A 57671-nucleotide genomic window follows, 5' to 3' on the forward strand; every position below is an offset into this window, starting at 1 on the left:
AATCCCTACGGAGCATCCGCTTCATGGTCGCATTATTTTGGAGTCCAACAAATTACGCGCGAGATATCCTCATAGGACTAGAATGAAGACAGTAAACGTCAGGGGACCCTACTTTTAATATAAATTGATGGTTATAAAACTATAAAAGAGTGTTCTCTGCTGGATGGGCAAGAACACTCTTTTTATAGGTTATGAAGTTCTGTAAGTGTCCCTAATCCAATTCAATCCGCAGAACAACCGGAGTCTCACTGCGAACCGAGGTTGTTTTTATAATCAGGGCTTCATCGGTTCTTTCCCATGCAGGTTGTTCCTCAAAACCTAAGATTTTGATCTGTTTAATCATCCCATGGAAGTGAGCAGAGTTTTCTTTAAGGGATTTGATTTGCACTATACCGTTGTTTGGATAGACAAGAACAGTAGCGTAAAGATAACTGCCTTTTACCGTAAAGCGGATATCTTCATTGGTGAAAATCTTCGTGATCCCATCTGTAAACTGACCTTCAACGATCTCTGTAGGGCCTTCCCCGAAGGTGCGCCAGTAGGTCGTATCATAGATTGCTTCACCATTCACCTTTAGCCATTCTCCGATGCCAAGCAGAATTTCCTGATCCTGAGCTGGAATGCTGCCGTCCGCTTTAGGGCCTATATTCAGCAGCAAGTTGCCGTTTTTGCTTACGATATCTACTAAATCTCTGATAATTTCTACGGCAGATTTATAATCATTTTCCGGTGTAAAACACCATGAATTTTTAGCTACTGCTGTATCCGTTTGCCAGAAATAAGGTTTAAGCTCGGAGAAATGACCTCTCTCAATATCTGGGATCGCTGAGCCAAACATGAAGGCATCATGCTTATAATTGATTGCAACCGGAGTTCCCCATTCCTCTCCCTTGTTGTAATAGTAAGCAGCGAACTTTTTGAGATAGGGTTTGAAGGCGGCTGTGTGAATCCACCAGTCAAAGTAAAAGATTTTCGGCTGATAATTGTCTACCAGCTCGCAGCAGCGAATCAACCAATCCTCCAGAAATTCTTGATTGGGTGGGGAGCCGAATAAATCCTGATGATCGGGTTCGGGCATGGATGGCCAATAGAGATCTCCACATACAAGCGGTTCATGGATATCGGAATCAAATTCCTTGCCATGAGACAGGAAGAACCAGTGCTCAGCTCTATGGGAAGATACACAAAACTCTAATCCCTGCTGCTCAAAAGCGTCTTTCATTTCCCCGACTAAATCCCGCTTGGGACCCATCTCATATGTGTTATAGTGGGAGTAAGCGCTCTTATACATTTGAAAGCCGTCATGGTGCTCTGCAACAGGCATCACGTATTTGGCTCCAGATAATTTAAAGAGATTGGCCCATTCCTCAGCATTGAAATGCTCAGCCTTGAACAAGGGGATGAAATCCTTATAGCCAAAGGTTTTATGCTCGCCATAGGTAGCAAGATGATGTTCATATTCCCGTGAACCCTGGATATACATATTTCGGGGATACCACTCATTGGCGAAAGCCGGAATAGAATAAAGACCCCAATGAATGAAAATACCAAACTTAGCGTTCTCATACCACGTAGGCACTTGAAATTGACTTAGTGAATCCCAATCGGCTTTGAATCTTCCAGTTACGATCGTATCTTCGATTACTTTTAAATATTTGCTTTTATCCACCATTTTGCAATCATCCTTTCAAACGTTTATTTCTTCTTCATTGTAGTGAATGGATGTGGGAATCAAAATGTAGGACATTAACTTTTAGATGTACAAAACTAACCTGATAAGGCGGAGTAAGGGATGGATAACCATGTTTTGCTTACTAATTATTTATCCAATTTAAAGGTTGATTTATTTATGGCTGATTACAATCTTTGTGGCCGTGACTGGAGAGATCTCGACTATACGCCTGACTATAGTAAATTTTATTTTATTTGCGATGGGGAGGGTTGGTTAAAGATCGGGGATCGAGAATATTATCCGAAGCCTGGTCAGCTTTTTTTGATGCCTGAGGGAGTTAAGCAATCTTATTCTTGCATAAGTGATCAACCCTTTGAGAAGTATTGGTGCCATTTCAGCGCAAAAGTCGGAGACATTAATCTATTCAAAATGTTAGAGTTAAGTCATGTATGCAGAGAAGTAGATCCTCATGTAATCCAAGAGATTTTCAGCAGCCTAACGAGTCATATGAAATCTGATGCGGTATATGCTCATTTATTAGCCAAAAGTAAGTTAATGGAGTTATTTTCTTATTTTATTATGAACATAGATGTAGACGAAATCACTTTTAAGAATCTAAGCTCGATCGAAAAATTAACGAAAATATTAACGTACATAGACGCCCATATCGAGCGTAATATCACCATACAGGAGCTTGCCGAGATTGCGTACATGCATCCCAACTATTTTATCCGGCTATTTAAACAGCAAATCGGAGTTCCACCCATTCAGTATATCACCAGAAAAAAGATAACTAAGGCCAAGGAGCTATTGAGGGGGACGCAAAGTTCTGTCGGTGAGATTGCCCATGATCTTGGTTTTAGCGATCTCTATTATTTCTCCAAACAGTTCAAAAAAAATGTGGGTTTAAGCCCTTCGGAATTCAGACAAGGAACAGTAGCAGTGAAATAAATAAAAGAAGACCGTCCTGTGTGGTAGAAACCAACCAGAGACGGCCTTTTTTATAAGTGGAAGAGATTAGAGCAGTGAGACAGTGAAACGGAAGATGTACGGGCGATTAGCCGGCAGAGTGAACTCTTCGTGGGTTGGTGCGCCCCAGCTGTCGTCCCCGCCAACACCCATTTGCTTGTAGTTAACTCTTAGTACGCTTTTGTTCGAGACTGGCAATTTATAGACGTGATCATGGGCTTCCAATTCCTCAGGTTTCCAAGGCAGGGCATTAATCTCTATAGGCGTTGCACTTTCAAAATAGAGCCCTGATCCATCCTTGCTCTCTGTAATTGAAGCAAATCTGACATCTGTCTTGTTGCCGCACTCCTGAGGTTTGAGATAAGGCGTGAATTGTTCACTGACCTTGCCTGTATAACGTCCGAGTGGTGCCCCTGTTTGTCTATCCCAATAATTCTCATGAGGCCCGCGGCCGTACCATGATAGGGTATCAAGACTTCCATCTAGAACGAACATCATTCCGAACTCAGGGATTTCTGGCAGAACGCTGCTGCCCGGACTCAGTTCTTGCGTGATCTCTAAAGTCCCGTCAGCGCGAATCACATACTGAACCCGAAGCGTGGAATCCGGACTTGTAGCCAGAAGGTAGCTGGCAGAGACGAGACAGAGAGAGCCTTCGGTTCTAAATGTAAAGCTGATTAAGTGTTGTTTATGCGATGCCTGCTTCCATACTGCACACCGCTGTGGCAATTTATTACCGCAATCATTATCTGTGACTGCTCTCCAGAAGTTAGGTCTTACAGGTTCTAGCAGACGTTCTTTGCCTGAGGAACGATAAGAGTTCAGAGCACCCGTAGTTGTACTAAAGCTCAGTTCGAAATTATCACCTTGCACGTTCAAAACATTCTCAAGCTCGCTGACACGCAGTGTTTCTGTGGTCCTCTTTGAGGTATTGGTTACGAAACGAGGTGACAGAATGAACTGTTCCCAAGCGATTTCGTGATTGGCTTCTGCCCATATAGTTGCTGAAGGCTGAATAAAGGAAAGATTCAGAACTGCCTCATGATTGCCACGCAGTGAATCCAGCTCGTAAGGAACTTTGCATGAAGTGCTCTCACCTGGTGCACATGAGATCTTCAGTAAGCCTTCTTGCGCAGTTACTCCGTCTAAACGAACTTCCCATTTGAGATCGTATTCCTTTAAGTTGGTAAATAAGAAGGAATTGCGAATCTGGAAGAGTCCTTCTAGGATATTTTCAGCCGTTACTTTAATATTCTGATAACATTTTTTGACCTCAAAGAGCTTAGGAGTAACCGTACGATCAGCAAAAAGCAATCCGTTGCCACTAAAGTTGCCGTCATGAGGCGATTCACCAAAGTCCCCGCCATAAGCGAGATATTCAATTCCTTCGGAGGTGTGGGTCCGAATGGCTTGATCTACCCAATCCCAAATGAATGCACCTTGAACAATGTCATATTTGTCGAACAAGTCACAGTATAAGTGCAGCCCACCGCATGAATTGCCCATGGCATGACTGTATTCGCAGAGGATATAAGGCTTCTTCGGATTATTAAGCGCATATTTTTCAACATCCTGCGGTTTAATGTACATAGTAGATTCTATGTCACTTGCTGCTTCCGATTCTCTACAGTGAAAGATTCCCTCATAATGAACCGGCCGCGAAGGATCGGTTTCTCTCAGGTAGTCGTGCATAGCGATAAAATTGTCGCCTCCGAAAGATTCATTGCCGAGAGACCATATGATGACTGAAGGGTGGTTTTTGTCCCTTTGCATCATGGAGTTGCAGCGGTCAATGACATTGGCCCGCCATTCCGGTTTGCTTCCAGGAACATTCCCGTCATTCAATCCTTCTTGGCTGTATGCCCAAGTGCCGTGCGTTTCCAGATTGGTTTCGTCAATTACATATAATCCGTATTCATCACATAACTCGTACCAGACAGACTGATTCGGGTAATGGGAGGTTCGAACGGCATTAATATTATGTGTTTTCATTAATTGGATGTCGCGCAGCATATCTTCTTTGGCTAAAGCACGACCTGTGTCACAAGAGAACTCGTGGCGATTGACGCCCTTAAGCACGATTCTTTTGCCGTTGATCTTCATAAGTCCGTCTCTAATCTCAAACTTGCGGAATCCAACCTTACAGCTGACCGTTTCTTGTGTATGCCCGTTGTCGTCATTTATAGACAGGACTAAGGTATAAAGATAAGGGGTTTCAGCACTCCATTTAAATGGCTGCTCAACCGGGGCAGAAAGTTTGAGTTGCTGGACGCCTTCTTGCTCAAAGGAACCAGTAGTGGAGATAGGAGTCTCCCAAACAGGCTGGTCCTCTTTATTGTAAAGCTGCATTTGCAGTGTATATGGGCTTTGCTCATTAAAGTAATTTTCCACCTGGATATCTACATTTAAATCCGCATGTACGAAGTTTTCATCCAGGTCGGTGTGGACGAAGTAATCAGCAATATGAACGGAAGGCGCCGAATAAAGATAGACTTCCCGAAAAATACCGCTAAGGCGCCAGAAATCCTGATCCTCTAGCCAGCTGGCATCACACCAACGATAAACCTCGACAGCTAGTTTGTTGTCCCCTGCAACTAAATATGGGGTGATATCGAACTCTGATGGAGTAAATGTATCTTCACAGTACCCGACAAGTTCACCGTTTACCCAGACGTAGAAAGCGGATTCAACACCCTGAAAGCTTAGGTGCACCGGTTGACCATTCCAAGACTCAGGTACAGTAAAGGTTCGTAGATAAGAGCCTACTGGATTATATTTTGTTGGGGCAAAGGGGGGGTTAAGCTCTGGCTCGGATTCCGCCCAAGGATACCGGAGATTTGTATATTGTGGATAGTCGTAACCTTGGAACTGCCAGTGGGACGGTACAGGAATTGTATCCCAATTACTGCAATCGAAATCGGCTTTATAGAAATCCACAATTCGTTGATCCGGTGTTTCGGAAAAAGCGAATTTCCAAAGCCCATTGAGGGTTTGGTAGAAAGGTGAGATTTCTTTATCGTTAGTTAGCGCTTGGGATAAACTACGGTAAGGGATCATGGAGGCATGTGCATCCAATCGATTCAATTCAAAAGTCTCTGGGTTGTTATTCCATTCCGGATAACCGTTAGCAGGTGGCTGGTAGACAAACTTTGCTCGCATGAGTTGATCTCCTTTATAATCATTGTAATGTTATTATATTCATATTATAAGTTGAAGTAATGTTAGGATAAATAAAAGAATTTTAGTCCCGGATAACAAAATATGAAACGAGGACTTTTTTATGGAGAGCAAAATTATTTTTTGCCAAACAGAAGATGTAAGCATGCTGCCGCTTTATGCTACAACCCTTGGATTTTGGGAGCACCAGCCAGAAACTATACGTCCTGCAGGCTTTCCAGACTATCAAATACATCAGATTCACGAAGGTAAGGGTGAGCTTATCATTCATGAGAGCCGATATCTCGTGGGTCCAGGGGATGTGTTCTTTTTGTTCCCGGATATTCCTCATTCGTATGCCCCTATCAGTGGGAAGGAGTGGAAGGTATCATGGGTCTCGTTCAATGGCAGAGAGGTTGGTCAAATGCTGCTCTATGCGGGCATCCGCGAGTCTGGTCCTGCTAGATTAAAAGAAGATCAATGGCTCAATCCTCTAAAGCAAATCCTTATGCTGCCAGATAGCAATGAGCTGGAAACCAATTTAGCACGATCAAAACATCTTTACGCATTGCTTCTGGATTTAAAAAGAAAGCTAGTATCGCCTCTGAATGAGGCACATGAATTGGAGCGAATCAAACCGGTGCTGCGTTATATAGAGAGCAATCTGCATAGGACGCTTCCTTTAAAGGAGCTGGCGGAGATTATTTCTGTATCGCCACAGTATTTATGCAGGCTTTTTCAAAAAACAATTCATGATCGACCTGTAACCTATATCAATAAGCAACGTATCAATTTGAGTAAACAGCTTATGTTTAATGGACGCGATAAAAAAATGTATGAAATTGCCCAGCTAGTGGGCTTTGATAATGCTAGTTACTTTTGTTTGGTGTTTAAAAGATTGACAGGGATGAGTCCTGAGCAATTTAAGCAGCTGCATGGTTTGGATTAGATAAACGCTTACTTGTTACCGTCTAGCACAACATGATATAGTTTACTTGAGTTCCTGCGATGTTTTTTTTTGCGGCTTAGCCCATACTTTTACTGCCACAAGAATTCAATACATAGAACCAAATTAACAATCTGAAATGACGAAAAGCATCAGGAAGGAGACATCATTTTGAATGAGAAGCTAAAGCAAGCCTATGAGCGTTTGAACTTGCCTGAAGACGTTACCCGGGAGGAATTGAACAAAAGGTTAGATATTCATTTGAAACGCCGTCGATCGAATTCGACTGAAGATGAGGTCGCAGCTTATGAAGAGGAATTCCGCGCTTACAAAACCATCCTAGATGGCTTGGATCAGAAGGAGATTCAGGAAGCAGAGGACAAGCGGCTGGAGAAGTGGGGAGCCATGTCCGGCGTAGCACGAAAATCGGAGAATTTCTTTCGACTCTACAAAACGCACACTATTATTTCTATTATCGTGCTGCTGGTAGTTATCTTTGGGGGGAAAGCGCTCTATGATCAGTGGCAGGAAAGAAAATATGAAGCTACGCTCCCACCGGTAGATGTTCGAATCATGTTCCTAGGCAACTATGAATCTCAGGACTCGTCAGGTAAGAATGAAGAGCTAAAACAAGAGATTATCAAACGTTACCCGACCTGGAAGAGAGTGGAGGCAGAAATCGTTTATCTACCCTCAACAGGTGGGACGGACGGTGGAGCCTTGGATATGAGCTATATGCAGCGGGCTATGGCGATGCTGGCAGCCGATCATCCGGATATCCTGATAATGGATGATGCTACTTTTGAATGGATTGGCCAGCAGTCGGGACTGCAAAATCTGGAGTCGTTTATTAAATCCGCAGGACTTCCTCTTGATGATAACCGTTTGAAACGTATGACTAACCCGGAGAGTGGTCAAGAGCTGATTACTGGCATAGATATCACAGATACGGATTTTGCTACAGAACTCCCTATCCATTCAAACCAGATGATCATCGGAACGTTAGGACAAGATGACAGTAAGACTAAATCAACTGATTTTGTTGAGTTTTTACTTAAACAGATCACTAATCAATAAATTAATAGGGCCGATGTTGTATGGATGTTCATACGACATCGGCTTTTTTATGATCTGTAGAGCTTGCGGTACGCGATGGGTGTCTGGCCGACTATTTTTTTGAATACAGCGTTAAAGGAGTCGATGTCACGGTAACCAACTAGCTCGGCAATCATATTAATTTTATGTCCAGAAGTACGCAGCAATTCACAGCTTTTATGCATTCGCAGATTCTTCAAGTAGGTCCCAAAGGACTGGCCAGTATGCTTGTGGAACATGCGCTGAAGATGCCTGCTGCTCCACTGTGAAATACGGGCTAATTCGGCAAGTGTAATCTTCTCCGACAGATTATGCTCTAGGTATTGAATGACTTGCGTGAAGTCTGCCATATCCATCGTAGATTTGTCATCTTCTCCGTATTTTTGCCTGTACACTGCTATGATTAATTGACTCAGCAGGGTGTAAAGCATTGTTTTGGAGCCCATACCGGATACCGACATTTCATGATATAAATTCAGCATTAAGCGCTCAATCGAGCCATCTCGATCTGAGACGGAAAAGTAAGATGAGCTGCTACTCCCAAGAGTGGCTAGGTGCTCCCGGATAGATGGCTCTTGAAGGACGATATTTAATTGCTCCACCATTTGCATATCAAAAAGGCAATTATAGACGATCAGGCGATTCCCTAAAGTATCAGAAGATGCTGGACGGAACACATGGGGAGCACCTACAGGAATCACAAACAGCATTCCTTTTCTAACGGGAAAGATCTCATTTTCAAGGTGATGAAAACCTCTTCCTTCAGCTACATAGCAATACTCAATAAATTCATGTGCATGAAAAGGGGCATGGAAGTTCTCTGAATAGCGGTTAACCAGCAGATGCAGATCGTTTTGAAAAAAGACTTCACTTTTGAACAACTCGGTGGTTCGTTGCATGTATAATTTCCCTTCCAAATTTATGGCATGATTGCAGGGGTATGATGTCCTTTTTACCGGGTGATGAAAGCGGTAACGCAGCTATAATTATAGGGCAAAGACTAATTTGTAGCTATAGAGGGAGGTTTTTATCTATATGTTCGCAATCACTAAGCTTCGTTGTGAGTACAAAGAAAATCCGCTAGGAATTGATGTGATCAGACCCAGAATCAGTTGGCAGTTAGTTTCAGATGACAGGGACTGCATGCAGTCTGCTTATCAAATTCAAGTGGCTGAGAATATGCTTTTTCAAGGCAAGCTATGGGATACAGAGGAAGTAAAGTCTTCTCAATCGATCCATGTTGAGCTTGAAGGTCTGCTGCTGGAAGCTCGCACGCGTTATTATTATCGGGTTCGGGCATGGAATCAGAATGCAACAGACTCGGGTTGGTCTGAGGTTGCATTTTTTGAAACCGGACTATTAGATGCAGGGAATTGGCAGGCGGAGTGGATCAGCGCTCCTACAGCCTCTTTTTCACAAGATTCTGAGATTTGCCCACAGCTTCGTACATTCGTGGATGTAAAAGGTCCAGTGGAAAGTGCAAGGATTTATGTTACTGCTTTGGGCTTGTATGAACTGCAGCTGAACGGAAGTCGGGTGGGAGATCATTATTTTACTCCAGGCTGGACCAGTTACAGTAAACGGCTGCAATATCAAACTTATGATGTCACAAAGCTTCTGCATGAAGGTGCGAATGCGTTAGGCGCACTGTTAGGCAATGGCTGGTACAGAGGGTATTTGGGCTGGGATAATCAAAAGGAGATTTATGGATCAAAGACTTCACTTCTGCTGGAGCTTCATATCCGGTACGCAGACGGTTCAAATGAGCTTATTAGCTCAGATCAGAATTGGCAGGCTGCAAAAAGCGCAATTATGATGTCTGAAATTTATAATGGTGAAACCTATGATGCTCGGCTGGAGCTGGATATCACCGATCCTTCATCAGAAGGTTGGCATCCAGTGGAGATTATTAACTATTCCAAAGCGATTATCGTTGCCCAGGAAAATGTGCCAGTGACACAAGTTGAAACCTTGAAGCCGATTGCACTGCTGACTACCCCGCAGGGAGATAGAGTGCTGGACATGGGCCAGAACATGGTAGGGTGGTTAAAATTTAATGTGAAAGGTCAATCTGGTCAGGCGGTAGAACTTCAGCATGCTGAAATATTAGACCGGGACGGAAATTTCTACACGGAGAATATGCGTAAAGCGAAACAGTGCATCCGCTATACTCTGAAAGGTGGAGAGCAAGAGACGTATGAACCACACTTCACTTTCCAAGGTTTTCGGTATGTGAAGCTTAGTGGGTTCTCAGCAGATCTTCAACTAGAGGATTTCACAGGAATTGTGATGCACTCCAATATGGAACGTACGGGTGATTTTCAGTGCTCAGATCCACTTGTGAATCAACTGCATCACAATATCCTGTGGGGGCAAAAAGGGAATTTCCTCGATGTGCCCACTGATTGTCCACAGCGTGATGAGCGGCTCGGCTGGACGGGGGATGCTCAGATGTTTGTCCGCACAGCCTCTTATTTGATGAATACGGCACCATTCTTTACGAAATGGCTGCGGGATTTGAAGGCAGACCAAACCCCTGAGGGCGGCATTCCGTTTTTTATTCCAGAGCTGAGAGCAGCTCCTCCTGGCGACGGAGATACTAACCATTCTTCTGCGGCCTGGGGAGATGCAGCTACGATCTGTCCATGGACAATCTATGAAATGTATGGCGACAAAAGGCTGCTTGCAGAGCAATACGAGAGCATGAAGCAATGGATTTCTTATATTTATGCACAGGGAAGCAATCCTTATCTATGGAATACTGGGTTTCATTTCGGCGATTGGCTAGCGCTTGATTCCAAGCCAGACAGCTATGTAGGGGCTACAGATCGGGATTATGTCGCCACCGCTTTTTATGCCTATTCTGTTTCTCTGACTTTGAAAGCGGCAATAGCCTTAGAAAAATCGGAGGACGTGGACTATTATAGTGAGCTGCACGCCAAAATTATAAAAGCATTCAGTGATGAGTTCATAACACCTGCGGGCAGGTTATCCGTCTCTACACAGACTGCACAGATATTAGCCTTACGTTTCGATCTTGTAGAAGGGGTCGCCAAAGAACGTGCAATTCAGAAGCTCACTGAGCTGCTTGCTGAAGCTAAGGATCATCTGACTACTGGATTCGTGGGCACACCTTATCTGAATCCTGTGCTCAGCGAGATTGGAAATAACGAACTCGCGTATAAGCTTCTTTTTCAAAAGGATTATCCATCCTGGCTGTATCAGGTGACGAAAGGTGCGACGACGATTTGGGAGCATTGGGATGGGATCAAGGAGGACGGCAGCTTCTGGAGTGCAGATATGAATTCTTTCAATCATTACGCCTATGGCGCAATAGGTGAATGGTTGTATCGTTACGTTGCAGGAATTGGAACAGATGAGTTGGAGCCTGGCTTCAAAATCGTTCATATCAAGCCACAGCCAGGCCCCGGTCTGGATTATGCAGAAGCTAGTCTTGAAACCATGTACGGAAAAGTGGAGTCAGCGTGGCGGCGATCAGAGGATAATGGAATGGTGATCCTCGTTACGATTCCTGCCAATACCAACGGTATTGTCGTTCTGCCTGGAGCCAATCAACTAGGGTTATTAGAAAATGGAGTTCCTGTAGAGCAGTCCAGAGGCGTGCACAGCATCAGCTTGGTCGATAACGGAGTGAGACTCGAAATAGGTTCGGGCAGCTATCAATTTACGTATTCTTTATAACCTATACTAGGGGGCTTCCTAGTGTGAACTGACATCGAGGGGAATTCGGTGTCAGTTTTTCGTTTTCGAATTGACGAATGTAGAGAGGAGTTATTATAATGATTTATATTGATATGAACTAAGTAATATAAATATAAATTAAATTGGAATTCACAAGGAGGAAGACAAAAGAATGAAGACAGAAGGAAAATTGACGATACATACGCAGCAGCGGGGGGCGGAGTTAGGCGATCTATTCGGTATTTTCTTCGAGGATTTGAATCATGCGGCCGATGGTGGGCTTTACGCTGAGCTAGTTCAGAACCGATCTTTTGAATTCGACCCGATTGACCGGGCAGATTATCATACGCTGATGGCTTGGGAGCCTGTAGAACGTGGAGATGGAAAGGTGAATATCTCTGTAGAAGACAGCAAGCCCTTAAATGATCGTAACCAACATTATGTTGCCATCGATATTGTGGCTGAAGGTGACGGCGTTGGCCTGATGAATCTAGGCTTTAACAGTGGTATTCCGGTAAAAGAAGGCGAGAATTATAACTTCTCGGTGTATGCCCGTCGGGAGACAAGCTTTGATGTGCCGCTTACCGTAAACATCGAAAGCACAGACGGCACCATTCTTGGTGAAGTGGAAATAGCCGTTAGCAGCTCGGAATGGAACCGATATGAAGCCGTTATCACAGCTAATAGCACTGACACAAGCAGTCGTCTTGTAATCGTTACCAAAGGTAGCGGGAAGGTATATCTGGATATGGTTTCTCTGTTTCCTGAGAAGACCTTTAAGAATAGACCCGGAGGCATGCGTGAAGATATTTCGCTGCTGCTCGCTGATTTAAAACCTAAATTTATGCGGTTCCCAGGAGGATGTCTGGTGCATGACGGTTCCTTGGATCCAGATGACAGAGACTCCATGTACAGATGGAAGAATACGATTGGGGATGTTGCACAAAGACCGGCAAGACGCAATAACTGGTCATATAATCAGACGCTTGGGTTAGGTTATTATGAATATTTTCAGTTCTGTGAGGATATTGGAGCTAAGCCGATCCCCGTTCTTCCGGGCGGCTATGACCCGCATCATAAACGGATGGTCCCGCTGGATGAATTAACGCCTTGGATTGAGGATGCTTTGGATTTAATTGAATTCGCCAAGGGGGATTCTTCCACGAAGTGGGGAGGCATTCGTGCAGAACTGGGTCACCCCGAGCCTTTTGGGCTGGAGTATGTCGGCATTGGGAACGAAGAGGTAGGTGCACCCTTTTTCGAGAGATATCCTTACTTTCATCAAGCCATCAAAGCAAAATATCCGGAAATCAAGGTCATTAATTCTAGTGGCCCGTTCTCTGCCGGTCAGGAATATGAACGGGGCTGGACGTCGGCAAAAGAGAATAAGTCTGACCTCGTAGACGAGCATTATTACTGTACACCTGAATGGTTCCTGGCTAATCATCATCGTTATGATGACTTCAATGCGGATGAGCCAAAGGTATTCCTCGGTGAATATGCTTCATGGGGCAATACCTATTACAATGCATTAGTAGAAGCAGCATTTATGACAGGTCTGCAAAATAATGCTCATGCCGTTGGCTTAGCTTGTTATGCTCCAATGCTCTGTAATGTGGATTATATCAACTGGAAGCCGGACCTGATCTGGTTCAATAATCATGAAGTGTACGGAACGGCAAACTATTATGTGCAAAAGCTATTCATGAACCATCAGGGAGATCATTTGCTGAAGATGGAAGCAGATGGCTTCACGGCAACGAAGGAAAGCAGAAAGGAAGCGATCACTGGAGCCATCAGTTTCGGTGTGGATGCCTCTGCTGCTCGTTTCTCCGAGATCACATTAGTCAACAATCTTACGGGAGAAGTGAAGACGTATTCTGACTTATCAGAGGAGGTTTCAAATCTGCCTGACCCTGCTCAGAACAGAACGGCTAAACGGACACTAGAGCTTGGTGAGACAGAGTGGGAAAACTATACTTTGCATTTTAAGGCTACACGAACCGCAGGGAATAAAGGGTTTATCTTCTATTTTGGTAAAGCGGATGATCAGAATCATTTGTACTGGGAGCTTGGTGGCTGGCAGAATCAGGATTCGATTGTGGCCTCAATTATCAACGGAAGAAATTCTGTTCTGACGCATGCTATGTTTACTGTTGAAACAGACGTAGAATACGATCTTAAGCTAGAAGTAGTGGGCAGACATATCCGTACTTTTATTAACGGAGAACTGGTGAATGAGACAGAAGATAAACTTCCGGTCATTGAACCGCTGTATTACACGGCAAGTGTGGAAGATTTAACGGGGGATATTATCCTCAAGACAGTAAATGTACAAGAGAACAGTGTTTCTGCAGAGGTTGTACTGGAATCTTTGGTAAAAGAAGCACTGACCATCGAAGTCTATGAAATGTCGGGATACCAGCTTGAGGACGAAAATAACTTTGAGAATAAGCAGCGGGTCTCTCCGAAACAAACCAGCTTTAAGACAGAAGGAAGCAGCTATACTTATGAATTTCCGAAGCAATCCGTGACAATTTTCAGAATAAAATAACGAAGACGCCCCCATGAATCTCTGGCTTATTAAAGATTCATGGGGGCGTTTCTATGACTATTACAAGTTAACTTAGCCGTTCACACGCAGTCGAATCACATTCCAGGAAGCTTTTGCGAGAAGGGCTTTTACATGTCCACCCTCAACAACGGCTTTGCCTTGGCTAGGCATCACATTATGTGGATTGGATTTGGTATTTACAGCTTTAATATCTTCATGTTCCAGTACAATATGCTCAATAATGTTTACGGAACTGAAGCTGCGCAGATCCACGTCGAGCTCTAGTCCTTCGGATAAATGGCGGTTTACAGCGAAGACGGTTACTTCATTCAGCTCCTCGTTGTATACACTAATGGCTTCCAAATAAGGCACATCAGTGAAATCTTTGGAATCGTATTTAGGGCTGGAAATCAGCGGGTGAAGTACGGTTCCACGACCATAAAGGGAAGCATGCAGGTACGGATAATAAGTAGTCTGCAGCCAAAGCGGTCCGCCATTTTCAGTCATAATTGGGGCGATAACATTGATCAGCTGCGCTAAGCAGGCCATTTTCACACGATCAGCATGCTTCAATAATGAAATAAGACAGCAGCCCACAACAAGTGCATCTTCAAGTGTGTACACATCTTCGAATTCTGGCGGTGCGATCTGCCAGTGTTGTTCGGCACGGCTGCTGCCTTGTGATTTCCATACATTCCATTCATCGAGCGACAGATTTATTTTCTTTTTGCTCTTTTTCTTCGCTTGAACATAATCACAGGTGGCAGCCACACTGCTGATGAAATGATCCAAATCCATGGAGCGGGCTAGGAAGTTAGGCGTGTCGTCATTGTTGTTATTGTAGTACGTATGCAGTGATAAATAATCCACATTATCATAAGAAAGATCAAGCACGGTAGCTTCCCACTCGGCAAAAGTGTCCATGCCGCTGCCGGAGCTGCCACAAGCCACAAGCTCAAGCGTTGGATCGACCCAGCGCATAGCTTTTGCAGTTTCGTTCGCTAACCGGCCATATTCGACCGCGGTTTTAGCTCCAATCTGCCACGGACCATCCATTTCATTTCCGAGGCACCAGGTCTTAAAAGCGTGGGGCTCTTTATACCCATGAGAGATCCGCAGGTCACTGTAGTAGGAACCGGAAGGATGATTGCAGTACTCTACTAGATTTCTAGCTGCATCGATGCCGCGTGTTCCAAGGTTAACTGCCATCATGACTTCGCTGCCTACGAGCTTAGCCCAATCTGCAAATTCGTTGGTACCCACTTGATTGGTTTCTGTGGTCCACCAAGCTAATTCAAGAGATTGCTTGCGTTCATGCTTGGGTCCAACCCCATCTTCCCAATTGTAACCGGATACAAAGTTTCCTCCAGGATAACGGATGATAGGAACGTTTAGGGCACGAATAGCTTCGATGGCATCGTTCCGAAAACCATTCTGATCCGCAGTAGGGTGACCCGGGTCATAAATCCCACCGTAAACTGCTCTTCCTAAATGTTCGATAAATGAGCCGTAGATCCGCGGGTCTACTTCAGCTAGTCTGAAATCTTTGTCAATAATCATTGTCGATTTAATCGGCATGAGTGTACAGCTCCCTCTAGTTGAATTAATGATTTCACTAATTAAGTAATTGTTTTATGATTACATGATACTGATTTTAGCTTATAATAAGCAATGAATTAATTTAGGATTCGTTAAAATACTAATTCAATAAGCATAGGAGACGTTGAAATGTACTTAACCACAGATTCTGAATCTTTGCAGGTGTATGAAGCACTGGCAAGTGAAGTTAGGCTGCGAATTATTGAACTTCTGGACCGCAGAGAGATGCACATCAAAGAGCTGGCAGCGGAGCTCTATCTTAGTAGTGCAATTGTTAGTACTCATGTAGCAAAGCTGCAAAAAGCAGGCCTGATCAGTTCTAAAATGAGACGAGTAAATGGAGGGACCTATAAATATTGTTCTTTGTCTGCGAATTACCTGCAGATTAAATTATCGGGCTCCCGTGGAGTTGCCAGAAAGGTGGTTGAGGTGTCTATCCCTGTAGGGCAATATACCGATATTCAGGCTTTACCTACCTGCGGGATTGCTACTACTGAGAAACTGATCGGCTATTATGATGATCCACGTTATTTTCTGGACCCGGAACGGGTGAATGCCGGCATTGTATGGTTTGCGAAAGGTTCTATCGAGTACAAGATTCCAAATTATCTATTTCAAGATCAAGTGGTGCAAGAGATTGAGATTTCACTGGAAATAGGTTCCGAAGCTCCACATGTAAATGAGAAGTGGCCGTCGGATATCGGCTTTATGATGAATGGACAGGATTTAGGAAAATGGACCAGTCCGGGCGACTTTGGCCTCACTAGAGGACGATTAAATCCCATTTGGTGGCGTTCGGATGTTAACCAATATGGTTTGCTGAAGGTTCTGCGGATTAATGCAGGTGGAACCTTTGTGGATGGGCAGCAAATCTCAGATATTACCTTAGAGGATGTACGAGTAGAGCAGGATCAGTGGACCTTTCGTTTAACGGCAGAGAATAGCGGACGGAGAAGAGGTGGACTAACCATATATGGCCGTGGATTTGGGAACTACGAGCAAGACATTATGTTTAGAGTGTATTACGAATGATTTCGAGTTTACAGGTAAAGTGTTTATAAGATTCTGTAGAAAATTTAAGCTTGTGTACCAATTATTACCTCTGATAAAATAAAAATAAAAAATATATTGTAATGAAAACGTTTTTATGTTAATTTAAATCTATAAAAACGTTTTTATTCGTAAAGGAAGATTGAATCATTATGGAAAAGGTAACGATCAAAGATGTTGCCAGAGAGGCTGGAGTCTCCATTTCTACGGTTTCCAACGCGTTAAATGACGTAGATGTATTGAACCCGGAGACGAAATCACATGTTCTTAAGGTTGCGAAGCGATTAAACTATGTTCCTAACCTGAACGGTAAGCTCCTTAGGAACGGGAAAACCAAAATGCTGGGTTTTTTCACAACAAGTGTGTCGGGTCCATACTTCTATAAGCTGGTTGAGTCCATGTCGCGTGAATGTGATCGGCTAGGTTACGGGCTGAATGTATTTGTTACCAAGGATAAACAAGTGATTATGAGCAATATTCTAGGCCGGCGAGTGGATGGTGTCATTATCTACGAGGAGCTGAGAATAGACGAAGAAGAAATTGCTGCAATGGTGAAAGACAAGATCAAGGCTGTATTTTTGGATCGACCGCTTAAGAACGACACGATGGGAAGCGTGATTTTTGATTCCTTTGAAGCGGGGTTTGAAGCGACCAAATATTTAATCAGTCTAGGGCATAAAAAGATTGCTTACATATCTGGTGTGGATGAGATGTACGACAGTGTTCAGCGGAGAGAAGGATACTTAGCTGCTTTGCGTCAGTATCAGCTACCCACGCATGAAGAGTATATTATACAAGGGTATTTTGAAGAAGAAAGCACTTACAACGCTATAAAATCTTTTCTTCATTATAGTCCTGATAAAATACCTGATGCCTTCTTGGCAGGGAACGACTTGAGTGCGATTGGATGTATTCAAGCTTTGAAATCGCATGGATACGAAGTTCCGCTAGATGTTAGCGTTATGGGGTTTGATGATATTGATATTGCGCAGTATTTCTCACCACCTTTAACTACGGTAAGAAATCAAATTGCTAGACAAGGTATTTTGGCTATTAATCACCTAGTTCGCATGATCCAGAAGAAGGAACAGGGCGAGATGATGAAATTGGCGGGTGAATTAGTCGTAAGAGGTTCTAGTCAAGTAAAGATTGGTCGGTAAGAACACATATATGTAATGGGTTCAAGATTTTACCCGATCATTTTTTATAATTTTGTTGTTTTGGGAGGGTTTTTTTTTCAAAAAAATAAAAACGTTTTTATTGTGTGGGGATCATGATTTGGAGGGGAGAAGAAAAAGTGGATAAATTAGCCGTAGTGCCAGCAAACGGAAAGAATCCAATGAGCGGGAAAAAGCCTATGGGGCAGAGGGTCAAAGAATTTGTAATTGATTACAAGAGACAATGGGAAATTCAATCCATGGTCATCCCGGGAATTATTTTTATGATTATCTTTTGTTTTATTCCGATTTACGGATTGACGATTGCTTTTAAAAGCTACACCGTAATTGATACGCTCGATTCTGCACCTTGGGTAGGGCTCGATAATTTCAGAATTATTTTATCTGATAAATATTTTTGGGACGCTGTAGTCAATACATTAGGGATCAGCTTTCTGAAATTAGCCATAGGGTTTGTTATTCCTATTATTTTATCCGTTATGATTTACGAATTAAGTGGCGGACGCTTTAAAAAGATAGTGCAAACCATCTCTTATTTACCACACTTTTTGTCCTGGATCGTTCTCGGCGGGATGCTGATTGCCTGGTTTTCCTCATCCGGTATGTTTAATGAGATTATGCTCAGTTTGGGACTGATTTCGAAACCGGTAAATATTTTGCTTGATGCGAATAAATACTGGTGGATTGCAACGTTATCCGATATTTGGAAAGAGGCTGGTTGGGGAACGATTCTCTACTTAGCCATTATGTCGAAAATAGATCCTACTTATTATGAGGCTGCCAAAATAGATGGCGCAAGTCGTATGAGACAAATTTGGAATATTACGCTTCCTAATATGAAGCCGATTATCAGTTTAAATCTGATTCTCACTGTAAGCGGTTTATTAGGATCAAATCTGGATCAAACCCTGGTATTGATGAATTCTCAGAACCGCGTTAAGGCGGAGGTCATTAATTCTTATGTGTATCGTATGGGTATGACGCAAGGTGACTTCTCTTATGCTACTGCTGTTGGTTTAGGTGTCTCCATCGTTTCAGTCATCCTACTGATTAGCGCCAACAAAGTATCCAGTAAATTAAATGATAATCAATCAGTTCTGTAGAAGGAGGCATTTCTGTGAATCGTACGGTGGCTAAAGAAGATCTCGATAGTCGAATCTTTAATACCTTAAATATTATCCTGCTCTGTATTTGTACAATCATTATTGTCGTTCCTTTATGGAATGTAGTCATATCCTCTTTAAGCTCGGGCAAGGCGCTTGCGGAAGGCGGATTCATATTTTGGTCTCCAGAGTTCTCCTTGGAAAATTATCGTGCTGTATTTCAAGATGAGACCATTGGTTTAGCATTCGTAGTATCGCTTGCCAAAACATTTATTGGTGTCATTACCCACGTATTCTTTTGTGCCATGATCGGTTATGGCTTGAGTAAGAAATACATACGTGGACGTAAGCTGTATGTTGCCATGGGTGTAATCACCATGTTTTTCTCAGGTGGAATGATCCCTACGTATTTATTGATTAAATCATTAGGCCTCTTAAACAGCTTCTGGGTTTATATTATCCCGGCCTTGTTCAGTTATTATGATGTAGTTATTCTAATGAACTTCTTCAGAAATGTACCGGATTCACTTGAAGAGTCAGCCAAAATTGATGGTGCAGGTGACTGGCGCATTTTCCTAAAAATCTTTATCCCTCTTTCCATGCCGGCTATGGCCACCATTGCGTTATTTAACGGGGTTGGGCAGTGGAACGACTTTATGACCACCAAGTTATATATTACCGATCAATCGCTCTACCCGCTGCAGATGAAGCTCTATGAAATCATTGTTCAGTCGCAAACACAATCCATGCAAAATGTGGGTGGATCTGCGATTATCGAAACTACGACTAAAGGGGTTCAACTAGCAACAATTGTCATTACAACTTTGCCGATTGTTGTGATGTATCCAATATTACAGAGGTACTTTATCTCAGGCATGATGATGGGGGCGGTGAAGGAATAGTAAGTAAATTTCCAAGTAGTGAATACTTACAAAACATTTTAGGGGGAAATAAAAGATGAACAAAGCATTTGGGAAAAAAGGACTCAAACTTTGTACGGCACTTATGGCTGTTGTATTAGTATTTACAGGTTGTGGATCGAAAGGTAATTCTGACAGCTCCAGTAAAGAGTTAAGCTCCATTGAAGGCCGTTATACTATAGATCCGGAAACACCGGCATGGAAGCTGGATACAAAAAAAGAGACAACAGATCTGACTTGGTACGTGAATGCAGACTGGTGGAATACTGATTTCGGAAAAGACCTTGTCACCAAGAAAATTAAAGAGGATTTAAACATCAACATTAAATTCATTACAGGCGATGACACTAAGCTGAATACGATTTTTGCCGGCGGTGAAATGCCAGACCTGTTGACTATTTTTGATTCCAACTCTCCAGTCGTACAAAAAGCTGCTACATGGGCATTGCCTTTGAATGATCTGGCAGATAAATATGATCCGTATTTCAATAAAGTTGCAGAAAAAGATACGATGAACTGGTTCCAGTTAGCAGATGGCAAGACCTATGGATACCCTAACTATTCCAATACGCAAAACGATTATGATAGCGGTAACATCCCTGCTAAAACAGCCTTTGTCATCCGTAAGGATGTTTACGAGGCCATTGGAAAACCAAGCTTTGGAACTCCTGAAGAATTCAAGAGCGTTATGCAACAAATCAAAAAACAATTCCCGGACATGATTCCTTTTGGTTTTAACTCCATTGGTTCAGGCACTGGTTCTTTGGGAGATGTATTGGAGGACTTTATCGGAGTGCCGATGGAAACTGAAAATGGCGAATTCTACAACCGTAACCTGGATGAGGATTACTTGACGTGGTTGAAAACGTTAAATGAAGTCTACAGAAATGGTGACATCAGTGATGACAGCTTTGCTGATGACGGTACTGCCTTTGAAGAAAAAGTGAAATCCGGTAAATATGCAACAATACTTTTGGATGGAACACCGCAACAAAGTGGTAACCTGCAAATCTTCATGACAGAAAATCCAGGCAAGGAATATATCGCTATTGATGGCCCACAAAGTACTGTTGGACATGAACCAACGTTGAATCAATCCGGAATTACAGGTTGGATGATTAGCTATGTTACTAAAAAGGCTAAGGATCCTGCAAAAGCGATTCAAATTTACACTTATTTGCTCAGCGACGAAGGACAAAAGCTCATGAACTACGGTATTGAAGGAGAAACCTATAAAGTTAACGACAGCGGTAAAATTGAATTCTTGCCTGAAATCAAAGACCTGCAATTAAATAATGCCGATAAATTCAAAAAAGATTACCGGATGGGCGAATTTATGTTCTTTGGACATGACCGTGATAAAGCGCTGAGTAATGACGCATTCGCAGATTCCATTAAACAAATGCAAGAGTGGGGCAAAGGAAAGCTAAAACCACACTTTATTCTTGAAAACATTAACCCGGCTCAAGGAACGCCTGAAGCTCGCAGTCTTACTGCAATTGATACTACTTGGAACACTACGCTTGTAAGTATGATCCGCGCTAAAGACGATGCTACATTCGACAGCACCTTAGCTGCTTACAAAACATTTTTAAATGATAACAACTGGGATAAGATTGTAGAAGTTCGTTCTGAAAAAATGAAAAACAACAAAGAAAAATTAGGCCTTAAATAAGTTAGAAAATAGAATGTGGCCCCTTCACTGGGGCCTCTTCATAGAAAGATGGAGGGAAACAACATGCCAGAGCTTAAAATTTATCAATCCACCGGGGAGAATACATTGTTTGTAGAGCAAAGTCTGCAACAATTAACTCCAATTGCTGACGCAGAGGCGACCACTACTGTAACTATTGACGAGAATCAAACCTTTCAGGAAATGGATGGCTTTGGAGCATCTTTTACGGATTCATCCGCTTATTTGATTAATCAAGTCCTGGACAACGAACAGAAAAAGGAAGTCATGAGCAAGCTTTTTGACGCACAAGATGGAATTGGTTTGTCCGTATTAAGAAATCCAATGGGGGCATCGGATTATGCTAGAGATATTTATAGCTATGATGATAGACCTGCACAGGAAACGGATACGGAATTAACCCACTTCTCTATCGCACATGATGAAGCAGACATTATCCCTTTGTTGCAACAAGCTCTGGAAATTAACCCTGAGATCAAACTGATGGCTTCTCCATGGAGTGCGCCAGGTTGGATGAAGACTAGCGGATCGATGATTGCTGGAGAACTTAAACAAGAATATTATCAGGCTTATGCCGATTATTTTGTTCGATATATTCAAGCTTTTGAAGGGCACGGATTGCCAACTTATGCTGTAACACCACAGAACGAGCCTTTATTTGAACCAAAACACTACCCTAGTATGTTAATGTTGCCTGAGGCGCAAAAAGATTTCATTAAAAACTACCTGAAGCCGAGCTTTGTTAAGCATAACATCGCTACAAAAATTCTCTGCTACGACCACAACTGGGATCGTCCAGATTATCCGTTAACCGTGCTCGATTATGCAAAAGATGAAGTAGATGGTGTAGCTTGGCACTGGTATGGTGGCAATGCGTCAGCGCAATCAGAGGTTCTGAAAGCTTTTGCTGATAAAGAAGTGCATTTTACAGAAGGTTCTGGTGGAGAATGGATTCCTCCGTTTGAACAAGCCTTCTCCAATGTAATGAGAACAGGGATTGATATTCTCAGAAATCATAGTAAATCCTTTGTGTTATGGAATATGGCCTTAGATGAAAAGAACGGCCCAACCGTACCGGGTTTTGGCAAAAGTACTTGTCGTGGTGTTGTGACAGTTAACCAAGAGACCAAGGAGCTTACGTATACGCTCGACTATTATGCGCTGGCACATTTCAGTAAATTTATTCGTCCGAAGGCTGTGCGTATTGACGCTTCCACCAATCAAGAAGTGATTCGTTCCGTAGCTTTTAAGAATACAGATAACTCTATTGCAGTTGTTCTGTTCAACGATAGTGAAAAGGCTGAGAATGTGGCTTTGAACTTGCCGGGAGCGGATGAATTATCTTTCCGTTTGGCGTCAAAAAGTGCTTTATCCATTTTGATAAAATAATTAGAGGACGTAGCTCAGAAGCACTCGAATCTTGATTCGGGTGCTTTTTTTATGAAAATAATCGTATAAAAAATCTATGTTCGGTAAGCAAAGTTTTGAATTTACGGATTTTCAATAATAGTAAATAAAAATGGCAGTCCAGAGCTGAAGTTCAGCGTCTGGACTGCCATTTATTTTTATGTGTAATTGGATTGCGAGTTCTAACGTTCTAAACGGTAACCACCGTGAAATACAGGACCCACATATTCATTAAACGCAAATCCATTACGAATGGCTGCGGAGACAAAATCTTTAGCTTTTGCAACAGCTTCATGAACCGTTAAGCCATTAGCTAGACCGCCTGTAATCGCTGCGGCAAAAGTACATCCAGCCCCGTGATTGTGAGCGGGTTCGATTTTGGCTGTTTGGAATACAGTGTACTCAGAACCGTCGAAGAAGATATCAATCGCTTGATCACCGCCGAGTGCTTTGCCGCCTTTAACCACGACATTACGTGCACCGAGCTTATGAATCAGACGGGCAGCTTCTTTCATTTCCTCAAGGGTAGTAAGTTTGCCAAGACCTGAAAGAACACCTGCTTCAAACAAGTTTGGGGTGACCACAGTTGCTAGTGGTAGCAATAAGTCACGAATAGCCTCAGCGTTGTCAGGGTTCAAGACTTCATCTTCACCCTTGCACACCATAACTGGATCAATAACTACATTAGTCTGAAGATTTTCTTTGATCGCTTGCTCTGCAACGCGCACAATTTCAACACTTCCAAGCATACCTGTCTTCATGGCATTAACCGGGCCACCAGCGAAAATAGTTTTTAACTGCTCAGCAACAATGGAGGCATCAATTGGATAAACATTATGGTGCCAGCCGTTGTCCGGGTCCATAGTAACGATAGTGGTCAAGGCACTAAAGCCGTAGGTACCATACTCTTCAAATGTTTTTAGATCCGCTTGGATGCCTGCGCCACCACTGGAGTCGCTGCCTGCAATAGTTAGAGTTTTAATAATTTGAGTCATGGTTACGTCCCCTTTATATATGTCTGAATTCATAAACAACGCATTGCATTGATTATAACAAAAAATAGCACCTACGTCTTTCTAAAAGCAAGAGCAAGGTTGAAAATACCTTCCTCTAAAAATTCCCACCCTTAGTCCAGCTTCTCTGCGTTTGGGTCAGCAATGAAGAGCGGTCCATGATTATCTGTAAAGAACTTCATGAGGGTCTCCACTACTTCCTGCTGTGGGGATGTTTGAGCTTGATGTATTCCGATACTGCGGAATAAATAACCCCATTCTCCCTTATCGTAATAGGCAGCACCCTTGTCCTGATAGCCATTCGCGTCTGCTTGAAGCGTATATCTGACCGTCCTTGCTTCAGCCCCAGCAGTACCTAAAATATGCTGTTCGCTAAACTTAAGCGGATTATTAATGGTAAATCCCAGCGCGTCAGCCCATTCGGCTTTTTCCGGGAAATAAGCTCCGATTGCAGTGATGGCACAGCCTGTGCAAGTCCAAGCCGTATCTGAATAGTGCATGTTTTGTTCCGGATGGTTCGGATCCTGAAAGGTAACTCCATAAGAACCGTTAGCGCCGACAACCGCGGTAGCCTGCCATCCGGCAGGAGCGAGTAGAAGATAACCTCCACCGATATCAGGGCGGTAGACCAGCGTTGCTTCTACTTGGTTTTTCATGTCTTGAGATAAAGCAAAGGTCATTTCAGGTATGGGGGGGATTTCTGTATTTACATATTCGCTGCCACTATCAATATTTAGCTGCGCGAGCGTAGTGTGCAGTGGAATGATGACCTGCCCATTATCGGGATCACTGCTAGGAAATTCGAGCATTTCTTGAGTGGAGCTGGGTTTGTTATCTGCTTCATTATTAGTTTGTGCGTTGGTGGATGTGGGTGGTGTGGTAGGTGTACCCCAGTCGAGCCCTTTATATCCAATCAGTAGCACTAGTACAATTACGACGCACAATATTGAAGTTAAGATCCAGCCGTTTCTAACACCTCTTCGTTTGGATTTCATATATGCTGTACCTCCTTTGATCTTACTTATATAGACCTAAGAATGGAGTGGAAAGTTTCTTACATAACCTTTATATTTCTGAAGTTCTTCATGATCGGGCGGGATAGAGAGGGAGTCCGTTTCTTAAACCCTGCATATCAATATAGAAAGAATTTCAAACAAAGCGTGTAGGAGGGCGAGTATGGTTACGATTAGTTTATGTATGATAGTACGAAATGAAGAAAAAAGCTTGCACAGATGTTTGTCTACCATTGCAAGTCTCGTAGATGAAATTGTTATCGTGGATACAGGCTCGACGGATAAAACAAAAGAGATTGCGTTGTCCTTCGGAGCTGTAATTTATGATTTTGAATGGATTGATAATTTTAGTGCCGCACGTAATTTTGCCTTTAGCAAAGCTACTCAGGAGTACATTTTGTGGCTTGATGCGGATGATTATATAAAGGAAGAGGATCAGATTCTTTTTAAAAAACTAAAAGAAATCCTGCCAGGACATATTCACAGTGTGAACATGCAATATAATCTGGCTTTTGACGAAGCGGGAAATGTCACAGCTAGTTTACGCCGCAACAGGCTGGTTCGGCGCAGCTGCAACTTTCAATGGATCGGGCCTGTTCATGAGTATTTAGAGGTAAGTGGTCCTTCTTTTAGTAGTGATGTCTGCATCACACATGAGAAGGATAAGGAATACACAGATCGTAATTTGCGGATTTATCAAAAACGAGTTGCACAGGGTGAAGTGTTTTCGCCGAGAGACCAGTATTATTATGCGAATGAATTAAGAGATCATGCTATTAATGAAGAGGCTTGCAAATACTATGAGATTTTTTTAGCGGGTAGGCAGGGCTGGATTGAAGATAATTTTCAGGCTTGCCTAAAGCTTGCCGAATGCCGGGAACGGCTGGGGGATAAAGAAGGTGCTTTTGAAGCGTTATGTAAAACCTTGCAGTATGATAAACCACGTTCAGAGTTTTGTTGCCGACTGGGGGCACTTCTGCTGGAAAAAGGCCAGTTGCAACCAGCCGCATACTGGTATGAGCTAGCGATTCAGCTACCGCGGGATAACGATTCGATGGGGATGAAGAATGGAATCTTTTATACCTGGCTGCCGCATCTTCAATTGGCACTTTGTTATGATCGTCTCGGCCAACACGAGAAAGCGAATCATCACAATGAAACGGCGTTGAGCTTTTATCCATCCCATCCTAGTATGTTATATAATCGCACCTATTTCAAAAATCTGCTTGGCGATAAATATGTAACGCTTCAGGCTTAATTTAGTAAAAGAGATGCCCCAGCCGTTCTGATTATGACTGCTGGGGCATTTATGTGTTTTTTGGAGCTTGCAAGATTACTGGCGGTGGGGAACCTTCCCGTGATCCCCGGCAAGCTTCGCAGATTCGATTAGATTTCCGCGTACGAAGTAGCTATCGGACTCAGCTGACCTTAAACGCTGCTTTATGGCACATTTGGAATTCTAACGGACCGCATAGTTGCTATTGACCTGAAACACACTCGATTTGGAGCAATATCACAGTAATAGTTGCACTGGAGTCCGAAACTGTGCTCAAAAGGCGATAAATGAGCAAATAACGTCATCTGGGTCCGGAAGCAGGGGGACATGGTGGATGATTGCTGGGTGTAAGAGTAAAGTCAGGGGTGTAAGATTCCCGGCAGCGTAGGAGTATAGGTGTGGCGGTTGATTACTGGGCGCAAGAGTAAGCTCGTAGGTGGATCATTATCAGCAGCGTAGGAGTAAAGGTAGACAGTAATTAATATGCAGAAGATATCCCAAAGAGGGTAACCCAGCATCCATGAACTAGATGCTGGGTTACCCTCTTTTAGTAAGCTGGATTGTATTGTTGTTCCTTTTTATAATCGTTTGGAGGGAGACCTACCTCTTGTTTGAAAAGCTTGGAGAAATAGGAGTAGTTGCTATAGCCAACTTTGTTCGCGACGGTATATACAGACATATTTGTGGTTTCCAATAGATGTTTTGCAGCCGCGATTCGGACGTGGATGACATAACTGCCTAATGAAACCCCAGTTTCTCGTTTGAATATCCTTGCCAGGTAATCAGGATTGAGATAGACAATTTCAGCCAAATCATTTCGGGTCAGGTCATCGCCGTAATGTGAATGAATGTATTGTTTGATTTCTTCTGCGACGGACTTAGGCTGGGCAGCAAAATCACGATATTTCATGGCTGTAGTGACAAGGTATTTAAGATATTCTTCCATATCCTCGATTGAATCCAAAGAGTGCATAGATAATTTATCATTAGTTTTGCCAGAGTATAATTTGTGTGATCTTATCCCTTTCAGGTTGAGAAATGAATAGACTAGCTGTACTACATCTAAACGGAACAAGCTAAGGACAGAGGTCTCAAGTGTTCTATTGTTAAGCATGACCTTTAAATATTGTGTAACTTCTTCAAGAAAAGCAGTGAATTTATTCTGATTCAGCAGTTCTTCCAAATAGGCAAGATCCGGTGGCGTATAGCCCGGTTTATTTTGATGCAGATAAGCCTCCACCAAAAAGGTCTGATTTCTGCATCTCGTAATTTCTTCATCCATAGTCAGGGATTGTTTTAGAACATTCCCCACATTACTCAGTTTATCGTTTAAACCAATATTGCAGCAGACATCACATTTTAAATAAGGATTCGCCTTTTGAATAAAAGAAGCACATAATGCTTCAAGCAGTTGCGTATCTGGAGCCTGGTTCCATTTTAATATGGCGATCCAGTTATAATCTTTGTATTCCAGAATGCTTTCGATGGTAAAACTAGGGTGCTGAAACAATTCGTACAATACATTTAGCAGGGCAAAATCAAACAGATCCTTTTCTTCTTTTCCCATACTGCCATTGTAAGGGAATAAGTTAAATATCAAAGGCTGTAGGGTATCACTCATTTGATAGGAGAGGTTTTGTTCTTCAATGGCATGTGTGATGTCTGACAATTTAATGGGAAATGATGTACTGCCACTAACTAGCTTCCGCCAAAAATGCTCAAGAATCTTCGCCTGATTTTTTTGCCAAAAGTAACCGCCCTGAATGGCTTTTTCGTTTTTTTGCTGCTCTTTTGCTTGGGTAACCGCCTTATGGATGATCAACATCAGCTTGTCAAATTCAATGGGCTTAAGGAAATATTCAAAGCTCTGCAATTCGATTGCTTTCTGCGCATAGTTAAAATCTGCATAATTGGTAAGAAGAATAGCCTGAATACTATAATTTCCCTCGCGAATCCATGCTAGTAATTCCAGTCCGCTGCCCTGCGGCATTTCAATATCTGAAATCAGAATTTGAACAGAATGCTTTTCTATTATTTCACGTGCTTGAGCGACATTATTAGCCGTATAAACAGTATCAATGTGTAGTGATTCCCAATCAATTTTCTTTTGCAATGCGGCAATAACATAAAAGTCATCATCAACAAGCAGTACATTCATAGTTTGCTCTCCATTCATTTAGATTTATTAGGAAGCTTCGGAAGATATAAGATTACACTAGCGCCGCCGCCCTCCAAATTGGAGAAGGTAACGGTTGCTCTTTTTAAATATAGGTACTCTAGTCTTTTAAGCGTATTCATAATGCCGATTTGTGTACCTTTACTTTGATCCAAAGGCTCTCCAAGATTAAGTTTCTCTAACACCTGAGATGGAAAACCGGGACCGGTGTCGGTGAGCTGGATAACGAGCATTTCTTCTTCCTGATCCATCTGTAATCGTTGTACTGTAAGCCTGATCTCGGCTTCATGTTCGCGTGAAATCGCATATTTAATTGAATTTTCGATAAAGGTTTGCAGCACTAACGGTGGAATTTCCACACTGCCTGCCTGATCCTCTTGTTCGATGTAATAAATAAATGCGTCCTGATAACGTTGCTTTTGAATCTCCAAGTAGGTTCGGACATGCTCGATTTCATCCTCCAACCGGACAAAATTCTCGCCATTCTGAAAAATGTAACGGAAATACTTAGAGGTAGACAACGTCATATTTTCAATTTCTTTATACATATGAATTTGCGCCATGCTATAGATGCTAGTCAGACAGTTTAAGAAAAAGTGTGGTTTAATCTGTAGCTTCATATAGTCCAGCTGTATTCTTTGTTTCTCCAGTTCCTGCTCGTACATAGCGATTTTAAAGGTTTTGATTTGTTCAACCAAGCCTTTAAACTGAGTGTTTGCCTGTTCCAGCTCTATAATCTCACTGCTTCTGAAATCTGCGGGTTGCCCAGACTCATTAATGAAAGCAAGGTTATCGGAGAAGCTTTGAATCGGACCTAACACTCTTTTTTTGAAAAAGAGCAGAACAATGCATAACGTGGAGGTCACAATGAAGAACAATAACATAATAAGCAGCTGGGCAATCATGATTTTTTCGAATATGCCATATTTAATGACCATTTTGGTGCTGAAGGTGGTGTCTGAGAATGCACTGTTGATTGTTGTACGCGATTGCAAAAGATTAGAGAATCCCCCATTTTCCGTTATTAGCTTTCCGCTATTGGAGATCGGACTAGTTAAAGGCTGTTCATTCTCATCTACTAGAGAAACATAACCATTGGCGCCAAGATTAATTTGGCGTAGCGGCCGGATCAGATTATCTGCGGAGATCAGTCCAATTAAATAGCGATTGTAATAGGGCACGATATTAATCACATAATAATGGTTGTTTACTAGAATAGGCGTCCATTTGGAATAAAACTTCTCGTACATCTCCTTATCATCAATATAAGAAATAATCTTTTTTTTCAGCTCCCTGTAATCCGTATAGGTTACGCTGATCGGTGCGCAATTCAAAAAATAGGTCTCATTTTTCAAATAGTAGAAGAAGTTATACTCATGCCCGTAGTTTTTTTGCAGCTCGGTAAAGCGTTTGAACAGATTATCATTTGCCTTTAAGAACTCGATACTGTTGACCCCGTAAGTATTCATCGTTAGTAAGCTCTCATCGTTCCCAAGCGTCCAGCCCATATAGTGATTAATGTAGGCAAAATCATGATTAATACGATTGATGTAAAGCGCCGCAGTATCCTGCAAATTTCGAGTGGACTGCTGCTTAACGATGGAAATGGAAGCGATGCTGATTCCTAAATCCAGAATAAGGACTGTGAATGAAACCAACATCATGACTTTTATATAATGGCGAATGGGGTAGGTTTTGTGTTTCGCTGTTTTTTTGATCATAAAGTCATTATAAAACCTCTGCGTGAAAAAAACATAAGAACTCGCTAGCGATTTCCCTCAAAGTCCGGATAGCACATACAGAAGTCGGGATACTGTTATTAAATCTCCCCAAGTAGAGCATTTAGCTTTTTCATTTTTTGTAAGCGAATTCAAAGGTCTGGATAACCGTCTTAATGTGTCCGGAATACGAAAAAATAAGAAGTTATTATAAAGCTATTCAGATGCATTTTGATAAATTGAAATGGGGGATTAAGAGATGAGTCAACACAGTAAGAAAAAAACTGCAAAGAAATGGACTGTGGGTCTGCTGGCGGCTGCGATGGTATTTGGAATTGCTGGCTGCGGCGGTAACAACGGGAATAATGCAGCGACAAATGAAACGAGCAGCTATAACAAAGAAGGTCTGCCGATTGTGAATGAGCCTGTAACACTTAAAGTGCTGACTGTCCGTTGGGGGAGTATGGGGGACACCTTTACGCAAAACCAATGGCTGAAGGATCTGGAGAAAAATACGAATGTCAAAATCGATTGGCAAGTGATGTCCTCCAATGATTGGGGTGAGCAGAAGTCGATTATGCTGGCGAGTGGCACGCTTCCGGATATCGTCTTGGGAAATCAAACCTTTGGGGATGCCGATATCGTAAATAATCTAAGCTTTTTCCGGCCGCTTGATGATTATATTGAGCAAAATATGCCTAATCTCAAAGCAGCTATGGAAGAAACCCCAGAAATGAAAAAAATCAGCACATTTCCTGACGGGAAAATCTACTCACTGCCAACAAGACTTCCTGCACGTCCAAAAAGCTCACGTCAGCCTGTGATTAACAAGACCTGGCTGGACAAATTGGGCTTGAAGGTGCCTGAAACGATTGATGAGCTTTATAACGTGCTCAAAGCTTTTAAAGAACAAGATCCGAATGGGAATGGAAAACAAGATGAGATTCCTTTTATTGAAATTGGTAATGACTTGATCAGTCCTTTCGGAATTGCCGATTTGAATAACAATAATATGATCATCAAGGACGGAAAAGCGATATATTTCCCTGTTTCAGAGGAGTTCAAAGAAGGTCTCAAATGGGAAAATAAATTGTATGCGGAAGGCTTGCTAGATAAAGAGGTATTCACTCAGGACGATACGATGAGATCGGCTAAGTTCCAGAATCCGGATGCTCCAATTGTAGGCTTTACGTACCAGTGGACTCCAGACGCCGTGTTTGGAAAATGGAGCGATCAATATGTGACGATTCCACCGATTGCCGGACCAGATGGTAAACGTTATACGATCGGAAATCCGATTGGGATGAATCTTAACCGTAATGAGCTGCTGATTACCACATCTTGCAAATATCCTGAGGTTGCTGCACGTTGGGCAGATCAGTTCTACACTGACGAAGCGAGCATTCAGAATTTCTGGGGTGCGATTGGAACGGTTATTAAGAAAAACGATGATAGCACTTATACATTGATGGATCCACCAGCTGGAACCAGCGCAGATGCTTGGTATTGGGATCAATCTCTACGTGATTTTGGACCGAAATATGTGAGCCCATCCTTTGAATCGAAAATCGTCCTGAACCCTGAAAGTGGAGATGGACTGAAGCTGCAACTGGATAAGCTGGGCAGTGAATATGTAACAACACCTTTCCCTAACGTAATGTACACTTCTGAGGAGTTCGAGGAGCTGCCAACCTTGACTACGGATATCGACAGCTATGTGAATACTATGCGGGCGCAATTTATTAGCAAAGGCGGAATTGACGAGGGCTGGGATGCTTATGTGAGCAAGCTTAATAAAATGGGACTTGAAAAGTTAGTTAAGATTCGCACGGATGCTTACACCCGTTATATGAACGTGAAATAACCTATTCGTCTTTCGAAAAAGGTGCTGCCCTACAGGATAGCTGTGGGGTAGCATTCTCTATTTTAAATAAGGAGGGGATGTCATGAAATCTGGTCCACTTCATTTCGGGCGGAAATTCGGACAAATCAAACAAAATTGGGGTCTCTATCTATTGCTTTTTCCTGCTGTAGTTCTGACGTTATTATTCGCGTACAAGCCAATGTACGGGGTGCTGATTGCCTTCAAGGATTATAGCCCTGCGTTGGGAATAGGGGGCAGCCCATGGGCTGGATTCAAATACTTCGAGAAATTCTTTCATTCCTATCAATTTTCATCAACGATTAAAAACACATTGATCATCAGTGTGTACAGTCTGATTACCTTTCCGATTCCAATTATACTGGCGTTGATGGTTAACCAGATGAGACCTAACCGGTTTAGACGTTTTTTCCAGACGGTGTCCTATATGCCGCACTTTATCTCCACGGTAGTAATGGTGGGTTTAATGATGATTTTGTTCTCACCTAGCACCGGACTGCTGGGCAATATATATAGTCTTTTTGGAAAAGAGGCTCCTGATCTGATTGGCTCCGCTGGATTATTCAGCAGTGTATATGTTTGGTCGGATGTGTGGCAGCATGTCGGCTGGGACAGCATTATCTTTATCGCTGCGCTCTCCGCAGTTGACCCTAGCTTGTACGAGGCGGCAACCGTAGACGGAGCAAGCCGGATGCATAAAATTCGTTATATCGATATTCCGATGCTGATGCCAACCGCGATAACCTTGCTTATTTTGCGGGTCGGTGGATTGCTTGGGGTTGGTTTTGAAAAAGTGTACCTAATGCAAAATGACTTGAACATCACTTCAAGTGAAATTCTTTCTACTTATGTCTACAAAATTGGCTTGCTCAGCAGTCAATACAGCTTTTCCTCGGCGATCAACCTATTCAACACCGTTATTAATTTTATTTTATTGATCATGGTCAATCAGATATCTAAAAAACTAAGCGAAAATAGCTTGTGGTAGAAGGGAGGAGAATTGAAATGGGAGGTTTAGAGACAGTTACTAAAGGGAATGTGGGGAAAATAAAGAAGAATCGTTCTTCGGATACTATAATGGAAATAGTGATGTATGTTATATCAGCACTTTTTCTAATTATCCTGATCTATCCGCTGTATTTTATCGTCATTGCTTCGTTCAGTGATCCTTCCGCGGTGGCGGGGGGGCAGGTTTGGTTATTTCCTAAAGGGTTCACCTTCGATGGTTACAAAGAGCTGCTGCGTCATGAAAATATTTGGATCGGTTACTGGAATACCATCATGTATACGGTGGTAGGGACGGCAATCGGTTTAATTGTAAATATTTCTGCGGCCTATGCGTTGTCCAGAAAGGATCTTGTGGGACGAAAATATCTTTCCCTGTTTTTCATCTTTACGATGTTTTTTAATGGGGGGTTAATTCCGACTTTTCTAACGATCCGTGATTTCCATCTGTACGATACATTTCTGGTGATGGTACTGCCTTTCTCCGTTGGTGTGTTTAACATAATCGTTGCCCGCACCTTTTTTCAGTCGAGTATTCCGGGAGATTTATGGGAAGCTGCACAGATCGATGGTTGTGGAAATCTTCGTTATTTTCTACAGATCGTTTTACCACTGTCGAAGGCGATTATTGCCGTGCTGGGTCTATGGATCGCCGTTGGTTACTGGAATTCATATTTTAATGCCTTGATCTATCTGAAAAATCCTAATATGTATCCTTTGCAGCTGATCCTGCGAAATATTTTGATTACCAATCAGATGCAGTCGGGGATGGGAACCGGGGAAGCTGCGCAAATCGCACTACGACTCGCCAATATGATGCGGTATTCTGTTATTATCGTGGCAACGGTTCCGATCATGTGCGTGTACCCTTTTGTACAAAAATACTTTAACCAAGGGGTAATGATCGGCGCAGTGAAGGAATAGTACATTCAGCTATTCTACTAACATTCGTAAGGGAGCAAGAACGTTATGAAAAAGCAACAAAAAAACAGGATATATAGAACAATCACCGTCATTCTTTTAGTGACAACGTTGCTTGCTAGCCTTACAGCTTGTAAAGGGAACAGTGGGATTAATTCTGTTGAAACTGAACCGGGTGAATTTAACAAAGAAGGATTACCGATAGTGGATAAGCCTGTGACGCTGAAAGTACTCACTGTCCGGTGGGTCAGCATGGGAGATTCTTTTACCGAGAATCAATGGCTCAAGGATTTGGAGAAGAACACGAATGTCAAAATCGAGTGGCAGGTGATGTCCTCCAATGATTGGAGTGAACGGAAGTCTATTATGCTGGCCAGCGGCACACTTCCAGATATCATTTTAGGGAGTCAGACCTTCGGAGATGCGGATATCGTCAATAATATAAGCTTATTTCGGCCGTTAGATGACTATATTGAGCACAACATGCCTAATCTCAAAGCAGCTATGGAAGAAACACCGGAAATGAAAAAAATCAGCACCTTTCCTGACGGGAAAATCTACTCGCTGCCTGCAAGATTACCCTCACGTCCTAAAAGCTCACGTCAGCCTGTGATTAACAAAACCTGGCTGGACAAATTGGGTTTGAAGGTACCGGATACGATAGACGATCTTTATAACGTGCTAAAAGCATTCAAAGAACAAGATCCGAATGGAAACGGAAAACAGGATGAGATTCCTTTTATCGAATTAAGTAATGATCTAATCAGTCCCTTCGGAATCGCAGATTTGAATAATAACTTCATGGTGGTCAAGGACGGAAATGCGGTTTATTACCCGATTTCAGAAGAGTACAAAGAAGGGCTCAAATGGGAGAGCAAATTATTTAAAGACGGATTACTTGATAAAGAGGTATTCACTCAAGACGAAACGATGAGATCGGCAAAGTTTCTAAATCCGGATGCCCCAATCGTAGGCTTCTCTTATCAGTGGACGCCAGACGCTATGTTTGGCAAATGGAGTGATCAATATGTGACCATTCCGCCAATTGCTGGACCAGACGGGAAGCGCTACACCGTTGGGAACCCGTATGGGATGAATCTGGAACGCAACGAGCTGTTGATCACCACATCCTGCAAGTATCCAGAAATTGCTGCACGCTGGGCGGATCAGTTCTATACCAATGAAGCCAGCATTCAGAATTTCTGGGGTGCCATTGGAACGGTGATTAAGAAAAATGACAACGGTACGTATACATTGATGGACCCTCCAACCGGCACCAGTGCGGATGCTTGGTATTGGGAACAGTCACTCCGGGATTTCGGGCCGAAATATGTGAGCCCAGCTTTTGAAAAGACCATCTTTCTAAATCCTAAAACCGGAGATGGACTGAAGCTACAACTCGATAAGCTGGGAAGTGACTACACAACACCACCTTTCCCTAACGTAATGTACACTGCAGAAGAGTTTCAGGAGCTGCCGACCTTGACCACCGATATTGACAGTTACGTCAATACAATGCGTGCTCAATTTATAATCTCAGGTGATATTGACGAGCAGTGGGATGATTATGTGAAGCAGCTGCGGGGGATGGGCCTCGAAAAGATGGTGAAAATTCGGACAGATGCTTTCAGCCGTTATATGGGTGTTGAATAAAAAGAAATGAGGTTTTTACTTGATGGGAAATACGATGAAAGAGCCAACCCCTTTGGCGACCCAATTAAAGCTGCGTTCTGAACCAGGCAGTAATGCTGATGCGATTATTCAGGGGGAGTGCTATCGGTTCACTGTCTTAACTCCGGAGCTTATCCGGATGGAATATAGTGAGGAAGGTTATTTCGAAGATCGGGCGTCACAGACCGTTGTGAATCGCAATTTTCCGGTTCCAGAGTTCCGCGTAATTGATCTGGGGAATAAACTTGAGTTGATTACGAAGCGCCTGCATTTAACTTATGACAAACAGCCTTTCTCCCGGCATGGTCTCAGTATTCGGGTGAGAAACGAAGCGGGTCATTTAATGAGTGTCTGGAATTATGGAGATACAGTCCAAGATTTGGGAGGGACAGCACGTACACTGGATAATGCAGATGGCGCCATTCCGCTGGAGCACGGACTGCTTTCACGTGCGGGGTATACGTTAGTTGATGATAGCACCTCCCTAGTACTGGAAGAGGATGGACGGGTAGAGCTACGGGCAATGGCTGGCCTCGATGTTTATTTTTTTGGATACGGTCATGATTATTTGCACTGCTTGAAGGATTTCTATCACCTTTGCGGTCGTACGCCCCTATTGCCACGTTATGCCCTTGGCAACTGGTGGAGCCGTTATTACCGATATTCAGAAGAAGAATACAAAGCGCTAATAGAGCGGTTTGAGCTCGAGCGAATTCCGTTTTCCGTCGCTGTTATAGATATGGATTGGCATCTCGTCGATATTGATCCGCAGTACGGCAGTGGTTGGACGGGTTATACCTGGAACCGGGAACTGTTTCCGGAGCCTCAAAGATTTTTGGCATGGCTGCATGAAAAAGGACTTCGAGTAACGCTCAACGTACATCCAGCAGACGGTGTACGAGCGTTTGAAGATCCTTATCTGGCCATTGCTGCGGAGATGGGTATGGACCCGGAAAAGGGTGATGCTGTAGAATTTGATATTACGGATCCGAATTTTTTGCGAGCATACTTTAAGTTTCTGCATCATCCGCTAGAGAATGAAGGTGTGGACTTCTGGTGGATTGATTGGCAGCAGGGTGGAGTGACTAAAGTACCGGGACTAGATCCGCTTTGGATGCTGAACCATTATCACTATCTGGATAGCGGCCGGCGAGGCAACCGGCAGATTACTTTTTCCCGTTATGCAGGTCTTGGCAGCCATCGTTATCCTGTGGGCTTCTCTGGAGATACCATTGTCACTTGGGAGTCGCTGGATTTCCAGCCATACTTCACAGCCAACGCCGCTAACGTGGGATATGGTTGGTGGAGCCATGATATCGGGGGCCATATGAATGGTTATTTAGACGATGAGTTGGCAATGCGCTGGGTGCAATTCGGTGTGTTTTCGCCTATTCTGCGGTTACATAGTTCTGCTAGTGCCTTTAACAGCAAGGAGCCATGGCGATTCAATAAGATTGCGGAAGATGTGATAAAGGATTGCCTGCGCTTGCGGCATAGTTTACTTCCCTATCTGTACACCATGAATCGCTACGCCAGCCGCGATAGTCTTCCGCTAATCCGACCGATGTATTATCATCATGCGTTGTCGAATGAAGCCTATGAAGTGCCCAATGAATATTATTTCGGAACGGAACTTATTGCCTGTCCGATTACACAGCCGGTCAACCCAAAGGTAGGCGTTGCCGAATTTAAGGCTTGGTTACCAGAAGGGGTTTGGATAGATTTTTTTAACGGAAGAGTGTACGACGGTGGCAGAAAGCTTTCTCTCTATCGCAATCTTGAGAATATCCCTGTATTAGCTAAAGCGGGTGCTATTGTTCCCATGGCAGATCTGAGGCAATATACGTCTTCAGTGGATAATCCGAGGCATATGGAGGTCCGTGTGTTTGCGGGAGGAAGGGGTCATTTTCATCTCTGGGAGGATGAGGGGGATACTGCGGAGGATCAGGATGATCAATGGTGCGATACAGAAATGATCCTGGAAATGGGGGATAAAGCCAGCTTCAAGATTCTCTCTGCTCAGGGAAATACAAAGGTTGTGCCTGAGCGGCGATCATGGAAGTTGTCCTTTGTCGGTTTTGCTGATACGAAGGTACAGGTATTCGCTGGCGGCACAGAAATCGAAGCAAACATAGACTATGATGAGGCAACACATACGCTTACGATCATGATCTCGGATCAAGCGGTAGAGCATTCCTTGGAGGTAACGTTCACAGATGCCCGGATTGCGGTGAATTCTGTAGATGATGAGGTGTTCAGCCTTCTGAACCGTGCGCAAATTCTTTTCCAATTGAAAGAACAAATTTACCATGTAGTCAAAGCAGCAGTAACGCCGATGGCGGCCCTGGCTTCTCTTGCCTCGTTGGATCTTGAACATACACTGTATGGAGCGTTATGCGAAATACTATCAGCAAGGCTTTAAGCACTATTTCTTTTAATTTAATAAAAAAGGAGGTTCTCTCTGTGCGCTGGCATAAAGAGAACCTCTTTTTATTAGAAATGAACAGCTGCTACTTAATTAGCAGGGTTTGAATGGCATGAGCCGGAATCATGTTCTCAGCCAGTTCGTCATGGAAGCGCAAGGTGAATGGAAGCTCTTGCTCTGTGCGGTTCATAACGATAACAGCAATAGTGCCATCAGGGTTGCGGAAAGCTGTTGTTTCAAGCTTATCTGTATATTTAGAGAAACCAATACGTTTAGCACCCGGACGAATATATTTACTGAAGTGCCCGATGTAATAGAAAGAGCTCTCAAAAGTAATTTCATCGTTTTTGGTATCTCCGATAATTGGAGCGTCGCAGTAATTTCCTACATGGTTAGGTCCACCTTGCTCATCCAAGACAATGTTCCAGTCTGTCCAGCTCGACATCCAGTTGTTCAGATTGCCGATGATATCATGTCCGTAACGTTCACCGGTGTTCCATGAGCCGAGATGAACGCCACCTTCTTGGCAGCCTTCGCTGAAGAACAGCTTTTTATCTGGGAAACGATCATGAACGGCAGAGAGGGCTTCGAAGTGATCACCGGAATACCAGTGGAAGCAGATTCCCCATATGTATTTGGATGCAACTTGATCTTCAAAAGCAACCTTAGCACGGTCATACACCCGTTCTTTATTATGATCCCAGATCATAACCTTTACATGGCCCAAGCCCGCTTGTTCCAGAGCAGGTCCCAAGTAGTCACGCACAAAATCCTTTTCTTCTTCGGCGGTATACAGGCAGGAATCCCATCTTTGTACAGCTTTGGCTTCATTCTGAACACTGACAGCCCAGATATCAATCCCTTCTGCAGCGTACGCCTCAATATATTTAACGAACATGTTAGCCCAAGCCTCACGATATTCAGGCTTAAGAGCTCCGCCTCCGTTCATTTGCCCGTTAGTCTTCATGAACGCTGGAGGACTCCATGGGGAAGAGAACAGACGGAAATCTTCACCTACTGCTGCGGCAGCATTTTTTATGAGGGGGATAACCGACTCGTGATCTCTGGAAATATCGAACGAACGTAGCTCCGCATCGCCTTCCTCTACATAAGCATAGTTGCCCAGTGAGAAGTCGCAGCTTTGGATATGTGAGCGGCAAAGGGTATATCCAATGCCGTGCTCAGGATGAAAATAAGCGTCGATGATTTCTTTTTGTTTAGCTGCACTAAGTTTAGAGATAGTAACGGCAGAGGACTCCGTAAGAGCTCCACCAAAGCCTTCAATTTCTTGATACTCCAGATCATCATAGATATTGATTAGCTCTGATTCGACTCCTGACGTATCGGGAAGGAAAATCAGAGGGTCCTTTTCTGTTAAACGATCCGTGGTTTCTTTAGCGGTTTGAATGACGCGAATAGTTTTACTCATAATGGTTGATAACCTCCTACATATGAATTCTGTCTTTATTATAGAAGGAGATTCACTGCACTTTGAAGAAACTATATGGCTAAGAACCTCAACAATCTGGTCATCGACTACTATAGAATGAGGAGCATATGCGATGGAAACAAACAGCGTTCAAATTAGTCTGTGTGGATTTATCCGCCATACTCAGCCTTTTCGGCAACTATATCGCAGTGGGTTGGATACCTATATCATCAGGCTGCAAGCAGAAGGGGAATGTGAAGTCCTCATCGATGGAGAAATGACTGCCGTAGTGCCGGGGGATCTATTGTTATTTAAGCCCTACGATATATATGATCTGAGAATCGGTGAAAAGAAAAGTCCTTTGGGACATAGTGTGGACTATTTTGTAATGTGTACAGGGGAATGGGTGGACCACTGGTGGAACCTGCGTGAGCGACCCAAAAAGGTTAGAATTGCGGATGATGGTAAGCTGCAAAGTATATGGCAACAGCTTGATCTGGAGAATAGAAGACTAGACGGGGGTAGCCCTGAAATACTTGAAGCACTATTTAAAGCTTTATGTTTGTTGTTAGATCGGGCTATGGAAGAGGCACCTGCATCATCTTCGGCTTCGCTTCTACACGGACTTAAAATGAAGAGTTATGTGGAGGAGCATGCTACTTCAGAGATCAGACTAAAGGACGTAGCTGCTCATGCTGGAATTAGTGTGACAAGGGCCGTACATTTATTCAAGATCCAATTCGGTTATTCTATTATGCAATATGCGGGGCAAATCCGGCTTGCGATGGCACTGAGATTAATGGACAATACCAATTACACCTTAGAGCGTATAGCAGAGGAGACGGGGTTTGGAAGTTACACCTATTTTCACAGGGTGTTTCGGGAGCGTTATGGTGTCTCGCCAGGTATCTATCGAAAGAGAGAGTAGAAGGTTTATCAGTAAAAAGAAGCTGCCCCATAAATCACAGAGTAGGACTTCGGGGCAACTCTCGATTAGACGTTAATTATAGTAAGGCCAGCCAGCAGAATCCCATTCGAGATCACTGATTAACAATTTGGGTGCGCCATTCTCAGCGACACTGTAAGCATGGCGGACGATAACGTTGGTTCCGTATATATCCTGTCCACCAGGACCCGCCCAAAAACTGTTGCCGCTATCGATGACCGTAGCCCCGCCATTTTTCATATCGGTACCGTCCTTCGCATAGAAAGGCCCCAGTACGCTGGTTGAGCGTCCCACTGCAATTTTATAGGTGCTGTTTACGCCTGAGCAGCATTGGCCAATGGATACGAATAGATAATAATATCCGGTGTTTGGATTGTAAACCATGCTGGAGCCTTCAATCCCCCCGGATTTAGTCGCAATGCGATACGAGTTGCCCGTTGGCTTCATGGTTGTTTTGTTGATGGAGGTAATGTAAATCCCGTTGCTCCAGGAACCGAAGGTCATCCATAGGTTTCCGTTAGCATCTGCCGTAATGTTAGGATCAATGGCGTTATAATTGGAGGCGTCATTAGACGAGATAACGACACCTTGGTCCGTCCATTTTCCCCCGGAGATCGATTTAGTAGTTACTAAACCAATAGCAGACACTCTTGAGCCGAATGTGGAGATAGAATAATAGAGGTAATAGGTACCGTTATAGTAGAAAATTTCTGGGGCCCATACATCTAGCCCTTCTTGATTGGGAACGTAAGAGCTCCACCAGGAGGGTTTCGAGGTATAAATCGGGAGGGAGCGAATATAGTTAGTTCCATCGTTTGAAAACATCACTTGGAGACCTGATCCCGTGCTGAATACCCAATGTGTGTTCCCCTCTTTGATATATGAAGGGTCGTGTACGTTGGTATCTCCAGTCAGATTCCAGGTTGCTGCATAAGCTTGCGATCCTCCTGAGAAAACAGTTGTAAAAAGCATTAAAAAAGACAACAATAACAACCGATAACCTTGCCTACCTTTTTTCGCCATATTCCTTCTCCTTTTAGTTTAGATTTCCCTAAAGTGTTTCATTATTTTGCGATTGATAACGCTTACATAATATCTTGTATTATTTCTCTAGTCAATGATTCTTTTGGATCAATAAAAAAGCAAATCTCAGCCATCGGAGACTTGCTTTTTTATATTTTTATAATAAATCTGTGATCGCTTGTTCAAATAATCTGACACTATTTTCCCAAGTCCATTTGCGCGAATATCTTTCCCCCTGCTCCGCTAATTTAGTTCTTAAGTTGGGATCACGTATTAAGCGGATGACATCTTCACCGAGCCGGTTCTCATATCGATAAGAGAGCAAACAGTTTTTCTTGTGATGGGCGTATTCCATATTCCCACCCGAATATACACAGACTAACGCTGCTCCACAACGCATGGCCTCAAGTCCCGGTAAAGAACCTGTATCAAAAATACTTGAGCTAACAAAAATATCCGCACCGTTATAGTGATAGCAGAGCTCCTCATCATTTGCTGGCGTAAAGAACCGATATTTGCCAGTAGCTTTCATTCTTTGGAGAATTTCTGAGGTGTTGAACTCGTCAGGCGGACTGATGAAGTTAATATTTACATCGGGATATTGGCTTTTTACGTAATCCAGCTGTTCTATAAGGTAATCTTGCTCGCGGTGCCAGGAGAAACCGCGTTCTGTTTTTCTTAATATAGCTGTTATGTTTAAAGGCTCTTGAAGACTGTGACGGATATTCATATTTTTAAAAGAGGAGCTAATGCCAATGGGCACGATACTGCCGGTGATGCCATGATTTAAAAAGATCAGCTCCTGCTGCCAACGTGATAAAACGATTAGATGCTCAGTGATGTGATAGGAGGGGAAGGAGCGTCCGTTATCCGGTAAAAAAGGAGGCTCATAACATAAAGATAAACGTACATGAACCCCTTTTCCTTGTTTGCTTGCTGCTTGGGCGATGGGGACAGTTGTATAATAATTAGAAACAATGACGTCTCCGGGAGGAAAGTCATGCTCGTGAATATTCATATGTGAGGAGCGGATTACGTTTGCGCGCACATCATAAGAAATAGCGCCATCCACAGGCAAGAGGAGGTTGACCTGATGGCCCAAATCTGTCAGCCCATTGGTGAGCTCTACCAGCATACGTTGTGCTCCGCCATGAGATAAGGTCAGAATAGGGAATGTGAATCTCATTGATAATCCCGTCCCTTCCAAGTTAGAGCTGTAATAGTGAAACAATATGATTCAATCGTTATGTTTCTTATTTTATTCAGCTCCTATAGAAAAGTACCATTTAACAAGTTTACAAACAAAAGTAGAAGGAAGAGGGATTAGTATGAGTGAAATCATTATCGAATGTATGAGAAGGCTCGATCAATCCTTGGGGTATGTGGAGCAAATTTTTGACTAGAGGCGGTTATTCATCACAGGAATTATTGCAGTATATGCTGAAGGTCAGGGAAGAAAGCCGTGCGGTGGTGGGCAATTTGACGAAGGCTGATCTAGAACGGGAGGTCACCATTAGTTTCCCTGAGGGGGCTGGAATGGAGAATTATACTTGGAGTATTCAAAAGATTATGATCGGAGCGGTAGAACATTATTCCTATCATACAGGTCAAATCGTATATGCCTCCAAATTGCTGCAGAAAGAGGATGATCATCTGCTCAATAACTGGAAACACTATTTTTGAGCATAGATAAAGCTGGGATAGATGCGCAGCTGCTGCTAACACCTATCCTCAGAAGTGGGTTTTTATTGTGTTATAGGAGCAAGCTTCTTCAGTAAAGCAACGGTATCATTAACCTCCAGATCCTTGATATCTTCTAATGACACATCGATCATTGGCTTATATTCTTGGAGTTTGCGCAGGAAAGCTTCGGTATGGAATAATCCGCTGCCTGCTTTTCCGTGGTATGCTTTTTCACCATCTTGATAGATATCTTTTAAATGCGCCAGAATGATACGGTCGCCGAATAATCTGAAGGAATCATCGACAATTTGATCCTGCAAATGCGCAGCCGTGCCAATAAAATTACAAGGGTCCAATACAACACCTATACAGCTTGATGGGACTTCATCTAAGATGCGGCGCATCTTGTCTGGTGTAGAAAGTGTATGTGTGCAGACCCCCTCTAGTCCTAGAAAAACGCCCCATTTTTCAGCTTCCTCTGCAAGTTCTTCTATAGTTGCCCTTAACGTATCCCAGCCGATAGCTTCGTAATGGACCGGATCTTGTGCTTGAAAAGTAGTCAGCGCACCGGTCTCTGTTGCCACCATAGGTGCGCCGAATTGGCGGGCATAACGAAGATGCTCTTTAAAACGATTGATCTCAGCTCTCCGGATGACAGGATCCGGATGAACAGGGTTGATGTAACAGCCCAAAACACCGATACGTATTCCTGCTTTATCAAATTGTTCGCCAATATAGCTGGCAAGACCTGGACTTAGTTTACCGGTAGAAGTGTCGATGTCCTGAATGGCTTTGGATAATGCAAGCTGAACAAAATCGATATCATAATTTTGAAGGGTTGCAGTTAACGACTTGAGCGACAGGCAGCCAAATGTGTGGGCTAGAGTTCCGTATCTGATGGGTAACCTCTCCTTTAATAGAGTAAGTATGAGTAATAACCTTCATAATAGTAACGCTTTCATAAGGATGCAAGTGATGTATCATTATCGCCGGTCAGGAAATTGATGATTTCAGTGTTGACTCTATCCGGTTGCTCATGATTAATGCCGTGTCCCGCACGGGGGATGACTTGGTAATGAAACTTTCCGTCCTCTAAAATATCTATGAAATCCTTTGATTGTTTTAATGCGTGTTCTCCTACTAAAAAATAGAGCTTATCTCTGACGGCAACTGCGGCGTTTCTATCGTATTTTTGAAGCTTATGAACAAACATAGCTTGTTGATTATGAGTGCGCATTAAAAGGATTAGATGAGCAGCTACTTCTGGGTGATTGTCAAATAAAGGGGAGTCAGGCGCACTTAACTTCTTCAGCACTTTCAGTAAATTGCGATCCGTGGGAACCAGAATCTCTGGGAACATCATCATTAGCGTTTGCAGCATGGCTTTGATTGGTGTGGTGACCATTCCGCCTTCCAAACAAATCACACGGTTCACTTTGTCCGGTTGCTTGGTCGCATAATTAAAAGCAATATAGGCGCCATTTGACACCCCTGCAATATTAAAGACGTCTATGCTCAGATGTTTGGCTATTTCATTAATCCATTCCACCTGCTCAAACTTTTGTTTATTAAAGTACGCATTAGGAATGCTTTTTCCGGGTCCGCCCAGAGTATCAATAGCGATGCAGTAAAAATGCCGCGATAATTCCTCGATGTTAAGGAGCCACATGACCGCCGAGTTATCACCAACGCCATGAAATAGAAATAAGGGGGGATTACTCTTTTGCCCGGTAAGGATACAATGCGTCAGCCCATATGTGGTTGGGAGATCGAGTTCTTCAAGAGGAACAGGCCACTGATCAACTAGCTGTTGGTAGGACTGCCACACTTGTTCTTGCGCCTTGGCATTCTTAAAGCTATTCACCATCACAAACCTCCTTAGTGAAAAATACAACATCTGTATCTTATTCCAATAAGTATACTACGAGAGTGCGGAAGGAGGGGCGAGAAATAGAAACATTCCTGTGAAAAGTGGGGGAGCAGAAGGTGATTAGAGGGTGAGTAGATGGTGATTAGATTAGATAGATTAGATAGATTAGATAGATTAGATTAGATAGATTAGTTTAGATACCTGTTGCTTGATCACCTAGTAGTCACAAGGAGCCAGATAAGTGTATTTCATACAACTAAATTGCTACTTTACTCTCACTTCGGTGATATAGATGTACTTTGTACAACTATATCTCTCGTAATTAGCTGATTTAGCTAAATTGGGCGAATTTAATTGCACAAAGTACACTTAATACATTAGGCGTGAGCATTGAAGTACATTTTAGTTGTAGATTGTGCAATTAAATAATGCATGCCGGTCTTTTTTGCGGTAAATTTTTGATAGGGAAGTTATTAATAACGTTCTAGGGGGGATTATTATGCTTGTTGAGCTAAAGGAAGCTAGCATTTCAGATGGACGCGATATTTTTGAGATGATTGTGGAGATAGGTCCGGGGGAAAATGGATTCGTCAACAATGGATTTGATCTGGCTTTCAGTCAATTTCCTGATTTCATCCGGGAGAGGATAGCACTTTCACAAGGTGATAATCTTCCACCACAGTATGTAGCACAGACCAACTACTGGCTACTGATTGACTCCTATCCCGTTGGTGTCGGAAAATTAAGACATTCCTTAAATGATCAATTGAGGAAGTCAGGTGGACACATTGGCTATAGTATCAGACCCAGTGAGAGAGGAAGAGGTTATGGTACGATTTTTTTGGCAGAGCTGTTAAAAAAAGCTGCGGACATGGGGATTGATAAGGTCATGCTGACTTGTGAGCCGGACAATATATCTTCGAGAAAGGTTATTGAAGCGAACAAAGGAAAACTACATGGCATTAAGGATGAAAAATGTAACTACTGGATCACCCTTTAAGCTGGTTTGAAAAATAGTGGAGGAGTTGCCAAGAGGCAGCTCTTTTTTGTTATTCACGAGGTTATTGTAGTTCATCCAATGTAGATTCGTCTAAAATGTGAAAATAATTTAAAATTTTGTTGAAAGCGCTCTATTCAAACACAAACAAATAGTTTAAAATCAAAACAAACAAAAATAAACAAAAAAACAAACATTCAAAAACGGAGGTATTCACAAATGGTACAAAACTTATGGGATTCATCTCGGGAAAAGAAATTAAACGGGGGATTGGATGCATTAGTGTTCCGCTCTAATCTGCTGGGCGAAGATCGCAGAGTCTGTAACTTTGGCGGAGGGAATACCTCCAGCAAAACGATAGAATTGGATTTTCGCGGGCGCGAGGTAGAAGTAATGTGGGTGAAGGGCAGCGGCTCTGACCTCGCTACGATGAAAGCAGGCAATTTTACCGGACTAAGGCTTCAGGATATTGCCCCGTTATTTGAACGTGATGAAATGCCAGATGAAGAGATGGTAGCTTATCTCGCAAATTGTATGATTGACCCTAAACATCCGCGTGCTTCCATCGAGACGTTGCTGCATGCGTTTTTACCTTTCAAACATGTGGATCATACGCATCCAGATGCCATTATCAGCTTATGCTGTGCGCATAACGGTAAGGAAATTGCCCGTGAGATTTATGGGGATCGTTTCGTATGGGTGCCTTACATCCGTCCAGGCTTCACTTTATCCAAAATGATTGCCGAAGGTGTGCTCGCAAACCCGAAAGCTGAATTAGTGCTGATGGAGAAACACGGTCTCGTGACTTGGGGGGATACACCTGAATCTTGTTATGACAAAACAATCTCCATAATTAACGAAGCGGAAAGTTATATTGAAGAAAGAATTGAAGATCAGAACCTATTTGGCGGCCGCAAATCAGAAGCACTTCCAGAAGCAGAGCGACGGGCTGTAGCGGCCGCAGTGATGCCACTGATCAGAGGCGCAGTTAGCGATGAGCGTAAAATGATTTTGACCTTCGATGATGCGGAGGATGTGCTGCGTTTCGTAGGAGGGGCTGACTCGGAGAAGTTATCTGATGTAGGCGCAGCTTGTCCGGATCATTTGGTACATACCAAAATGAAGCCGCTTTTTGTTGCGTGGGAGCCAAACACCAATGATATCGATGGCTTGAAGGCGAAGCTGAGCGAAGCGATTAGCGCTTATAAGGAGCAGTACAAAGCATACTTCGACCGTAATAAACATGAGGGCGATGTAATGTTCGAGGCTGCGCCACGTGTGATCCTGATTCCTGGCGTGGGCATGATCAACACAGGTAAAAGCTGGAGCAATTCTAAGATCAGCGGAGCCTTGTATCACCGGGCGATTGCTGTTATGCGCGGAGCTACTGCACTGGGAGATTTCGTCTCTCTTAGTGAGAATGAATCGTACAATGTGGAATATTGGCCCTTGGAATTATATAAATTATCACTGGCTCCGGCAGAAGCGGAGTTCTCCCGTCAAGTTGCCTTTATTACAGGTGGTGCCGGGGGAATTGGGAGTGAGACGGCTCGTCGTTTAGTATCAGAAGGAGCGCATGTTGTATTGGCAGACCTCAATCTGGAGGGTGCACAAAAAGTAGCGGAAGAGATTAACGCTAAGTATGGTGAAAATCGTGCATTCGCCGTTAAAATGGACGTAACTCAGGAAGAGCAGGTAACTGCAGCATATGCGGAGACAGCACTTTTTTATGGCGGGGTCGACATTATCGTTAATAATGCTGGGCTTGCAACCTCCAGTCCGTTTGATGAGACTTCATTAAAAGAGTGGAACTTGAATATTTCTGTACTGGGCACAGGATATTTCCTCGTTGCACGCGAAGCTTTTAAAGTGATGAAGGAGCAAAAAATCGGTGGCAGCATGGTGTTCATCGGCTCCAAAAATTCTATTTTTGCAGGAAAAAGCGTTTCGGCTTACAGTTCTGCCAAGGCGCTCGAAGCCCATCTGGCCCGCTGTATAGCAGCTGAAGGCGGAGAGTTTGGCATCCGTGCCAATACGATTCTGCCCGATGCAATTTTACAGGGATCAGCCATCTGGAATTCGAACTGGCGTAATGAACGGGCGGCTGCTTACGGGATTGAGCCGGATCAATTAGAGGAGCATTACCGTAAACGCACGACGCTGCTAGTTAATATTTATCCGCGTGATATTGCCGAAGGCGTTGCTTTTTTTGCTTCTTCCAAGTCAGAGAAAACTACGGGTTGTATGCTGACAATCGACGGTGGAGTGCCAGCAGCTTTTACTAGATAAGAGGTAGCTTGAATATAGATAGGGATAACGGAGGGAAATCATGCTGATTGCAGACAGATATGAACGAATCGTAGAACTAGTGAATGAACGCGGCAGTATCCGTGTCTCAGAATTGAGTACATTATGCCAAGTGACGGAAGAAACCATTCGCCGCGATCTGGATCGATTGGAAAAAGCGGGGCGGTTGCTGCGTTCGCATGGCGGAGCAGTTAGCCTGCGTGACCGGCAACCGGAGACCCCTTATGCCGAACGAGAAATCATGAATGCAGCGGAGAAACAGCGGATTGCCCGCGAGGCGGTAATGATGATTAAGCCGGGCGATCGAATTCTGCTGGATGCCAGTACAACGGCTTGGTATATGGCTTCGCATTTGCCGGATATGCCGCTTACTGTGTTGACCAATTCTACTAGAGTGGCAGCAGAGTTAAGCGGGAAGGAGCGGATCGAGGTCTTTTCTACAGGCGGACAGCTGAGCCGCAGATCAATGTCCTATGTTGGTCATTTAGCAGAACGTTCGCTTGAATTGTATCACGTGGATAAGATGTTTTTTTCCTGCAAAGGATTTCATCTCGAACGTGGCGCTAGTGAATCAAATGAGCTGCAAGCTATGGTGAAACGAAAGATGATTTCTATAGCGGAGCAAGTGATCTTATTATGTGATTCCAGTAAATTTGGAATACAAGCGTTCACACATTTTGCGGCTCCTAGTGATGTGGATGTCCTAATAACGGATTACAACCCTGTTGGAGAACAAATGAAGCAGTTGCAGAAGCTGAACATCGCAATAACGACGGTGTAGTAAATAGTTGTGCAGGAGGTGAAGGCATGAAGGTATCGATGTTTATAACTTGCGTCAGCGATGCCGTGTTCCCGAAGGTCGGGGAAGCCATGGCTCGTCTGCTAGCCAGGTATGGCGTACAGCTGGAGTTCCCGGAGGTGCAGACTTGCTGCGGACAGCCTGCGTACAACAGTGGATATTGGAATGAAGCGCGGCAAGCTGCACTTACGATTCTACAGGCTTTTGATGACAGTGATTTTGTCATTGCACCTTCCGGATCCTGTACGGGGATGCTTCATCATTACCCTAAGCTGTTTCAGGATGATCCGGTTAATCTGGTCAAGGCGCAGAATTTGCAACGCAAATCCTATGAATTTAGCCAGTTTATGGTGCAGGTACTTGGCGTAACTGATCTAGGAGCAGTCTTTCCGCATAAGGTTACCTATCATCCTTCCTGTCATGGCACAAGGATTCTAGGGATTCGCGACGAACCTATGCAGCTTATGCAAAATGTGAAGGCGATGGAGCTGGTGCCACTGCCTTTTGCTGAGGACTGCTGTGGGTTTGGTGGAACCTTTGCCGTGAAAATGTCTGATATCTCCGGGGCAATGGTCACTGAGAAATCAGATCATGTGCTGGAGACGGAAGCAGAAATCCTAACGGGTCTGGATATGGGTTGTCTGATGAATATTGCCGGGAATCTGCGTTACCGCCGCGAACCCGTTCGAGTTATGCATTTAGCAGAACTGCTGTATGAGGGGGTGACTGATAAATGAGCCAAGCTACCACCAATCCCAAGGCGGGTTCAGAGAATAGAAAGCCAGCTACAGTAAAAGAACGTGCAGACTTGGCGCTGAATAATGACTTTTTACGCAAGGCTGTTCGTTTTACCACGGAGAGACTGCGTGATGGAAAACAAAAAGCGGCTAACGATCATGGCCACTGGGAAGAGTGGCGTGAACGTGGGCGGCAAATCCGTCTACACACGATCGCCCATCTTGATTACTATCTGAACCTTTTTGCAGACAAGGCAAGAGTAAACGGCACACATATTCATTTTGCAGCAACGGGTGAAGAGGCTGTGAAGATTGCCCTTGAAATCGCGCAGCGAAAACAGGCAGCTTCTGTGGTCAAATCCAAATCAATGGTTACAGAGGAGCTGCATTTAAATAAGGCGCTGGAATCCATTGGTGTGGAGACCATAGAGACGGATCTGGGGGAGTATATTATCCAGCTTGCCGGGGAAACCCCGTCACATATCATTATTCCGGCGATTCATAAGAACCGCTACCAGATTGCCGAGCTGTTGTCCAAAGAGGCAGGAGAGGAGCTTTTGCCCGAAACTACTATCCTTGCTGGATTTGTAAGGCGTAAGCTGAGAGAGAAGTTCCTTGATGCGGATATCGGAATGACTGGCTGTAACTTTGCTATTGCAGAGACGGGTTCGATGGTGCTGTTCGAGAATGAAGGTAACGCTCGTATGGTCACCACTTTACCGAAAACGCAAATTACCCTGATGGGGATGGAGCGGATTATTCCTTCGTGGAGTGATCTTGAAGTGATGGCTACATTATTGCCTCGTTCGGCAACAGGGCAGAAGTTAACGGTATATATGTCGGGTATTTCTGGTCCCCGCAGGGATAATGACGGTGATGGGCCGGAAGAGCAGCATATTATTATTCTTGATAATGGTCGATCTGAGCAGCTAGGCGATCCTGAGTTTCAGGAGCTGCTGAACTGCATCCGCTGTGGAGCTTGTCTGAATGCTTGTCCTGTCTACCGTCATATTGGCGGTCATGCATATGGAGGAACGTATAGCGGACCTATAGGAGCGGTGTTGACCCCGGCGCTGAATAAAAATGTAGATCAATGGGATGACATCGCCTCAGCCTCTAGCCTGTGCGGAGCATGTTATGAAGCCTGTCCGGTCAAAATCCCTCTGCATGATATGCTCATCTATTTACGGCGGCGGAAGGTAGAACGTGGTTATGGGGATAAGGCAGAAGGTCTCGGCATGAAGGGTTTTGGGGCGATTATGGCGAAGTCACAGCGATTTAGTAATGTGATGAAGGTAGGTAGAATCGGGCAAAAGCTGCTCGTACGAGACGGAGGAATTCCGTCGAAACTGGGCCCGCTGAAAGGTTGGAACAATTATCGGATCGCCCCGAAGCTGGCAGATCAATCCTTCCGTGAGAGCTGGAAGGGGCTGCAACAGGAGCTAGATAAGAACAGTCGCGAAATGGACCCGGCGATACAGAAGCGAATGGAAGATTTACTAGCGAAGCGGAAGCGGGAAGAGCTGGAAGGAGGGGCCGGGCATGACTGAAGAGACGCACAGTAACTGGTTGGAACGTATGGAGCAGGATTCACGTGAACAGCAGCAGGCATTCATGAATGATATCGCTCGCCGCCTGAAGCGGCCGAGAATTACTGAAGCTCCTGCACATCCTTTTCGCGGCGCACCGCAGTACTGGCAGCAATTCCAGTGGAGTCCGGAGGAAAGGATTGAACAATTTACGGCGAATTTTCAAAGCGCAGGTGGTCATGTATTTCGTATGGAGGATATGGATGAAGCCAAAGCTTTCATCGTCAGCAAAGTCAATGAGATGCTCGCACGGTATATTCTCCGGCAAAATGTCACCGAGCTAGCAGCACTTCGACTAGAGGAGGAACTCACAGATACACGGGTGTCTGTCTGGAATACAGATGATCAGGAGGCATGGAAAGCTAGGGCGGCCGAGGCTGATATTGGAATTGTGATTGCGGATTATGCAGTTGCCTATACAGGCTCCATTACTGTGCTGTCCTCTGAGAATAAAGGCCGTTCAGTCAGCTTATTACCTACCGCATTAATTGCCATCGTTCCATTGGAGCGGCTGAAGACTCGTCTCGGTGAGGTGCTTATTGATTTTGATGAAGCTGGGCCATCGGGGCTGCCGGCGGGCATTCACTTTATCTCCGGACCTAGCCGTTCAGCGGATATTGAGAATGATCTGACGATAGGCGTGCATGGTCCAGGAATCGTATTCGCTTTGCTAGTAGGCTGATAGGAGATAAGGAGTGTTGTATAGGGATGAATACACAAGCTCATAATCAAATTCAGAATCATATTGCTGTTGATATCGGAGCCTCTAGTGGGAGAGTGGTCTGTGGAACCTTGCAGCAGCCGGGAGGAACCCTGTCTATAGAAGAAATTCATCGCTTCAGTAATGGATTCGCTGAACAAAATGGTAATCTATATTGGAATATAGATTATTTAGTTGCTGAAATCGTCAAGGGCTTACAGCAGGCCAAGGCTAGAGGGATCGAGCGCTGCACCGTGGGCATCGATACTTGGGGTGTCGATTATGTACTTCTCGATCAGGAGGGAGCGCGGATCCATGAGGTTTTTTCTTATCGTGACTCCCGAACGGATGGAGCGATAGAGAGGCTGCATCGCAATATCTCAACTGAAAGCGTTTACGAAAAAGTGGGGATACAATATCTCCCGATTAATACGTTGTATCAGCTGTTTGTGCATGATCAGGCGGAGCTGGAAGCAGCACATTCCATCCTGCTGGTCCCTGATTATCTTTATTATCGGCTTACGGGTCGCAAGATTAGTGAAGTGACGATAGGTTCCACCTCTGGGATGCTGAATCTTCACACTCGTGATTACGATGAGGATCTTCTGTCGGTGCTTGGTCTTTCAAAAGAGCAATTCCCTCCCTTAACAGAACCTGGGGAACCCGTTGGGAGGTTGACGGAGGACTTGGCGGCTCGCGGTGATCTTCCAGATTGCGAGTTCATAGCAGTAGCCTCTCATGATACAGCATCAGCTGTATTAGGGGTTCCGGCAAACAGCGAGAACTGGGGATTTCTCAGTAGTGGTACTTGGTCACTCATCGGGGTGGAACGGGGTTCAGCCATCACAAGTCCAGAGGCAATGTTACGCAACTATACGAATGAATGGGGAGCCTACGGCTCATTCCGGTTTCTTAAGAATATTATGGGCATGTGGTTGATTCAAAAGGTTCGTGAGGAGTACGGCGGACAATACAGCTTCGGCGAGCTGGTAGAGCTGGCAGCACAAGAAATCCCTTTTAGATCAATCATTTATTGCAATGATGAACGATTCATGAATCCACAGAGCATGATTGACGAGATCCGCAGCTATTGTGTGGAAGCAGGACAGTTGGTTCCTCAAACGCCTGGGGAAATGGCTCGATGTGTATTTGATAGTCTTGCTTTATCTTATTATTTCTACATTCAGGATCTCCAGCAATTGACGGGTGACAACTTAGAGAGGCTGCATATCGTTGGCGGAGGTGCGAATAACGGTCTGTTGTGCCAGATTACGGCAGATCTGCTGGAGATGGAAATTCACGCCGGACCAACGGAATCTACGGCTTTAGGCAATCTAGTGGTGCAGATGATCAGCACGGGTGCTGTAAATGATCTTCAAGAGGCGAGAGAAATTATAAGTCGTTCATTCCAAGTTACATCTTATATACCGAAGGGGATGGACCCCACGACCAAAAAGGCGGCTTTGGCACAGTTCGCCCGGCTGCAGGCCGTTAATTAGTAGCTAAGTTAAGAGGCACGCGAGCCAAAGAGAGGCAAAAGTGCCTCACCTAAAACACACTAAGCTAAAAATCAGGAGGCTCAATCATGGAGCAGAGTAAAGAGAGCTTACAGAGCATTCAGAACAGCTACAATGAAGCGAAAAAGCTTTACGCACAGCATGGGATCGACGTAGATAAGGTGTTGCAGCAGCTAGCGGAAATTAAGATTTCTTTGCATTGTTGGCAAGGTGATGATGTGAAGGGATTTTTGAATAAGGAAAAAGAACTGAGCGGCGGGATCGCAGTCACTGGAAGTTACCCGGGGAGGGCCGGGAATCCGGAGGAGCTGCGCCGTGATTTGGAACAGGCCCTTGCACTCATCCCAGGCCAACATAAAATAAATTTACATGCTATTTATGCGGATACAGAAGAGACTGTAGATCTCGATGCTTTAGAGCCTAAGCATTTTGAGCGATGGGTGAGCTGGGCCAAAGAGCGGGGACTCGGATTGGATTTCAATCCTACCTGTTTTTCTCATGAAAAAGCAAACGATGGCTTCACACTGAGCCACCCAGATCCTGAAATCCGCAACTTCTGGATCGCTCATTGCAAGGCCTCACGTCGAATCGCCGAGTCCTTTGGCCAGGCATTAGGTCAGCCTTGTGTGACTAATTTTTGGGTTCCAGATGGTTATAAAGATACGCCGATCGACCGTTTGTCACCAAGGGTACGGCTTCAGCAGTCACTCGATGAAATCTTCAGCGAGGAAATCGATCAGCAATATAACATTGATGCTGTAGAAAGTAAGCTGTTTGGTATTGGTTCGGAAAGTTACGTGGTTGGCTCACATGAATTCTATATGGGTTATGCGCTAAGCCGGGGCAAGGCGGTGTGCTTCGATGCTGGGCATTTCCATCCAACTGAGACGATTTCGAATAAGCTGTCTTCCTGGCTGCTGTTTGGGGATCAATTGCTGCTGCATGTTAGCCGTCCAGTACGCTGGGATAGTGATCATGTGGTAACTATGGACGATGAGCTGCTCGAGATTGCCCGTGAACTGGTTCGTGGCCAGTTTCTGGACAGAACACATATTGGATTAGATTTTTTTGACGGAAGCATCAATCATGTTGCTGCTTGGGTGATCGGAACACGAAATACATTAAAAGCTTTGCTTCGTGCCATGCTGGAGCCAATCGAGCAATTGAAGCAAATTGAGCTGGATGGAGATTACACTTCAAGACTTGCCTTGGTCGAGGAATTTAAATCGTATCCGTTTGGAGCCATTTGGGATTATTATTGTGCGAAGAATGGCGCACCGGTCCGGGAAAGCTGGCTAAATGAAGTAAAACAGTATGAGGCAGAGGTTTTATCGAAAAGATAGAGGTAGAAGTAGAAGCAGAACGAGCTTTGACAATATAAGTAGATAATAGATAGGCGGTTACCAGCAGGTGGCCGCTTTTTTTGTTTATAAATCGTACATTATTTGAATTCAGCTCTGATCTCTGCTATGTTTTATCCAAAAGAGAGCGAGGCGTAAACTATGAAACAATATGGACCGAACCCGAATACGCTCTATCCCAATGAACAAATTAAAAGTATCTGCTATATAAAAAATGCGATTACAAGAGACAATATCATTGTTGGCGATTATACCTATTATGATGATATAAACGGTGCAGAGAAGTTTGAGGAACGTGTGACTCATCATTATGATTTTATTGGCGACAAGCTTATTATTGGAAAATTCTGCGCGATTGCCAAAGGCATTGAATTTGTCATGAATGGTGCCAACCATCGGATGAATTCGGTTTCGACCTATCCGTTTAATATTATGGCACATGGCTGGGAACAGGCGGTCCCGGATTTAAAAGATCTGCCGCTAAAAGGCGATACAGTCATCGGAAACGATGTTTGGATTGGACAAAATGTTACGGTTATGCCAGGTGTGCGTATTGGAAATGGAGCAGTTATCGCAGCCAATTCTACAGTTGTAAAGGATATTCCGGCGTATAGTGTAGCTGGAGGAAATCCCTGCAAAGTGATTAGACAACGTTTTGATGATGAAATGATCGAATATCTTGAAGCGCTGAAGTGGTGGGATTGGGATGCAGAGCGAATCTTTAATAATCTTGAAGTGTTATGCAGCAGCGATTTAACGAAAATCAAAGCAATCGATTAATCGTAAGTAGGTTCAGGATACGGACTTTAGTTTATCTTAAAGATATAAACCTCAATTGAGGGAATACTTTAGGTATGTACGTCATATGAACCTTTCGGAGGGAACCGGCAATGAAGAAAGATAAGGTCAAGAATAGCATGGAGCTCACTGCAGAGGAATTTCCATATAGCAAAGAAAATGAGGAAATGGTAACGCAAAATTTTTGGACGAAAACTAAAAAGTTTGCAGGCAAAATTCCATTTACTAAAGATGCTATCGCGATGTATTATTGTGCCGTCGACGCTAAGACACCTTTATGGGCGAAAGGAATTGCTTTCGGTGCATTGGCTTATTTTATTTCTCCTATAGATGCTATACCCGATGCGATTCTAGGCCTTGGATTTACAGATGATGCAGCGATTATCGCAGCAGGCATTAAAGCGATATCCGGTCAGGTAACCAACGAACATAAGGAAAAGGCGGAAGCGTTTTTTAATGGGGAAAAATAAAAGGTGCAGCATTAAGCTACACCGTTATATCTGTACTTTCAGGACAGCTTTCTGCGGAAAGCTGTTTTGTTTTGTACACCTCGCCCCAATCTTTCATGAGTTTAATAATAGGAATCAGTGTCTTGCCGAATTCAGTTAAAGAGTATTCGACTTTTGGGGGAACCTGATGGTAGACCTCACGGTGTACAACCCCATCCTCTTCCAACTCTCTTAGTTGCAGGGTCAGCATACGTTGGGTAATTCCCGGGCAGATCCGGCGGAATTCGTTAAAACGTTTCGTGCCATCAATCAAGTGATAGATGAGAATTCCTTTCCATTTGCCTCCTATAACGTCCAGTGTGAATTCTACAGGGCAAGCTTCTTTATTGCTTTCCGGGAAATTTCCGAAGCCACCTTTTCGGTCACGCATAGCTGTTCAACTCCCATGGTATCATTTTGTATACTACATAACATTATTGTGCGTACTTTTAAAGAAGTGATATATACACTAATATTAAGCATGTGATCGGCAAACAGTCAAATGCCCGTCGATTCTAATCAAGTAAAGGGAGTGTTACTCATGGATACTTTATCGTTAAACAAGAATGAAATCCTGTCTGCATATCAGTTCAGACATGCAACTAAAGAATTCGATAGCCATAAAAAAATTAGTGAATCGGACTTTCAATTTATATTGGAAACTGGACGATTGTCACCAAGTTCATTCGGATTCGAGCCTTGGCGTTTTGTGGTAGTGCAAAGTCCGGAAGTACGTGAGAAATTACGTCCTAATGCATGGGGAGCACAAAAGCAATTGGCAACTGCAAGCCATTTTGTGCTTATTCTCTCACGTCTTCCTAAAGATATGGCTGCTGACTCCGATTATATTAAAGGGATCATGGAGAATGTGCAGGAGTTGCCTCCGCAAGTAATGGAAGGAAAACGTAAAGTTTTTGATAAGTTCTTGAAGGTTGATTTCGGACTGATGGCGAATGAGCGGGCGATGTTCGAATGGAGCTGCCGGCAGACTTATCTGGCACTTGGGAATATGCTGACATCAGCTGCGTTAATTGGGATCGACTCCTGCCCAATAGAAGGTTTCGATAAAGCAAAGGTTGAGCAGATATTGGCAGAAGAAGGTATTATGGACGCTGAGCATTTTGGAATCTCTTGTATGGCAGCTTTCGGATATCGCCTGAATGAACCACGTGGTAAGACGCGTCAAGGTGCAGAGCAAGTAATTCAGTGGGTTTAACGAAATTGAATTTTAATCTTTGAGCCTGTAAAGTCTCTGTATTCTGGGGATTTTGCAGGTTTTTTTG

At 43.7% G+C, this 57671-nt stretch carries 45 protein-coding genes (1 of these 45 cut by a window edge); 31 read left to right on the top strand and 14 right to left on the bottom strand.

All coding sequences use genetic code 11. The annotated features are described in order from the left end of the window. A protein-coding gene (locus NSS82_RS12645) for a mannitol-1-phosphate 5-dehydrogenase (protein WP_076105372.1) crosses the window boundary here: on the top strand, window positions 1-118 show its 3' end. The gene continues 1088 nt to the left of window position 1, outside the view; 118 of the gene's 1206 nt are visible here — the last part of the coding sequence; its start codon lies off the left edge, out of view; its stop codon occupies window positions 116-118. Between the two features lie 93 nt (window positions 119-211). Here the strand turns inward: NSS82_RS12645 and NSS82_RS12650 are convergent, their stop codons facing one another. Beyond that, the gene (locus NSS82_RS12650; RefSeq protein WP_076105373.1) at window positions 212-1672 is read right to left on the bottom strand and encodes an alpha-L-fucosidase; all 1461 of its coding nucleotides are present in this window, start codon (window positions 1670-1672) and stop codon (window positions 212-214) included. Between the two features lie 120 nt (window positions 1673-1792). On the opposite strand from NSS82_RS12650, the gene NSS82_RS12655 reads away from it, so the two are divergent. Further along, a complete protein-coding gene (locus tag NSS82_RS12655; protein ID WP_038569983.1) occupies window positions 1793-2623 on the top strand; it encodes an AraC family transcriptional regulator in 831 nt (276 codons plus the stop codon). A gap of 66 nt (window positions 2624-2689) precedes the next feature. Here NSS82_RS12655 and NSS82_RS12660 read toward each other — a convergent pair whose 3' ends face one another. Next, window positions 2690-5800, bottom strand: coding sequence for a glycoside hydrolase family 2 TIM barrel-domain containing protein (locus NSS82_RS12660; protein ID WP_076273073.1), 3111 nt, complete (start codon window positions 5798-5800; stop codon window positions 2690-2692). 121 nt (window positions 5801-5921) lie between these two features. Here NSS82_RS12660 and NSS82_RS12665 point away from each other — a divergent pair, with 121 nt between their 5' ends. Together NSS82_RS12665 and NSS82_RS12670 are read left to right on the top strand one after the other, a co-directional pair. Next, window positions 5922-6746 carry an AraC family transcriptional regulator gene (locus tag NSS82_RS12665; RefSeq protein WP_036689725.1) on the top strand — a complete coding sequence of 275 codons (825 nt, stop codon included), beginning with the start codon at window positions 5922-5924 and terminating at the stop codon, window positions 6744-6746. Between the two features lie 168 nt (window positions 6747-6914). Continuing rightward, entirely contained in the window at window positions 6915-7820 is a 906-nt protein-coding gene (locus tag NSS82_RS12670) for a hypothetical protein (RefSeq protein ID WP_076273072.1), read from the top strand. 47 nt (window positions 7821-7867) lie between these two features. Here NSS82_RS12670 and NSS82_RS12675 read toward each other — a convergent pair whose 3' ends face one another. Next, window positions 7868-8737 (bottom strand): AraC family transcriptional regulator, encoded by an 870-nt coding sequence (locus tag NSS82_RS12675; RefSeq protein WP_076273071.1) that lies wholly within the window; start codon window positions 8735-8737, stop codon window positions 7868-7870. A gap of 136 nt (window positions 8738-8873) precedes the next feature. On the opposite strand from NSS82_RS12675, the gene NSS82_RS12680 reads away from it, so the two are divergent. Both NSS82_RS12680 and NSS82_RS12685 read left to right on the top strand, forming a co-directional pair. Next, the gene (locus tag NSS82_RS12680; RefSeq protein ID WP_076273070.1) at window positions 8874-11540 is read left to right on the top strand and encodes a family 78 glycoside hydrolase catalytic domain; all 2667 of its coding nucleotides are present in this window, start codon (window positions 8874-8876) and stop codon (window positions 11538-11540) included. A 172-nt stretch (window positions 11541-11712) separates the two neighbouring features. Next, on the top strand, window positions 11713-14094 hold the full coding sequence (locus NSS82_RS12685) for an alpha-L-arabinofuranosidase C-terminal domain-containing protein (RefSeq protein WP_076273069.1): 2382 nt from the start codon (window positions 11713-11715) through the stop codon (window positions 14092-14094). Window positions 14095-14166: 72 nt separating this feature from the next. Here NSS82_RS12685 and arfA read toward each other — a convergent pair whose 3' ends face one another. Next, complete coding sequence (gene arfA / locus NSS82_RS12690) at window positions 14167-15672, bottom strand: arabinosylfuranosidase ArfA (RefSeq protein ID WP_076100772.1); 1506 nt, start codon at window positions 15670-15672, stop codon at window positions 14167-14169. A 150-nt stretch (window positions 15673-15822) separates the two neighbouring features. Here arfA and NSS82_RS12695 point away from each other — a divergent pair, with 150 nt between their 5' ends. The 6 genes from NSS82_RS12695 to NSS82_RS12720 all read left to right on the top strand — a co-directional run bounded on the left by NSS82_RS12695 (window position 15823) and on the right by NSS82_RS12720 (window position 23026). Then, window positions 15823-16725, top strand: a complete 903-nt coding sequence (locus tag NSS82_RS12695; protein ID WP_076100771.1) for an ArsR/SmtB family transcription factor — start codon at window positions 15823-15825, stop codon at window positions 16723-16725. 170 nt (window positions 16726-16895) lie between these two features. Then, entirely contained in the window at window positions 16896-17903 is a 1008-nt protein-coding gene (locus NSS82_RS12700) for a LacI family DNA-binding transcriptional regulator (protein ID WP_036689737.1), read from the top strand. Window positions 17904-18082: 179 nt separating this feature from the next. Then, the gene (locus tag NSS82_RS12705; RefSeq protein ID WP_036689816.1) at window positions 18083-19024 is read left to right on the top strand and encodes an ABC transporter permease; all 942 of its coding nucleotides are present in this window, start codon (window positions 18083-18085) and stop codon (window positions 19022-19024) included. Window positions 19025-19038: 14 nt separating this feature from the next. Then, window positions 19039-19926: a carbohydrate ABC transporter permease gene (locus NSS82_RS12710; protein WP_036689738.1), complete on the top strand. Its 888-nt coding sequence runs from the start codon at window positions 19039-19041 to the stop codon at window positions 19924-19926. 55 nt (window positions 19927-19981) lie between these two features. After that, a complete protein-coding gene (locus NSS82_RS12715) occupies window positions 19982-21619 on the top strand; it encodes a sugar ABC transporter substrate-binding protein (RefSeq protein WP_038569996.1) in 1638 nt (545 codons plus the stop codon). Window positions 21620-21682: 63 nt separating this feature from the next. Next, window positions 21683-23026 (top strand): glycoside hydrolase family 30 protein, encoded by a 1344-nt coding sequence (locus NSS82_RS12720; RefSeq protein ID WP_036689741.1) that lies wholly within the window; start codon window positions 21683-21685, stop codon window positions 23024-23026. A gap of 200 nt (window positions 23027-23226) precedes the next feature. Here the strand turns inward: NSS82_RS12720 and thiD are convergent, their stop codons facing one another. Both thiD and NSS82_RS12730 read right to left on the bottom strand, forming a co-directional pair. After that, window positions 23227-24039 (bottom strand): bifunctional hydroxymethylpyrimidine kinase/phosphomethylpyrimidine kinase, encoded by an 813-nt coding sequence (gene thiD / locus NSS82_RS12725; protein WP_076273068.1) that lies wholly within the window; start codon window positions 24037-24039, stop codon window positions 23227-23229. Between the two features lie 131 nt (window positions 24040-24170). Continuing rightward, window positions 24171-25052, bottom strand: coding sequence for a DUF4850 domain-containing protein (locus NSS82_RS12730; RefSeq protein WP_076273067.1), 882 nt, complete (start codon window positions 25050-25052; stop codon window positions 24171-24173). A gap of 181 nt (window positions 25053-25233) precedes the next feature. Between NSS82_RS12730 and NSS82_RS12735 the strand changes: the two genes are divergently transcribed. Then, window positions 25234-26328: a glycosyltransferase family 2 protein gene (locus NSS82_RS12735; protein ID WP_076273066.1), complete on the top strand. Its 1095-nt coding sequence runs from the start codon at window positions 25234-25236 to the stop codon at window positions 26326-26328. 565 nt (window positions 26329-26893) lie between these two features. Here NSS82_RS12735 and NSS82_RS12740 read toward each other — a convergent pair. Both NSS82_RS12740 and NSS82_RS12745 read right to left on the bottom strand, forming a co-directional pair. After that, window positions 26894-28504: a response regulator transcription factor gene (locus NSS82_RS12740; protein ID WP_076224952.1), complete on the bottom strand. Its 1611-nt coding sequence runs from the start codon at window positions 28502-28504 to the stop codon at window positions 26894-26896. 14 nt (window positions 28505-28518) lie between these two features. After that, complete coding sequence (locus NSS82_RS12745) at window positions 28519-30243, bottom strand: cache domain-containing sensor histidine kinase (RefSeq protein ID WP_076273065.1); 1725 nt, start codon at window positions 30241-30243, stop codon at window positions 28519-28521. A gap of 256 nt (window positions 30244-30499) precedes the next feature. Between NSS82_RS12745 and NSS82_RS12750 the strand changes: the two genes are divergently transcribed. From NSS82_RS12750 to NSS82_RS12770, 5 genes are all read left to right on the top strand, one after another. Then, window positions 30500-32104, top strand: a complete 1605-nt coding sequence (locus NSS82_RS12750) for an extracellular solute-binding protein (protein WP_076105382.1) — start codon at window positions 30500-30502, stop codon at window positions 32102-32104. Window positions 32105-32186: 82 nt separating this feature from the next. Further along, window positions 32187-33110 (top strand): ABC transporter permease, encoded by a 924-nt coding sequence (locus tag NSS82_RS12755; RefSeq protein WP_036689753.1) that lies wholly within the window; start codon window positions 32187-32189, stop codon window positions 33108-33110. Window positions 33111-33127: 17 nt separating this feature from the next. Further along, the gene (locus NSS82_RS12760) at window positions 33128-34051 is read left to right on the top strand and encodes a carbohydrate ABC transporter permease (RefSeq protein WP_051491641.1); all 924 of its coding nucleotides are present in this window, start codon (window positions 33128-33130) and stop codon (window positions 34049-34051) included. A 45-nt stretch (window positions 34052-34096) separates the two neighbouring features. After that, complete coding sequence (locus NSS82_RS12765; protein WP_076273064.1) at window positions 34097-35701, top strand: extracellular solute-binding protein; 1605 nt, start codon at window positions 34097-34099, stop codon at window positions 35699-35701. A gap of 22 nt (window positions 35702-35723) precedes the next feature. After that, complete coding sequence (locus NSS82_RS12770) at window positions 35724-38141, top strand: glycoside hydrolase family 31 protein (RefSeq protein WP_256718553.1); 2418 nt, start codon at window positions 35724-35726, stop codon at window positions 38139-38141. 88 nt (window positions 38142-38229) lie between these two features. Here NSS82_RS12770 and NSS82_RS12775 read toward each other — a convergent pair whose 3' ends face one another. After that, window positions 38230-39573 (bottom strand): glycoside hydrolase family 30 protein, encoded by a 1344-nt coding sequence (locus NSS82_RS12775; protein ID WP_076224949.1) that lies wholly within the window; start codon window positions 39571-39573, stop codon window positions 38230-38232. 133 nt (window positions 39574-39706) lie between these two features. Here NSS82_RS12775 and NSS82_RS12780 point away from each other — a divergent pair, with 133 nt between their 5' ends. Further along, window positions 39707-40501 carry an AraC family transcriptional regulator gene (locus NSS82_RS12780; protein ID WP_036689756.1) on the top strand — a complete coding sequence of 265 codons (795 nt, stop codon included), beginning with the start codon at window positions 39707-39709 and terminating at the stop codon, window positions 40499-40501. 72 nt (window positions 40502-40573) lie between these two features. Here NSS82_RS12780 and NSS82_RS12785 read toward each other — a convergent pair whose 3' ends face one another. Further along, on the bottom strand, window positions 40574-41542 hold the full coding sequence (locus tag NSS82_RS12785; RefSeq protein ID WP_036689758.1) for a glycoside hydrolase family 43 protein: 969 nt from the start codon (window positions 41540-41542) through the stop codon (window positions 40574-40576). 157 nt (window positions 41543-41699) lie between these two features. Then, window positions 41700-42728, bottom strand: a complete 1029-nt coding sequence (locus tag NSS82_RS12790) for a glycosyltransferase family 4 protein (RefSeq protein WP_036689759.1) — start codon at window positions 42726-42728, stop codon at window positions 41700-41702. 209 nt (window positions 42729-42937) lie between these two features. On the opposite strand from NSS82_RS12790, the gene NSS82_RS12795 reads away from it, so the two are divergent. Further along, window positions 42938-43225, top strand: a complete 288-nt coding sequence (locus tag NSS82_RS12795; protein ID WP_076143201.1) for a DinB family protein — start codon at window positions 42938-42940, stop codon at window positions 43223-43225. A gap of 62 nt (window positions 43226-43287) precedes the next feature. Here the strand turns inward: NSS82_RS12795 and NSS82_RS12800 are convergent, their stop codons facing one another. Then, complete coding sequence (locus tag NSS82_RS12800; RefSeq protein ID WP_341109917.1) at window positions 43288-44154, bottom strand: sugar phosphate isomerase/epimerase family protein; 867 nt, start codon at window positions 44152-44154, stop codon at window positions 43288-43290. Window positions 44155-44183: 29 nt separating this feature from the next. Next, window positions 44184-45092 carry an alpha/beta fold hydrolase gene (locus NSS82_RS12805; RefSeq protein WP_076273061.1) on the bottom strand — a complete coding sequence of 303 codons (909 nt, stop codon included), beginning with the start codon at window positions 45090-45092 and terminating at the stop codon, window positions 44184-44186. Between the two features lie 502 nt (window positions 45093-45594). Between NSS82_RS12805 and NSS82_RS12810 the strand changes: the two genes are divergently transcribed. From NSS82_RS12810 to NSS82_RS12855, 10 genes are all read left to right on the top strand, one after another. Next, entirely contained in the window at window positions 45595-46095 is a 501-nt protein-coding gene (locus NSS82_RS12810) for a GNAT family N-acetyltransferase (protein WP_076100758.1), read from the top strand. 216 nt (window positions 46096-46311) lie between these two features. Next, the gene (locus NSS82_RS12815) at window positions 46312-48381 is read left to right on the top strand and encodes a bifunctional aldolase/short-chain dehydrogenase (protein WP_076142014.1); all 2070 of its coding nucleotides are present in this window, start codon (window positions 46312-46314) and stop codon (window positions 48379-48381) included. A 40-nt stretch (window positions 48382-48421) separates the two neighbouring features. Next, window positions 48422-49180, top strand: a complete 759-nt coding sequence (locus NSS82_RS12820) for a DeoR/GlpR family DNA-binding transcription regulator (protein WP_076142013.1) — start codon at window positions 48422-48424, stop codon at window positions 49178-49180. 26 nt (window positions 49181-49206) lie between these two features. Then, a complete protein-coding gene (locus NSS82_RS12825; protein ID WP_036689769.1) occupies window positions 49207-49935 on the top strand; it encodes a (Fe-S)-binding protein in 729 nt (242 codons plus the stop codon). After that, on the top strand, window positions 49932-51485 hold the full coding sequence (locus tag NSS82_RS12830; protein ID WP_076273059.1) for a LutB/LldF family L-lactate oxidation iron-sulfur protein: 1554 nt from the start codon (window positions 49932-49934) through the stop codon (window positions 51483-51485). Before NSS82_RS12825 ends, NSS82_RS12830 begins: the two co-directional genes overlap by 4 nt. After that, window positions 51478-52206, top strand: coding sequence for a LutC/YkgG family protein (locus tag NSS82_RS12835; RefSeq protein WP_076273058.1), 729 nt, complete (start codon window positions 51478-51480; stop codon window positions 52204-52206). Before NSS82_RS12830 ends, NSS82_RS12835 begins: the two co-directional genes overlap by 8 nt. A 26-nt stretch (window positions 52207-52232) precedes the next feature. After that, window positions 52233-53723, top strand: a complete 1491-nt coding sequence (gene rhaB / locus NSS82_RS12840; protein WP_256718552.1) for a rhamnulokinase — start codon at window positions 52233-52235, stop codon at window positions 53721-53723. An 86-nt stretch (window positions 53724-53809) separates the two neighbouring features. Further along, a complete protein-coding gene (gene rhaA / locus NSS82_RS12845) occupies window positions 53810-55084 on the top strand; it encodes an L-rhamnose isomerase (protein ID WP_076273057.1) in 1275 nt (424 codons plus the stop codon). A gap of 159 nt (window positions 55085-55243) precedes the next feature. After that, window positions 55244-55882 carry a Vat family streptogramin A O-acetyltransferase gene (locus tag NSS82_RS12850; protein ID WP_036689774.1) on the top strand — a complete coding sequence of 213 codons (639 nt, stop codon included), beginning with the start codon at window positions 55244-55246 and terminating at the stop codon, window positions 55880-55882. Between the two features lie 110 nt (window positions 55883-55992). Continuing rightward, on the top strand, window positions 55993-56370 hold the full coding sequence (locus tag NSS82_RS12855) for a YkvA family protein (RefSeq protein ID WP_080742463.1): 378 nt from the start codon (window positions 55993-55995) through the stop codon (window positions 56368-56370). 16 nt (window positions 56371-56386) lie between these two features. Here NSS82_RS12855 and NSS82_RS12860 read toward each other — a convergent pair whose 3' ends face one another. Beyond that, window positions 56387-56779, bottom strand: a complete 393-nt coding sequence (locus NSS82_RS12860; protein WP_036689775.1) for a winged helix-turn-helix transcriptional regulator — start codon at window positions 56777-56779, stop codon at window positions 56387-56389. Window positions 56780-56929: 150 nt separating this feature from the next. On the opposite strand from NSS82_RS12860, the gene NSS82_RS12865 reads away from it, so the two are divergent. Beyond that, the gene (locus tag NSS82_RS12865) at window positions 56930-57604 is read left to right on the top strand and encodes an NAD(P)H-dependent oxidoreductase (protein WP_036689777.1); all 675 of its coding nucleotides are present in this window, start codon (window positions 56930-56932) and stop codon (window positions 57602-57604) included. Window positions 57605-57671: the final 67 nt, after the last annotated feature.

The organism is Paenibacillus sp. FSL H7-0735 (assembly GCF_038008505.1).
Lineage (GTDB): Bacteria > Bacillota > Bacilli > Paenibacillales > Paenibacillaceae > Paenibacillus_AQ > Paenibacillus_AQ odorifer.

What these genes read in the sequence shown, in the direction of transcription:
- rhaA (WP_076273057.1), top strand. Translation starts at nt 53,810, where the DNA reads ATGGAGCAGAGTAAAGAGAGCTTACAGAGCATTCAGAACAGCTACAAT.
- NSS82_RS12805 (WP_076273061.1), bottom strand. Translation starts at nt 45,092, where the DNA reads ATGGTGAATAGCTTTAAGAATGCCAAGGCGCAAGAACAAGTGTGGCAG.
- NSS82_RS12785 (WP_036689758.1), bottom strand. Translation starts at nt 41,542, where the DNA reads ATGGCGAAAAAAGGTAGGCAAGGTTATCGGTTGTTATTGTTGTCTTTT.
- NSS82_RS12765 (WP_076273064.1), top strand. Translation starts at nt 34,097, where the DNA reads ATGAAAAAGCAACAAAAAAACAGGATATATAGAACAATCACCGTCATT.
- NSS82_RS12720 (WP_036689741.1), top strand. Translation starts at nt 21,683, where the DNA reads ATGCCAGAGCTTAAAATTTATCAATCCACCGGGGAGAATACATTGTTT.
- thiD (WP_076273068.1), bottom strand. Translation starts at nt 24,039, where the DNA reads ATGACTCAAATTATTAAAACTCTAACTATTGCAGGCAGCGACTCCAGT.
- NSS82_RS12760 (WP_051491641.1), top strand. Translation starts at nt 33,128, where the DNA reads ATGGGAGGTTTAGAGACAGTTACTAAAGGGAATGTGGGGAAAATAAAG.
- NSS82_RS12810 (WP_076100758.1), top strand. Translation starts at nt 45,595, where the DNA reads ATGCTTGTTGAGCTAAAGGAAGCTAGCATTTCAGATGGACGCGATATT.
- NSS82_RS12715 (WP_038569996.1), top strand. Translation starts at nt 19,982, where the DNA reads ATGAACAAAGCATTTGGGAAAAAAGGACTCAAACTTTGTACGGCACTT.
- NSS82_RS12790 (WP_036689759.1), bottom strand. Translation starts at nt 42,728, where the DNA reads ATGAGATTCACATTCCCTATTCTGACCTTATCTCATGGCGGAGCACAA.
- NSS82_RS12700 (WP_036689737.1), top strand. Translation starts at nt 16,896, where the DNA reads ATGGAAAAGGTAACGATCAAAGATGTTGCCAGAGAGGCTGGAGTCTCC.
- NSS82_RS12685 (WP_076273069.1), top strand. Translation starts at nt 11,713, where the DNA reads ATGAAGACAGAAGGAAAATTGACGATACATACGCAGCAGCGGGGGGCG.
- NSS82_RS12850 (WP_036689774.1), top strand. Translation starts at nt 55,244, where the DNA reads ATGAAACAATATGGACCGAACCCGAATACGCTCTATCCCAATGAACAA.
- arfA (WP_076100772.1), bottom strand. Translation starts at nt 15,672, where the DNA reads ATGCCGATTAAATCGACAATGATTATTGACAAAGATTTCAGACTAGCT.
- NSS82_RS12770 (WP_256718553.1), top strand. Translation starts at nt 35,724, where the DNA reads ATGGGAAATACGATGAAAGAGCCAACCCCTTTGGCGACCCAATTAAAG.
- NSS82_RS12705 (WP_036689816.1), top strand. Translation starts at nt 18,083, where the DNA reads ATGAGCGGGAAAAAGCCTATGGGGCAGAGGGTCAAAGAATTTGTAATT.
- NSS82_RS12860 (WP_036689775.1), bottom strand. Translation starts at nt 56,779, where the DNA reads ATGCGTGACCGAAAAGGTGGCTTCGGAAATTTCCCGGAAAGCAATAAA.
- NSS82_RS12655 (WP_038569983.1), top strand. Translation starts at nt 1,793, where the DNA reads ATGGATAACCATGTTTTGCTTACTAATTATTTATCCAATTTAAAGGTT.
- rhaB (WP_256718552.1), top strand. Translation starts at nt 52,233, where the DNA reads ATGAATACACAAGCTCATAATCAAATTCAGAATCATATTGCTGTTGAT.
- NSS82_RS12675 (WP_076273071.1), bottom strand. Translation starts at nt 8,737, where the DNA reads ATGCAACGAACCACCGAGTTGTTCAAAAGTGAAGTCTTTTTTCAAAAC.
- NSS82_RS12830 (WP_076273059.1), top strand. Translation starts at nt 49,932, where the DNA reads ATGAGCCAAGCTACCACCAATCCCAAGGCGGGTTCAGAGAATAGAAAG.
- NSS82_RS12815 (WP_076142014.1), top strand. Translation starts at nt 46,312, where the DNA reads ATGGTACAAAACTTATGGGATTCATCTCGGGAAAAGAAATTAAACGGG.
- NSS82_RS12865 (WP_036689777.1), top strand. Translation starts at nt 56,930, where the DNA reads ATGGATACTTTATCGTTAAACAAGAATGAAATCCTGTCTGCATATCAG.
- NSS82_RS12855 (WP_080742463.1), top strand. Translation starts at nt 55,993, where the DNA reads ATGAAGAAAGATAAGGTCAAGAATAGCATGGAGCTCACTGCAGAGGAA.
- NSS82_RS12650 (WP_076105373.1), bottom strand. Translation starts at nt 1,672, where the DNA reads ATGGTGGATAAAAGCAAATATTTAAAAGTAATCGAAGATACGATCGTA.
- NSS82_RS12775 (WP_076224949.1), bottom strand. Translation starts at nt 39,573, where the DNA reads ATGAGTAAAACTATTCGCGTCATTCAAACCGCTAAAGAAACCACGGAT.
- NSS82_RS12740 (WP_076224952.1), bottom strand. Translation starts at nt 28,504, where the DNA reads ATGAATGTACTGCTTGTTGATGATGACTTTTATGTTATTGCCGCATTG.
- NSS82_RS12780 (WP_036689756.1), top strand. Translation starts at nt 39,707, where the DNA reads ATGGAAACAAACAGCGTTCAAATTAGTCTGTGTGGATTTATCCGCCAT.
- NSS82_RS12730 (WP_076273067.1), bottom strand. Translation starts at nt 25,052, where the DNA reads ATGAAATCCAAACGAAGAGGTGTTAGAAACGGCTGGATCTTAACTTCA.
- NSS82_RS12680 (WP_076273070.1), top strand. Translation starts at nt 8,874, where the DNA reads ATGTTCGCAATCACTAAGCTTCGTTGTGAGTACAAAGAAAATCCGCTA.
- NSS82_RS12755 (WP_036689753.1), top strand. Translation starts at nt 32,187, where the DNA reads ATGAAATCTGGTCCACTTCATTTCGGGCGGAAATTCGGACAAATCAAA.
- NSS82_RS12820 (WP_076142013.1), top strand. Translation starts at nt 48,422, where the DNA reads ATGCTGATTGCAGACAGATATGAACGAATCGTAGAACTAGTGAATGAA.
- NSS82_RS12665 (WP_036689725.1), top strand. Translation starts at nt 5,922, where the DNA reads ATGGAGAGCAAAATTATTTTTTGCCAAACAGAAGATGTAAGCATGCTG.
- NSS82_RS12745 (WP_076273065.1), bottom strand. Translation starts at nt 30,243, where the DNA reads ATGATCAAAAAAACAGCGAAACACAAAACCTACCCCATTCGCCATTAT.
- NSS82_RS12835 (WP_076273058.1), top strand. Translation starts at nt 51,478, where the DNA reads ATGACTGAAGAGACGCACAGTAACTGGTTGGAACGTATGGAGCAGGAT.
- NSS82_RS12660 (WP_076273073.1), bottom strand. Translation starts at nt 5,800, where the DNA reads ATGCGAGCAAAGTTTGTCTACCAGCCACCTGCTAACGGTTATCCGGAA.
- NSS82_RS12750 (WP_076105382.1), top strand. Translation starts at nt 30,500, where the DNA reads ATGAGTCAACACAGTAAGAAAAAAACTGCAAAGAAATGGACTGTGGGT.
- NSS82_RS12825 (WP_036689769.1), top strand. Translation starts at nt 49,207, where the DNA reads ATGAAGGTATCGATGTTTATAACTTGCGTCAGCGATGCCGTGTTCCCG.
- NSS82_RS12695 (WP_076100771.1), top strand. Translation starts at nt 15,823, where the DNA reads ATGTACTTAACCACAGATTCTGAATCTTTGCAGGTGTATGAAGCACTG.
- NSS82_RS12735 (WP_076273066.1), top strand. Translation starts at nt 25,234, where the DNA reads ATGGTTACGATTAGTTTATGTATGATAGTACGAAATGAAGAAAAAAGC.